This window comes from Pseudoalteromonas ostreae, from assembly GCF_018069805.1.
In the GTDB taxonomy this organism is placed as follows: domain Bacteria; phylum Pseudomonadota; class Gammaproteobacteria; order Enterobacterales; family Alteromonadaceae; genus Pseudoalteromonas; species Pseudoalteromonas ostreae.
Window position 1 is genome coordinate 115,344 of sequence record NZ_JAGPYN010000009.1, and the last position, 57,671, is coordinate 173,014.

General features: G+C 39.9%; 52 protein-coding genes, 5 tRNA genes and 1 pseudogene (2 of these 58 cut by a window edge). 21 read left to right on the plus strand and 37 right to left on the minus strand.

Annotated elements, in window-relative coordinates; translation table 11 throughout:
• The 6 genes from J7338_RS09140 to J7338_RS09165 form a co-directional block, all read right to left on the minus strand.
• A protein-coding gene (locus J7338_RS09140; protein ID WP_210796782.1) for a TolC family protein crosses the window boundary here: on the minus strand, positions 1-1,139 show its 5' portion. The gene continues 262 nt to the left of window position 1, outside the view; only the first 1,139 of its 1,401 coding nucleotides appear in the window; its start codon is at positions 1,137-1,139; its stop codon lies off the left edge, out of view.
• A gap of 437 nt (positions 1,140-1,576) precedes the next feature.
• Positions 1,577-1,652: transfer RNA gene (locus J7338_RS09145), tRNA-Phe, on the minus strand.
• A 219-nt stretch (positions 1,653-1,871) separates the two neighbouring features.
• A tRNA-Thr gene (locus tag J7338_RS09150) sits at positions 1,872-1,947 on the minus strand.
• Positions 1,948-2,142: 195 nt separating this feature from the next.
• A tRNA-Phe gene (locus tag J7338_RS09155) sits at positions 2,143-2,218 on the minus strand.
• A gap of 49 nt (positions 2,219-2,267) precedes the next feature.
• Positions 2,268-2,343: transfer RNA gene (locus J7338_RS09160), tRNA-Thr, on the minus strand.
• A 72-nt stretch (positions 2,344-2,415) separates the two neighbouring features.
• A tRNA-Phe gene (locus J7338_RS09165) sits at positions 2,416-2,491 on the minus strand.
• 513 nt (positions 2,492-3,004) lie between these two features.
• Between J7338_RS09165 and J7338_RS09170 the strand changes: the two genes are divergently transcribed.
• On the plus strand, positions 3,005-5,770 hold the full coding sequence (locus J7338_RS09170) for a hybrid sensor histidine kinase/response regulator (RefSeq protein ID WP_210796783.1): 2,766 nt from the start codon (positions 3,005-3,007) through the stop codon (positions 5,768-5,770).
• Between the two features lie 46 nt (positions 5,771-5,816).
• Here the strand turns inward: J7338_RS09170 and J7338_RS09175 are convergent, their stop codons facing one another.
• Positions 5,817-6,089, minus strand: a complete 273-nt coding sequence (locus J7338_RS09175; protein WP_145237543.1) for an oxidative damage protection protein — start codon at positions 6,087-6,089, stop codon at positions 5,817-5,819.
• Positions 6,090-6,119: 30 nt separating this feature from the next.
• Positions 6,120-7,187: an A/G-specific adenine glycosylase gene (mutY, locus tag J7338_RS09180; protein WP_215909045.1), complete on the minus strand. Its 1,068-nt coding sequence runs from the start codon at positions 7,185-7,187 to the stop codon at positions 6,120-6,122.
• 166 nt (positions 7,188-7,353) lie between these two features.
• On the opposite strand from mutY, the gene trmB reads away from it, so the two are divergent.
• Together trmB and rsmC are read left to right on the plus strand one after the other, a co-directional pair.
• On the plus strand, positions 7,354-8,079 hold the full coding sequence (trmB, locus tag J7338_RS09185; protein WP_210796784.1) for a tRNA (guanosine(46)-N7)-methyltransferase TrmB: 726 nt from the start codon (positions 7,354-7,356) through the stop codon (positions 8,077-8,079).
• Positions 8,080-8,112: 33 nt separating this feature from the next.
• The gene (gene rsmC / locus J7338_RS09190; RefSeq protein ID WP_210796785.1) at positions 8,113-9,138 is read left to right on the plus strand and encodes a 16S rRNA (guanine(1207)-N(2))-methyltransferase RsmC; all 1,026 of its coding nucleotides are present in this window, start codon (positions 8,113-8,115) and stop codon (positions 9,136-9,138) included.
• 71 nt (positions 9,139-9,209) lie between these two features.
• Here rsmC and J7338_RS20935 read toward each other — a convergent pair whose 3' ends face one another.
• Positions 9,210-9,341: a hypothetical protein gene (locus J7338_RS20935; RefSeq protein WP_267459584.1), complete on the minus strand. Its 132-nt coding sequence runs from the start codon at positions 9,339-9,341 to the stop codon at positions 9,210-9,212.
• Between J7338_RS20935 and J7338_RS09195 the strand changes: the two genes are divergently transcribed.
• The 3 genes from J7338_RS09195 to arcA all read left to right on the plus strand — a co-directional run bounded on the left by J7338_RS09195 (position 9,286) and on the right by arcA (position 12,257).
• Positions 9,286-10,911 carry a sensor histidine kinase gene (locus J7338_RS09195; RefSeq protein WP_210796786.1) on the plus strand — a complete coding sequence of 542 codons (1,626 nt, stop codon included), beginning with the start codon at positions 9,286-9,288 and terminating at the stop codon, positions 10,909-10,911. The genes J7338_RS20935 and J7338_RS09195 overlap by 56 nt on opposite strands.
• Positions 10,908-11,432, plus strand: coding sequence for a YfiR family protein (locus tag J7338_RS09200; protein WP_210796787.1), 525 nt, complete (start codon positions 10,908-10,910; stop codon positions 11,430-11,432). The genes J7338_RS09195 and J7338_RS09200 overlap by 4 nt, the downstream gene beginning before the upstream one ends.
• Positions 11,433-11,540: 108 nt before the next feature.
• A complete protein-coding gene (gene arcA, locus J7338_RS09205) occupies positions 11,541-12,257 on the plus strand; it encodes a two-component system response regulator ArcA (RefSeq protein WP_016709833.1) in 717 nt (238 codons plus the stop codon).
• 27 nt (positions 12,258-12,284) lie between these two features.
• On the opposite strand, the gene arcB is transcribed toward arcA, so the two are convergent.
• On the minus strand, positions 12,285-14,609 hold the full coding sequence (gene arcB, locus J7338_RS09210; RefSeq protein ID WP_210796788.1) for an aerobic respiration two-component sensor histidine kinase ArcB: 2,325 nt from the start codon (positions 14,607-14,609) through the stop codon (positions 12,285-12,287).
• Positions 14,610-14,823: 214 nt separating this feature from the next.
• Here arcB and folE2 point away from each other — a divergent pair, with 214 nt between their 5' ends.
• The 4 genes from folE2 (at position 14,824) to J7338_RS09230 (ending at position 18,189) form a co-directional block, all read left to right on the plus strand.
• A complete protein-coding gene (folE2, locus tag J7338_RS09215; protein WP_210796789.1) occupies positions 14,824-15,744 on the plus strand; it encodes a GTP cyclohydrolase FolE2 in 921 nt (306 codons plus the stop codon).
• A 91-nt stretch (positions 15,745-15,835) separates the two neighbouring features.
• Positions 15,836-16,429 (plus strand): DUF2726 domain-containing protein, encoded by a 594-nt coding sequence (locus J7338_RS09220; protein WP_210796790.1) that lies wholly within the window; start codon positions 15,836-15,838, stop codon positions 16,427-16,429.
• A 103-nt stretch (positions 16,430-16,532) separates the two neighbouring features.
• Positions 16,533-17,240: a 5'-methylthioadenosine/S-adenosylhomocysteine nucleosidase gene (mtnN, locus tag J7338_RS09225; protein WP_210796791.1), complete on the plus strand. Its 708-nt coding sequence runs from the start codon at positions 16,533-16,535 to the stop codon at positions 17,238-17,240.
• 1 nt (position 17,241) lies between these two features.
• The gene (locus tag J7338_RS09230) at positions 17,242-18,189 is read left to right on the plus strand and encodes a cobalamin biosynthesis protein CobD/CbiB (protein ID WP_210796792.1); all 948 of its coding nucleotides are present in this window, start codon (positions 17,242-17,244) and stop codon (positions 18,187-18,189) included.
• A gap of 62 nt (positions 18,190-18,251) precedes the next feature.
• Here the strand turns inward: J7338_RS09230 and tyrS are convergent, their stop codons facing one another.
• Positions 18,252-19,451 carry a tyrosine--tRNA ligase gene (tyrS, locus tag J7338_RS09235; RefSeq protein ID WP_210796793.1) on the minus strand — a complete coding sequence of 400 codons (1,200 nt, stop codon included), beginning with the start codon at positions 19,449-19,451 and terminating at the stop codon, positions 18,252-18,254.
• Positions 19,452-19,601: 150 nt separating this feature from the next.
• Here tyrS and J7338_RS09240 point away from each other — a divergent pair, with 150 nt between their 5' ends.
• The gene (locus J7338_RS09240; protein ID WP_210796794.1) at positions 19,602-20,915 is read left to right on the plus strand and encodes a peptidoglycan DD-metalloendopeptidase family protein; all 1,314 of its coding nucleotides are present in this window, start codon (positions 19,602-19,604) and stop codon (positions 20,913-20,915) included.
• 1,406 nt (positions 20,916-22,321) lie between these two features.
• Here the strand turns inward: J7338_RS09240 and J7338_RS09245 are convergent.
• From J7338_RS09245 to J7338_RS09280, 8 genes and pseudogenes are all read right to left on the minus strand, one after another.
• A complete protein-coding gene (locus J7338_RS09245) occupies positions 22,322-22,498 on the minus strand; it encodes a hypothetical protein (protein ID WP_179959149.1) in 177 nt (58 codons plus the stop codon).
• Positions 22,499-23,168: 670 nt separating this feature from the next.
• On the minus strand, positions 23,169-24,026 hold the full coding sequence (locus tag J7338_RS09250; protein WP_210796795.1) for an HvfC/BufC N-terminal domain-containing protein: 858 nt from the start codon (positions 24,024-24,026) through the stop codon (positions 23,169-23,171).
• A 19-nt stretch (positions 24,027-24,045) separates the two neighbouring features.
• Positions 24,046-24,951 carry an MNIO family bufferin maturase gene (bufB, locus tag J7338_RS09255; protein ID WP_275074488.1) on the minus strand — a complete coding sequence of 302 codons (906 nt, stop codon included), beginning with the start codon at positions 24,949-24,951 and terminating at the stop codon, positions 24,046-24,048.
• 72 nt (positions 24,952-25,023) lie between these two features.
• Entirely contained in the window at positions 25,024-27,138 is a 2,115-nt protein-coding gene (locus J7338_RS09260) for a ferritin-like domain-containing protein (RefSeq protein WP_210796796.1), read from the minus strand.
• Between the two features lie 359 nt (positions 27,139-27,497).
• Positions 27,498-27,709: pseudogene (locus J7338_RS09265) on the minus strand (transposase family protein); the annotation flags it as partial.
• A 550-nt stretch (positions 27,710-28,259) separates the two neighbouring features.
• A complete protein-coding gene (locus tag J7338_RS09270; protein ID WP_145237582.1) occupies positions 28,260-29,390 on the minus strand; it encodes a sodium ion-translocating decarboxylase subunit beta in 1,131 nt (376 codons plus the stop codon).
• An 11-nt stretch (positions 29,391-29,401) separates the two neighbouring features.
• Positions 29,402-31,186 (minus strand): sodium-extruding oxaloacetate decarboxylase subunit alpha, encoded by a 1,785-nt coding sequence (oadA, locus tag J7338_RS09275; RefSeq protein ID WP_210796798.1) that lies wholly within the window; start codon positions 31,184-31,186, stop codon positions 29,402-29,404.
• A 10-nt stretch (positions 31,187-31,196) separates the two neighbouring features.
• The gene (locus J7338_RS09280) at positions 31,197-31,442 is read right to left on the minus strand and encodes an OadG family protein (protein WP_210796799.1); all 246 of its coding nucleotides are present in this window, start codon (positions 31,440-31,442) and stop codon (positions 31,197-31,199) included.
• A gap of 517 nt (positions 31,443-31,959) precedes the next feature.
• Between J7338_RS09280 and J7338_RS09285 the strand changes: the two genes are divergently transcribed.
• Both J7338_RS09285 and J7338_RS09290 read left to right on the plus strand, forming a co-directional pair.
• Positions 31,960-32,133, plus strand: coding sequence for a DUF1328 family protein (locus J7338_RS09285; RefSeq protein ID WP_145237585.1), 174 nt, complete (start codon positions 31,960-31,962; stop codon positions 32,131-32,133).
• 54 nt (positions 32,134-32,187) lie between these two features.
• Positions 32,188-32,379: a hypothetical protein gene (locus J7338_RS09290; RefSeq protein ID WP_210796800.1), complete on the plus strand. Its 192-nt coding sequence runs from the start codon at positions 32,188-32,190 to the stop codon at positions 32,377-32,379.
• Between the two features lie 76 nt (positions 32,380-32,455).
• On the opposite strand, the gene tnpA is transcribed toward J7338_RS09290, so the two are convergent.
• Positions 32,456-32,890: an IS200/IS605 family transposase gene (gene tnpA, locus J7338_RS09295; protein WP_210796801.1), complete on the minus strand. Its 435-nt coding sequence runs from the start codon at positions 32,888-32,890 to the stop codon at positions 32,456-32,458.
• 344 nt (positions 32,891-33,234) lie between these two features.
• Between tnpA and J7338_RS09300 the strand changes: the two genes are divergently transcribed.
• The gene (locus tag J7338_RS09300; RefSeq protein WP_210796802.1) at positions 33,235-36,198 is read left to right on the plus strand and encodes a TonB-dependent receptor domain-containing protein; all 2,964 of its coding nucleotides are present in this window, start codon (positions 33,235-33,237) and stop codon (positions 36,196-36,198) included.
• A 64-nt stretch (positions 36,199-36,262) separates the two neighbouring features.
• Here the strand turns inward: J7338_RS09300 and pdxJ are convergent, their stop codons facing one another.
• The 10 genes from pdxJ to rpoE form a co-directional block, all read right to left on the minus strand.
• Positions 36,263-36,994, minus strand: a complete 732-nt coding sequence (gene pdxJ, locus J7338_RS09305) for a pyridoxine 5'-phosphate synthase (RefSeq protein WP_210796803.1) — start codon at positions 36,992-36,994, stop codon at positions 36,263-36,265.
• Positions 36,995-37,056: 62 nt separating this feature from the next.
• A complete protein-coding gene (gene recO, locus J7338_RS09310; RefSeq protein WP_145237591.1) occupies positions 37,057-37,746 on the minus strand; it encodes a DNA repair protein RecO in 690 nt (229 codons plus the stop codon).
• A 17-nt stretch (positions 37,747-37,763) separates the two neighbouring features.
• Positions 37,764-38,696, minus strand: a complete 933-nt coding sequence (gene era / locus J7338_RS09315) for a GTPase Era (RefSeq protein WP_210796804.1) — start codon at positions 38,694-38,696, stop codon at positions 37,764-37,766.
• On the minus strand, positions 38,686-39,363 hold the full coding sequence (gene rnc, locus J7338_RS09320; RefSeq protein WP_210796805.1) for a ribonuclease III: 678 nt from the start codon (positions 39,361-39,363) through the stop codon (positions 38,686-38,688). The genes era and rnc overlap by 11 nt, the downstream gene beginning before the upstream one ends.
• A gap of 2 nt (positions 39,364-39,365) precedes the next feature.
• Positions 39,366-40,301: a signal peptidase I gene (gene lepB, locus J7338_RS09325; protein WP_210796806.1), complete on the minus strand. Its 936-nt coding sequence runs from the start codon at positions 40,299-40,301 to the stop codon at positions 39,366-39,368.
• A 39-nt stretch (positions 40,302-40,340) separates the two neighbouring features.
• Positions 40,341-42,128, minus strand: a complete 1,788-nt coding sequence (gene lepA / locus J7338_RS09330; RefSeq protein ID WP_210796807.1) for a translation elongation factor 4 — start codon at positions 42,126-42,128, stop codon at positions 40,341-40,343.
• 69 nt (positions 42,129-42,197) lie between these two features.
• Positions 42,198-42,647, minus strand: a complete 450-nt coding sequence (locus J7338_RS09335; protein ID WP_210796808.1) for a SoxR reducing system RseC family protein — start codon at positions 42,645-42,647, stop codon at positions 42,198-42,200.
• 13 nt (positions 42,648-42,660) lie between these two features.
• Positions 42,661-43,617: a MucB/RseB C-terminal domain-containing protein gene (locus tag J7338_RS09340; RefSeq protein ID WP_210796809.1), complete on the minus strand. Its 957-nt coding sequence runs from the start codon at positions 43,615-43,617 to the stop codon at positions 42,661-42,663.
• Positions 43,618-43,621: 4 nt separating this feature from the next.
• Positions 43,622-44,233, minus strand: a complete 612-nt coding sequence (locus J7338_RS09345; RefSeq protein WP_210796810.1) for a sigma-E factor negative regulatory protein — start codon at positions 44,231-44,233, stop codon at positions 43,622-43,624.
• Between the two features lies 1 nt (position 44,234).
• A complete protein-coding gene (gene rpoE / locus J7338_RS09350) occupies positions 44,235-44,816 on the minus strand; it encodes an RNA polymerase sigma factor RpoE (protein WP_145237609.1) in 582 nt (193 codons plus the stop codon).
• A 263-nt stretch (positions 44,817-45,079) separates the two neighbouring features.
• Between rpoE and nadB the strand changes: the two genes are divergently transcribed.
• On the plus strand, positions 45,080-46,705 hold the full coding sequence (nadB, locus tag J7338_RS09355; protein WP_210796811.1) for an L-aspartate oxidase: 1,626 nt from the start codon (positions 45,080-45,082) through the stop codon (positions 46,703-46,705).
• Here nadB and J7338_RS09360 read toward each other — a convergent pair.
• Both J7338_RS09360 and J7338_RS09365 read right to left on the minus strand, forming a co-directional pair.
• Positions 46,665-47,084, minus strand: coding sequence for a hypothetical protein (locus J7338_RS09360; protein WP_338109322.1), 420 nt, complete (start codon positions 47,082-47,084; stop codon positions 46,665-46,667). The genes nadB and J7338_RS09360 overlap by 41 nt on opposite strands.
• On the minus strand, positions 47,077-47,328 hold the full coding sequence (locus J7338_RS09365) for an FAD assembly factor SdhE (RefSeq protein ID WP_210796812.1): 252 nt from the start codon (positions 47,326-47,328) through the stop codon (positions 47,077-47,079). The genes J7338_RS09360 and J7338_RS09365 overlap by 8 nt, the downstream gene beginning before the upstream one ends.
• A gap of 130 nt (positions 47,329-47,458) precedes the next feature.
• On the opposite strand from J7338_RS09365, the gene ygfZ reads away from it, so the two are divergent.
• Together ygfZ and J7338_RS09375 are read left to right on the plus strand one after the other, a co-directional pair.
• The gene (ygfZ, locus tag J7338_RS09370; RefSeq protein ID WP_210796813.1) at positions 47,459-48,370 is read left to right on the plus strand and encodes a tRNA-modifying protein YgfZ; all 912 of its coding nucleotides are present in this window, start codon (positions 47,459-47,461) and stop codon (positions 48,368-48,370) included.
• Positions 48,371-48,382: 12 nt separating this feature from the next.
• A complete protein-coding gene (locus tag J7338_RS09375) occupies positions 48,383-48,868 on the plus strand; it encodes an FKBP-type peptidyl-prolyl cis-trans isomerase (RefSeq protein WP_210796814.1) in 486 nt (161 codons plus the stop codon).
• Between the two features lie 63 nt (positions 48,869-48,931).
• On the opposite strand, the gene J7338_RS09380 is transcribed toward J7338_RS09375, so the two are convergent.
• The 5 genes from J7338_RS09380 to J7338_RS09400 form a co-directional block, all read right to left on the minus strand.
• Positions 48,932-49,384: a hypothetical protein gene (locus tag J7338_RS09380; protein WP_210796815.1), complete on the minus strand. Its 453-nt coding sequence runs from the start codon at positions 49,382-49,384 to the stop codon at positions 48,932-48,934.
• Between the two features lie 9 nt (positions 49,385-49,393).
• The gene (locus J7338_RS09385; protein WP_210796841.1) at positions 49,394-50,212 is read right to left on the minus strand and encodes a DUF481 domain-containing protein; all 819 of its coding nucleotides are present in this window, start codon (positions 50,210-50,212) and stop codon (positions 49,394-49,396) included.
• A gap of 67 nt (positions 50,213-50,279) precedes the next feature.
• Positions 50,280-50,600 (minus strand): HI1450 family dsDNA-mimic protein, encoded by a 321-nt coding sequence (locus tag J7338_RS09390; protein ID WP_145237630.1) that lies wholly within the window; start codon positions 50,598-50,600, stop codon positions 50,280-50,282.
• Positions 50,601-50,706: 106 nt separating this feature from the next.
• Complete coding sequence (locus tag J7338_RS09395) at positions 50,707-53,823, minus strand: efflux RND transporter permease subunit (protein ID WP_210796816.1); 3,117 nt, start codon at positions 53,821-53,823, stop codon at positions 50,707-50,709.
• An 11-nt stretch (positions 53,824-53,834) separates the two neighbouring features.
• The gene (locus tag J7338_RS09400; protein WP_210796817.1) at positions 53,835-55,001 is read right to left on the minus strand and encodes an efflux RND transporter periplasmic adaptor subunit; all 1,167 of its coding nucleotides are present in this window, start codon (positions 54,999-55,001) and stop codon (positions 53,835-53,837) included.
• Positions 55,002-55,304: 303 nt separating this feature from the next.
• On the opposite strand from J7338_RS09400, the gene J7338_RS09405 reads away from it, so the two are divergent.
• From J7338_RS09405 to J7338_RS09420, 4 genes are all read left to right on the plus strand, one after another.
• On the plus strand, positions 55,305-56,096 hold the full coding sequence (locus J7338_RS09405; RefSeq protein WP_210796818.1) for a crotonase/enoyl-CoA hydratase family protein: 792 nt from the start codon (positions 55,305-55,307) through the stop codon (positions 56,094-56,096).
• 115 nt (positions 56,097-56,211) lie between these two features.
• On the plus strand, positions 56,212-56,580 hold the full coding sequence (locus J7338_RS09410; protein ID WP_275074489.1) for a CidA/LrgA family protein: 369 nt from the start codon (positions 56,212-56,214) through the stop codon (positions 56,578-56,580).
• Positions 56,573-57,280: an LrgB family protein gene (locus J7338_RS09415; protein WP_210796820.1), complete on the plus strand. Its 708-nt coding sequence runs from the start codon at positions 56,573-56,575 to the stop codon at positions 57,278-57,280. The genes J7338_RS09410 and J7338_RS09415 overlap by 8 nt, the downstream gene beginning before the upstream one ends.
• A 35-nt stretch (positions 57,281-57,315) precedes the next feature.
• Positions 57,316-57,671: the 5' end (the start) of a mechanosensitive ion channel family protein gene (locus tag J7338_RS09420; protein WP_210796821.1), read on the plus strand. The gene runs 481 nt beyond the window's last position; only the first 356 of its 837 coding nucleotides appear in the window; it begins with the start codon at positions 57,316-57,318; its stop codon lies off the right edge, out of view.

Genomic DNA, 57,671 nt, shown 5'->3' on the forward strand with positions numbered 1-57,671 from the left:
GAAATAGCTTGTTCAACATCATTAAATGCATCATACAAACTCGCTAAATAATTTTGCTCCTGGCTTAGCACTGCTAACCGCGCAGCTTCCTCGTTTGCTTTTAGTCTACCTGCATCAAAAAGGGGCGAAGAAATACTGCCCACTAATGACCATGCTAAGCTTGATGGTGAAAACAAATCACTGACACGATCGGCGTTGTCACCTAACGTAGCGCTCAAATTTAAACTTGGAAAACGTTGTTTATGGGCATAGGCTAAATTAGCATCGCTACTTAATAGTTGATACCAACTGGCCATTAAACTTGGTTTACGGGTGATCAGTTCTGACGGTAAACCTAATGGAATAGGTTTATCTAATAATGGTAGGTCAGCCTCAACAGTTAAGGCTCCTTTTGGATAATCTCCAGTTAGCCGTTCAAGTGTTCGAATAGCTTGATTCGATGTCGCTTTTTGCCCGGCAATTCGCGAGCGTTCTGTATTTAGTTCATTACGCGTTAAATACACATCTAACGCATCATTTAAACCTTGGCGATAACCCGATTCAATAATTGCCAAATTTTGCTCTGCGTTTTTTTCTCGTTGCTGGTACAGCGCCAATAATTTTTGCGCCGTTATTACATTAAACCAGCCACTGACTACATCGCCTACTAAGCGCTGCTTATTTTGCTCAAAATTGGCTTGCTCTGCTAAAAATTCAAGATTAGCTTGACGCTCTGCATCAGATAACTTACCCCATAGATCAATTTCGTAGCTGAGGGTTAAATTTGCCGAACTGGCATTATTGTAGCTAACTGGGCGATTATCTTTGCTGCGATTAGTTCGCGCCGATAAATCTAAACTCGGCCAAAGAGCCGCCCCCGAGGCAATTAGCTGCTGCTGTTTAATAGCAACATCATAACCGGACTGCAAAATTTGCTGGTTATTTGCTAATGCCTGTTCAACAAGAAAAAAAACTTGTGGGTTTTCTAGCTGCTGCAGCCAATTATCTTCAACCTTTAATGCAGACGTAGTCGCTTGTTGCCAAAGCTCAGGGGTATTTGCGATATCTTGCGCACGTTCAGTAGGATTGAGCTGATTGCTGCATGCACTGAGCAGCAGCACACTCACCGCCACTAAACTCGGCTTAAGTTGCCAAATCATATAAAAACCTGAATTACTTATATTTATGAGTGTAATTCAAGCACCAGCGCAGCAATAGCTCAACTGACTTTACATAACATTACACATGCTTAAGGGAAGCAGCGATGAAGCGCAGGTTTTATGGGATTAAAGGTGCTAGCTGCTAGGTGCTAGGTGCTAGGTGCTAGGTGCTAGGTGCTAAAATTAAAAAGCACAGCCATGTATTTGGCAAACTTTTTTCAAAAACAAAAAAGCCCCCGCATTTTCATGCAGGGCTTTAATATAAATGGTGTACTGAGGCAGCAAAAAATTGTCTAGAACAATTTTTAACATCCGAAGGATGGCCCGTAGGGCAAAATACAGGGAAGTATTTTGTAATCGAACGCAGTTCGATGCCGCACAACTGACTAACTAGTTAAAAAAAAGCCCCGCATTTTCATGCAGGGCTTTAATATAAATGGTGCCTCGACGCGGAATCGAACCACGGACACGAGGATTTTCAATCCTCTGCTCTACCGACTGAGCTATCGAGGCACATTAACTGTGCTGTAAAACGTATTAAAAATACTACATTTCACTTTTATAAAAGGTGCCGACTAACCGAGTCGAACGGATAACCTGAATGAGTTGCTGATTACAGTCAGTTTTTCTCTCAAGTTATCTAAATAAATGGTGCCGACTAACCGAGTCGAACGGATAACCTGAATGAGTTGCTGATTACATTCAGTTTTTCTCTCAAGTTATCTAAATAAATGGTGCCGACTAACCGAGTCGAACGGTTGACCTACTGATTACAAGTCAGTTGCTCTACCAGCTGAGCTAAGTCGGCACACTAAACTGTGTGCTAAGGCACGTTTCAATTTTAAAGATTGATAACTTTTAATAAATGGTGCCTCGACGCGGTAAAAAATTGTCAGGAACAATTTTTAACATCCGAAAGATGGCCCGCAGGGCAAAATACATGGATGTATTTTGTAATCGAACGTAGTTCGATGACGCATACAACTTAGTATCAAACAATAAATGGTGCCTCGACGCGGAATCGAACCACGGACACGAGGATTTTCAATCCTCTGCTCTACCGACTGAGCTATCGAGGCACATTAACTGTGCTGATCCATTGTTAAACTAACAATAAATCTAAATAAATGGTGCCGACTAACCGAGTCGAACGGTTGACCTACTGATTACAAGTCAGTTGCTCTACCAGCTGAGCTAAGTCGGCACACTAAACTGTGTGCTAAGGCACGCATAATAATGTTTTAATTATTTGATTTAAACACTATTATTTAAATAATGGTGCCCAGACGCGGAATCGAACCACGGACACGAGGATTTTCAATCCTCTGCTCTACCGACTGAGCTATCTGGGCAATTTCAGTTTTAATAAAAATCACAAAGGATTTTCAATGCAATTCCCACTTAGCTCTACTGACTGAGCTATCTGGGCAATTTCAGTTTTAATAAAAAATCACAAAGGATTTTCAATGTAATTCCCACTTAGCTCTACTGACTGAGCTATCTGGGCAATTTCAGTTTTAATAAAAAATCACAAAGGATTTTCAATGCAATTCCCACTTAGCTCTACTGACTGAGCTATCTGGGTGTGCGGCGTATTAAACTGGTTTTGCCCTTTCAAGTCAACTTTTTTTTTATTCTTTATAACTGTTTGCATAGTTTTTCAACAAAGCGATTAATAAATGTAAAACCCACTGTTTTTTTTCAGCAATAACTCGTTAATTTATGTATCGAATAGATATTTTAACTGCTTTGCATACAACCGCACTAAAAACGTAGTGAATTATTTCTGGTAAATGGTAGGATTGATTTCCAGTACAAAAGCGATTGTTTAGATTGCGGTTGATAATAGATAAGTTGGATAATAAATGCAGAGTAAATTTTCTTCTCCTGTAAAAGGCCTATTGCCCCTTTTTATAATTATAAACCTAGCCATAACAGCACTCGCTGTAGTTGCATATTCTTTTTACCCTACCCAAGATGCTCAAGTAGAACAAAACTCACTAAGCTTAACGCAATTAGCTGAGCACTTAGATGCACCTTTAGTAAACGCATTAACCCACTCAGGGCAAGATAATGCAAACAAGCTACTCGATTTAACCGCCGCACTTAATACTCAGTTTGATTACTACTTATTTAGGTATACACCCACAGCACAAACACAATTAGTATTTGCTAGTAATGAGCCTGTAATTGAAGCAAATAAACTTGACCAATACTTAGCTGATCAAGGTATTGTTCGCCATCAGTTAAATTTAAATGATCAACCCGTTGGCGAATTGATAATTAAACAAAAAGACACTGCCCTCGCTCCACTACCAAATTATTCAATCGGGATCGCATTGGCTATTGCTGGGCTTGCTGGGGTAAGTTTATTTTTACTAGCGCTGTTTTTTAATGTTTATCTTAATACGCGGATCCGCAAAAGTAGCGACACTCTTGCACATGAATTAGAAAAAATTACCAAGTCAGGCAGTTACAATACTCACATAGATGAACAATTTGATATTGGTCTTGCCGTTGTAGCTAGAAATATCAATCAACTATTATTAAAAGTACAAAGTGCTATCAATAGTAACAATATAGCACAAAAAGATTTGCAAAAATTGCAAAGCAGCCTAGAAACTGAAGTGCAAAACCGCACTTTAGCGCTTGAAAAAGCGAGTCAAAGAGCTGAGCAAGCAAGCGATGCCAAAACCACATTTTTAGCAACCATGAGTCATGAAATACGCACACCAATGAATGGCGTTATTGGCACTATAGACTTATTAAGACAAACAGACCTTAATGGCGCTCAGCATCGTTTAAGTACTATTATTCGTGAATCAGCCTTCTCACTACTGGGTATTCTGGATGATATTTTAGATTTTTCGAAAATTGAAGCTGGTAAACTAAATATCGACCCGACTCCTTTTTCGGTCTCAGATACTATTGAAGAAGTTGCCAGGGTATTATCATCGGTTGCAAAAAAACGTCAGCTTAATTTAGAACTTGCTATAGCTCCCGACATACCAATTAATTTAATTGGTGATACCATTCGCGTTCGCCAAGTACTTTATAATTTATGTAGTAATGCGATTAAATTTACTTGCTCAGATGAAAATCGTTTAGGTCAGGTACGCATTGCCGTAGAGGTTGCACAAAATACTGCGGATCATTTTACCCTACGCTTTAGCGTAAGCGACAACGGTAAAGGTATGAACCAAACTCAGCTGCGCGAAATATTCAATCCATTTATTCAAGCTGAAGGCTCAATTACCCGTGAGTACGGTGGCACAGGACTAGGTTTGTCTATTTGCAAAAGTTTGACGGAGTTAATGTTAGGTTCAATTAGTGTGTCCAGCGATATTGGTATTGGTAGTGACTTTGTCGTGGAATTGCCATTTAGTACTGAAAATACTATAAAATATGCCCATAAAAACGCCTTAAAAGATCAGTCTGTAGTACTTGTTACTGAACATCAAAGCAGACAACAAACGCTTTCTCGTTATTTATCATTTATGGGGGCAAAAACAATTACAGTACAAACGGTGCAAGAAATTGAACAGTATCAAGATTACCCTAAAGTTATTTGGGTACTTGATGGCATTGATTCAATGGACAACATTAGTTACTTATTACGTCGCTTGCTATATACCCTTGAAGATAATAACCAACAGGCTATCGTGCTTAGTAAATTAGATGAAGCTGCAATAAATCACAAAAACATCTTTTACCTCAATGCGTCACCATTGTGTAAGTCAAACTTTATGATGTCGTTATTGGTTGCTGCGGGGCTACATACACCAAGACAAATAAAACCAGTTAAAACCCTTAATAATTATTTAAATATTGAACAAGCACGCGAAAAAAATAAACTTGTGCTACTTGTTGAAGACAATGTTTTAAATCAACAAGTGCTTACCGATCAACTTCATTTACTTGGGTTTGGCGTAGAGGTTGCTGAAAACGGCGAAGAAGGGTTAAAAATGTGGCAAAGCGGTCATTACCCATTAATTTTAACCGATTTACACATGCCAAAAATGTCTGGTTATGACATGGTCGAAAAAATCCGTGATGAAGCCGCTCAGCTTAAAGATATCAACGCTCAACCTTATATTATTGCAGTAACAGCAAATGCCTTAAAGGGTGAAAAAGAACGCTGTTTAAACGCTGGTATTAATGATTTTATTACCAAGCCGGTTGAATTAAATACGCTAGAGGCAACACTTAATAATTGGTCTGAGAGCAAACAAGGTGCTATTGCTGCTGCACCTACTAAACCATCAGCACCAATTAACTTTGAAATGCTAGCTAAATACATAAACAATGATGAAGCAAAACAGTTACGATTTTTTAAAATGTATTTAGAACAAAGCCATACGTTAACTAAAGACATTAACACAGGGGTAATGACCAGTGATAATGAAATAATAATTACAGCCTGCCACCAACTTAAATCCATATCAAAAACAATTGGCGCAGAAAAAATAGCCGAACTAGCAGCGGACTTTGAAGATAGCTGTAAAGAACAAACCTTAACCAGTGACCAACTAATTGGGCTGCGTGACAATTTAGAGGTTGAATACTCCCGTGTTGCTCAATTTTTAAAAGAGCAAGTACGTAATGCTCGCCAACAAGACGATCAGATTTAATTTAATTAAGCGAATAAAAAAGGGCTCTAAAAGCCCTTCTTTGCTATCACTTCTCTGGCGGGCGGTAGCCTTCGATTTCTACATCTTTATCTTCAAACAAAAAGCCAACCATTTGCTCTTCTAAAAAAGTACGATGCTCAGGATCCATCATATTTAAATGCTTTTCATTGATCAGCATTGTTTGCTTGTGCTGCCACTGTGCAAATGCTTCTTTAGAAATATTATTAAAAATCCTTTCACCCAACTCACCAGGGTAAAGTTGGAAACCAAGCCCTTCGGCTTCCTTTTGTAACTTTTGACAAAATACAGTGCGTGCCATGATTGCTCTCTTGTGCTTTTAGAAACGATATCAGTTAGTGTAAACTATTGTAGCAATTTGTTTAACTAGCTTTTTAGTTGGTGCGGCTAAACCAACCTCTATAGACTGGTCCAACGAATACCAAACGAGTTGTCGCTCATTCACGACATCTGGCACTTTATGCAAAGTCAGTACATGCGGATTAATTGTTAATTCAAAGTGCGAAAATATATGAGTAAATGGCTCAATAGCCACAGTTGTAACAGCAAGCCCTTGCTGCGCTAAAAAAGTATCTAGCTGAGATTTTTGCTCAAACTCAAAAAAACTAAATAACCCCCCCCAGATTCCTGAGTTAGGCCTTTTTTCCATTAATACTTGATCATTACATTGAATAATTAATTGATGGCATACTTTCTTTGGCACCGTTTTTTTAGGTTTTGAATGAGGAAACTGTTTTACCTGCTCAGTTTTATGCGCTGCACAACGCGAGCGCAACGGGCAAGGTTGGCAATCAAATTTGCTACGTGAGCAGAGGCTTGCTCCTAAGTCCATCATTGCTTGGTTAAACTCTGTCACTTGTGCTGCTGGAGTTAACTGCTCTGATAATTGCCATAATTGGTTTTCAACTTTCTTTACTCCGTACCAACCTTCAATCATAAAAAACCGAGCTAGCACACGTTTTACATTACCATCTAATATAGGATGATGTTGACCAAGAGAAAGTGATAAAACAGCTCCTGCAGTCGAGCGCCCAATTCCGGGCAAAGCAACAACCTCGTTTAACGTTATTGGAAACTCACCTTGGTATTGATCTCGGATTATCTTTGCGGTTTTATGCAGATTACGAGCTCGCGCGTAATAGCCCAATCCGGTCCAGTGATGCAGTACGTGATCTTCATCTGCATTCGCTAAAGCGATAATATCTGGAAAGCTTTTCATAAATTTTTCGAAGTATGGGATCACTGTCACTACTTGCGTTTGTTGCAACATCACTTCCGATACCCACACTTTATAAGGTGTTTTGTTTAGCTGCCAGGGCAAGGTTTTACGCCCATGTAGATGATACCAATCGACAACTTGTTGAGAAAACCAGTTTGCTTCACTGTTATTTAACTTCAAAATTACTACTTTTTAAACCCGCCCCTTAATGACGCTCAGTCTATTGTAGTGAATTAAAATATCAAGTTATAAACATACACAAAAGATAAGGTCTTGTGATCAACGCCATGGTCAGGGATAATACGCCACCATTTTAAGACATGTTGTTTTCATCAGGCCAAAATATATGAGTGATTCAAGTAACGATAACCTTGAGCAAGCAAAGCAAAAAGGTAAATATATTCGTACCATTCGCAGTTTTGTTAAACGCGAAGGTCGTTTAACCAAAGGACAAGCTGCGGCAATTGAAAAATGCTGGCCAACCATGGGCCTTGAGCACCCAAATGGTATGCTTGATCTAACCCAAATATTTGGCAATGATAACGACGTTGTTTTAGAAATTGGTTTTGGCATGGGTAAATCTTTGGTCGAAATGGCTAAGAGTGCACCACACCTTAATTTTATTGGTATTGAAGTACACCGCCCAGGTGTTGGCGCATGTTTAATGGATGCCGACGAAGCTGGCATTAGCAACTTACGTATTTTTGAACATGATGCTGTTGAAGTATTTGCTGATTGTATTGCTGAGGGAAGCCTAACAACAGTGCAATTATTCTTCCCTGATCCATGGCATAAAAAACGTCATCACAAACGTCGTATTGTGCAACCCGCATTTGTAGAAAGCTTGCGAAGCAAATTAAAAATTGGCGGTGTATTCCATATGGCAACTGATTGGGAAAACTACGCAGAACATATGCTTGAAGTAATGCAAGCAGCGGAGCATTTTAAAAACCAATCACAGACTAACGATTATGTGCCACGTCCAGATTTACGTCCCTTGACGAAATTTGAGCAACGCGGCCATCGTTTAGGTCATGGCGTTTGGGATTTAATGTTCGAGCGTATTAGCTAAATTAATCAAAACAACTTTAAGGCAAAGCCATTTATGAGCGCATTAACTAATCCAAGTTCACTTTTACTACGCAATAGTGCAAACCTAACGGCGGACTCTATTTTAGTAGTTAATTTTGTACAAGATGGCTTTTTGTCACAACTGCGCCAGTTAAATCCAAACAGCAAGATCAGCGCTTTTAGCTACAACCATGCTAATGGCGAATTTGCTAAAAACATCAGCAGTATTGATGTTTGTGTTAGTCATGAGATAGCTGGTCAACACTTTGATCTCGTTATCTATTACTACCCAAAAGCAAAACCTGAAGCATTGATGACGTTGGACAACATTCGTGCAGTTATCAACCCAGACGCTGAGTTATTGGTCGTTGGTGAAAATAAAAGTGGTGTGAAATCGATTGAAAAGCAATTTAGTAGCCACTGTGAATACAGCAATAAAATCGACAGTGCCCGCCATTGTGCTTTGTATTTATTCACCGAAATAAAAACCTTAGCTGAGTTTGTTATTACTCGTTACCACAAACAATTTAATGTTGATGTTGCTGGCGTTAGTTTTAATGCCATCAGCATTCCTGGCGTATTTAATCACGGTGAACTTGATGGCGGTACTAAAATACTGTTAGAGAATGCACCAAAGATAAAATCTGGCAATGTGCTCGATTTTGGCTGTGGTGCGGGCTTAATTGCCACCTTCTTAGGTTTAAAAAATCCAGCGTTGAATTTTACCTGTACAGATGTTAGTGCTCTTGCTGCTTATGCAACCACGCAAACATTGGCACTTAACGCTGTAAACGGTAGCGCTTTACTAAGTGATGGATTAGCAAATGTAACGGGTAAATTTGAGCTTATTATTTCAAATCCACCATTTCATACTGGTATTGCAACAGATTATACTGTTGCTGAACAGTTTTTAAATGCTGCTAAGCAACACTTAACTAAACAAGGTAAGTTAACTATTGTTGCAAACAGCTTCTTGAAATATCCGCCAATTTTAGAAACTCAGTTCGGTACTTATCAAGTAGTACATAAAACCAATAAGTTTTCAGTATATAGCAGTTAATTGCTGCTATAGCATCAAAAACGCTGTCAAATAATATAAATGGCAGCTTTTCAACAAAGTTATTATATTTTTTAGTCACTTTGATAGGTCTTTGCTAGACTTACTGCAACTAGATAAAACTTACATAACTCGGCCTTCATTACAATAATGCCTAAATCAACATCGCCAACAAGTATTCGCAAAGCACTGATAAGCGCAGTCATGCTTGTTACTGCCTTGTGTTTATCGTTATCTATTTCTATTTCAACCTATCTAGATGTCAAAGAGCAAAAGCAATTAATTGTCAACAAGCTTACTATTCTCGCTGAAATAATCGCCTTTAATGCACAAATAAGTGTATTATTTGATGATAGAAAAACCGAAGAACAGCGCCTTAAGTCTTTCGAAAAAATCCCACTGATTAAAAATATACATATTTACGCAATAGACGAAATATCAAATAAAGCGGTATTTTTTACCAGCTTCAATGCTCGAAAAACCCCACCTGTGCCACTTCGAGTTGATAATATTGAACAACTTCAGGAGCCTAGAGTCACTGAAGACTATATAGAGCTAATCAAACCAGTTAGCTACGAAGGTGATATTAAGGGTTATGTGTATATTCGTGGTGGCTTAGAGCGCCTTAATGCCTATATTAACAAAAAAATTCTTATTGATATCCTTTTAACGTTATTCGTTTTAATACTGGTTTATTTTGTAGCAAAGCGAATTCAAAAGCGTATTGCTGATCCCATCGACCAATTAAGTACCTTGCTGCAAGATGTTTCGAAAAATCATAATTATAGTGCTCGAGCCCCAAAAACTAATATTACTGAAGTCAATATGCTTTCGAATAGTTTAAACATCATGCTGACTCGCACGCAAAATCAAATAGAGCGGCATAAAAACGATAAGCAAGAAATTAAACAATTAAACCAAAGCCTAGAAGAAAAAGTAAATCAACGCACGATCGCGCTCAGAGAAGCAAACCAAGAGTTACTAACAACCCTTGAGCGAATGCATCAATACCAAAACCAAATTGTTGAAAGTGAAAAAATGGCCTCTTTAGGACAAATGGTTGCAGGCGTTGCACATGAAGTAAATACACCGATTGGTTTAGGGATCACCGGTTCAACTCTACTACGCGATAAACTGGCAGAAATAAGCTTAGGGTTTGAGCAAAAAACCTTAACCTCAAACCAATTGAAGCTTTTTATCGACAATGGCATTGAAAACTTAGACCTTATTTATCGGAATTTAAATCGCGCTGCAGAACTGGTATCCAGCTTTAAAAAAGTAGCGGTGAACCAAGATGGAGAGATTAATTCGCAGATCAATATGCATGACCTGATAACTAACGTGATGCTCTCAATGCGCACTGAATTAGAGATCAAAGCTCCTAAAATAGCTCTTCATTGTTCGGCACAATTGATGATCGAAAGCAAAGCGGGTCCTCTGCAACAGGTGTTGCAGCAATTATTAAGTAACTCGATAATCCACGGATTTAAAGATAATCAAAATAACGAAATCGAAATCTCTGTTGAACGCAACGAAAGTAGTCTGATCATTAACTATTACGATAATGGTATCGGGGTTGATAAAAGCGTTAAAAAACGCATTTTTGATCCCTTTGTTACTACTAAACGCGGTGAAGGCGGCAGTGGTTTAGGTATGCATTTAGTTTACAACTTAGTTACACAAGCTCTAGGAGGCAGTGTTCATTTTGATGATCAAAATATAGAAGGAACACGCTTTATAATTACTTTGCCACTAACAGAGGCAAGCAAAGCATGAGATTAACAGGTTTATTGCTGGCTCTGATGATGCTATTTCCTACGCTTTTACAGGCTAAATCCCCTGAACAAGTCAAATCAGCGTTCCTATTTCAGATTGCAAAGTTCGTCGAATTCCCCAAAGCTAATAATAAACAGGCTGTGACTTTTTGTTTTTATGATGTTGAACATGGTATTGGTGAGCTATTAAAAGATAATTCGAATCTTAAAATTAACGATATACCGATTGAAACAGTATTAATTAATAAAAAACAGCAAATTTCTGAACTTTCTCGCTTTTGTGATATCACATACATTGATGAAACAATGGAAGATGATATAATTCCACTTTGGATCGATACCATTTCATTAAGTACCTTAACAGTTGGTGAGAGTATCAGTTTTTTAGAAAAAGGAGGCATTGTCTCTTTGGTCCAAGAAGGGAATAAAATCCGACTGTATATCAATAAACAGCAGTTGTTACGCAGCAGTTTTAAAGTGCAATCTCGGTTATTAGCTGTTTCTAAATTTCATCCGAATTGATTTTACTTGTTAACAATTGGATATACTCCTATAATCACTAGTATTCGGTTTTATAATACAATACCGAATTAATTGTAAATAAAATATTCCGAAAAAGGTTAATTAATAATGCAAACGCCAGTCATTCTGATTGTAGAGGATGAAGACGTAACTCGACTAAACCTCGTTAGTTTATTTGAAGCTGAAGGTTACAAAGTTATTGAAGCCATTGATGGCGATGACATGCATGACAAGCTTACAAATAATGATGATGTGAACCTTGTAGTTATGGACATCAACCTGCCAGGCAAAAACGGGCTAATATTAGCACGTGAATTACGTCAAAAGCGTAACGTTGGACTTATCTTCCTAACCGGTCGTGATAATGATGTAGACCGTATTTTAGGCCTAGAAATTGGCGCGGACGACTATATTACTAAGCCGTTCAATCCTCGTGAATTAACTATTCGTGCTCGTAACTTGCTTTCTCGTACAGCCCTTGGCGGTGAAGAATCAAGCCTTGAAACAAATGGTGTGATCACTTTTAATGGCTGGGAACTTGACGAAAATAGCCGCTGTTTAACATCTCCAAATGGTGACGCCAAGCGTTTACCTAAAGGTGAATACAGAGCACTACGTTTAATGCTTGATTCTCCAGGCCGTATTTTTAGTCGTGAGCAACTAATCAAGCATATGACTGGTCGTGAGTTACGTGCAAATGACCGAACTGTTGATGTAACGATCCGTCGTATCAGAAAGCATTTTGAAAGTGATAACAGCACATCTGAGCTGATCAGCACCATCCATGGTGAAGGTTATCGTTTCATTGGTAAAATCGATAGTTAATATCCATTTCACCAAGTAATGACAGCATTAACGTTCTAATTGCTGTAAAAATAAATGAAGGGCATGTTGCCCTTCATTTATTTTATCTGCCAATATTGTTAGCCAAGTATTTAACACTTCATCACTTTCTTCAAGCGCACCATGTTCCATGGTCTTAGCGTGTAACTGTACATCATTTAAACCAACTGAACCTGCCGCACCTTTCAGCTTGTGCGCCACTGACTTATATTCTTCACGATCGTTATCCGCTAATGAGGTAGCCAATTCTTGTTGGTATTGCGGGTTAAGCTTTTCAAATAAGTTGCTACTGCGTTTAAATGTTACTATTCCCATCGAATTAACAAAGTCTTCTATGGTTTCAACATCAAGTAACTCAACATTGATATTTTCACAGGCTTCTTTACTGACCGTTAAACGTGTTTCATCTGACTGTTGTTGATGTTTAATATCAAATAGTTCTGCCAACATTTTATCAAGCTTAGTGGTATTGATGGGCTTGGCTAATGCGCCTTGAATTGAAATACCTTGCAGCTCTTCTTCGGCGCTACGCACATTAGCCGTAAGCGCTACAATAGGTAACTTGTCAAAATGGCTATCGGCACGGATCTGTCTTGCTACTTCATCGCCATTTATATCTGGAAGCTGCATATCTAGCAGTACTAAATCCAGATCATCCTCAGTGTCAACAAACGACAACGCATCTTCACCGGTTTCAGCCCAGATAACTTCATGGCCACGTTGCTCAAGTAAGTTAGTGGCGATTTCAGCATTAAGCGGCACATCTTCAACTAGCAAGATATTCAAACTACGGCCAACATAACTTTGTTCAGCCGGAGCAATGCAAAGTGCCAGCGGTATTTCAACCACAAAACAACTCCCCTCCCCTTCAGTACTACTCACATGTAAATGTCCGTTCATTGCAGTAACCAATGCCTTGGTGACCGCTAAACCGATACCTGATCCTATCGCATTAGTGCCATTTAAATCCGGTGCTTTATAATACATATCAAAAATACGATGTAATTGATCTTGTGGAATGCCCTGTCCAGTATCGGTGACTTTCATCACTAACCACGCGCCATCCACACGGTTTTCCCGAACACACGCTAATTGAACTTTACCTTGTTGAGTAAATTTAACTGCATTATTTATTAAATTCCACACCACTTGGCGTAATCGGGTCGGATCTAGTTGTGCATAAATATCCAACATACCTTTGCGCTTAATTTCAAACTCTAGGCCTTTTTGCTCAGCAATTAGTCCTGCAAAGTTAATCACATCATTAATAAAGTCAGAAACATTTATTGAATCGGTAACAATATCGAGTTGTTCGCGGTCTATTTTATCTAAATCTATAATATCATTGAAAATATTACCTAATGTTTCAGCACTAGAAAATACTGTATTACACCAACTACGTTGCTGCTTGTCCAAGTCGGTGTCTAGCAACATCCGAGTTAAACCCACAATCCCATTAAGCGGCGTGCGTAATTCATGACTTAAGGTGGCAATAAATTTCCCCTTGTCTTTATAAGCAGTTTCAAGTGCTTGGGCAGCTTCTTTACGGCTGGTGATGTCGCGGCCAAACGCTAATAAACCAATGTAATCACCGTCATCATTAATAAATGGGAGCTTACGCATTTCAAACCAACGGTTTTCATTGCCTACAAGGTATTCAACATCAAGCGTTAATGCGGCGTGAGTTTTTTCAACTTTATTATCAGTTAGCAATACTTCAGGTAAGAATTGTGTTGGGTAAATTTCCTCGGCTGTTTTACCTATTAACTCGTCGCTTGATTTACCCATTACCTCTTCAAACATTTTATTACAACCGGCAAACACACCATTATTATCACGGTAGTAAAATAAATCAGGTGATGAATCGACAATAGAGCGCAGCAACATACCTTGTTGAGCAAGCTCTTGCTGGGTTTTTTTACGTTCGACGATTTCTCGTCTGAGCTCCTCTATTGCACGGTGTTTGGCATGAAATGCCATTTTACGTTCGTCTATCTCTACATTTAAGCGATTGATATTGTCTTTTAAAGTTTGATTTAATAATTTTTCTTGTTTGGTGGCGCTGTCTAAATACGCATAGGAAGCATCTAACTGGCGAATTGAATTGATCAACACACTGATAATAATGGGCGATACTACTGCGGTAAAAAATATTACGGCAAGCACATCTACGAGCATCACCTCACCCACAGCAACATAATAAAACATACACGATAATATTAATGCCAAGACTAATAGTAATGCATAACAGATAGTTGCGGTTTTTAATTCACCGAATCGAGTAATTAAACTAGAAAGTGTTCGAGCCCATGGACTCAAAGAGGAATCGATCATATATAAATCTGTCTCTTAACTATACTACAAGTATATAAAAAATCAGCTGACTACACAGCTACAAAAAAACCACTAGTGCTAATATGTTAGCATTTTTGCATTAACTATTTTCATGTTCCGCGACGAAAACGGAAAATTTTCATCTAACACGTATTTTTTATTTATTTCGTGTAAAATATCGCGCAATTTACAATTGCCAATAACGAGATTTTTCATGCAAAGCAACATGCCCGATATAGCAGATACGGCTCCCGCCTTACAAATAGGTAAATTAGACTGGGTTGGTATGGCTGATATTGAACTGCCTTTTTTATTTGAATCTCGTGATCTTGCGCCTATTAATGTCAATGCTAAAGCTCGTGCTTTTGTTAACCTGCATAAAGAAGACGCCAAGGGCATTCATATGTCACGGTTATTTTTGGCGCTCGATACCTTATCAACTGAGCAGCAAGTAAACCCCACAACGATTGCCCAAGCACTAGATACTTTTATTTCCAGCCATGAAGGGTTATCGGATCAAGCTAAAATTGAATTTAAGTTTGAACTACCGCTGCGCAGAAAATCACTCCTTAGCGGCAAAGCGGGTTGGAAAAGCTACCCATTAACCATAGTGGCAAAAATTGACCGCGGTGTACTTAGTTTTGAGTTAAGCCTTAATGTAACTTACTCATCAACTTGCCCATGCTCAGCGGCATTAGCTCGGCAACTCATTCAACAAGCCTTTGTTGAAAAGTTTCAGCAGCATCCCCTTAGCCATGAAGAAGTGATCAACTGGCTTGGCAGTACTGATGGCATTGTTGCAACTCCTCACTCGCAACGCTCTATCGCCAATGTAAAAGTCAAACTAGATAGCAGCATCCGTGAGTTTGATATTTTAAGCTTGATCAATGCTCTTGAAGATGAGCTTAAAACCCCAGTACAAGCCGCAGTTAAGCGTGAAGATGAGCAAGAATTTGCCCGTTTGAATGGTCAGAATTTGATGTTTTGTGAAGATGCTGCGCGTAAAATCAAAGTCGTGTTAGAAGATGCACAATATGCCGATTACTGGTTACAAATAAACCATTATGAATCACTGCATGCCCATGATGCAGTGGCAATTGCAGTAAAAGGAATTGATGGCGGATACCTGCCATAACTTAGCTGCTATAAAGTGTAACTTCATTACAACTGGGCACGTTAATTGCTAACAATATAACAGTGTCAATTTGTTGTTGTGGAGTTACCGTATGGAATTCGCTTTATTATCAATTTTAGTATTAGTCGTAGGGGCATCTGTTGTTGCGTCAAAGTTTACCGATGATGGCGGAAACCCTTACCCATTCACGCGTAAAAGTAATATTTTTACGCAAGTTGAAAGTTCTTTTCTTAACCTTCTAGAACGTGCTGTAGGCGATCAATATAAAATTGTTAGCCGTGTAAAACTAATAGATGTCATTGATTGTAAAAAAGGTTTATCTGCTAAAGCTAAACGTGCTGCGATCGCTAAAGCAAAAAACAAACAACTTGATTATGTGCTGATTGATAAAGAAAAGATGACGATTGTCGCTGCAGTTGATTTAGTAAACAATGCCAATAAAGATGGTCATAAAGCACAGCGAGACTGGTTTGTTAATGGTGCACTTGAAGCTGCTGGCATTCCACATATCCGTATGAAAGTTAAATCTGGCTATCGCCCATCTGAAGTGCGCGAAGCAATTATGTTTAAACTTGGCAAACCAACGGCACAAAGTAGCCGCCCGACACGCAACCGTGTTACTAAACCGGCAGTACTATCTCCTTCGCAAGCTAAAGCCCATTCCACAGCCTTAGCTGAAATATAAGCGATGTTAAATTATAAAATGCGAGCTTTTTAAGCTCGCATTTTTGTTTTTTATCGCTAACTTCACGTATAATCTAAACATCTAATTCGAGGAATTTAAAATTATGAATGTCGGTATTATTGGCGCGATGGAGCCAGAAGTTAAAATTTTGCGTGAAGCAATGCAAAATCCACAAATTCTAACTAAAGCAGGTTTCACTTTTTATACGGGTGAATTAGCCGGTAACACTGTGACTTTAGTGCAATCAGGTATTGGTAAAGTTGCCTCTAGTATTGCAACAACGTTATTGATTGATAATTTTCAACCCGATTGCGTGATCAACACAGGTTCTGCAGGCGGTTTTGATCCATCCCTGAATGTTGGCGACGTGGTAATTTCATCTGAGGTACGTCATCATGATGTTGATGTAACCGCTTTTGGTTATGAAATTGGCCAAGTACCACAGATGCCTGCAGGTTTTGCCGCTCACCCTAAATTAATAGAGGCTGCACAACTAAGTGTTGAGAGCATCAGTGACGTGAAGACTTTGATCGGCTTAATCTGTACAGGCGATTCTTTTATGTGTGATCCGGTACGTATTGATAAAGCCCGCGCTGACTTTCCGACTATGTTAGCTGTAGAAATGGAAGGTGCAGCCATTGCACAAGTGTGCTTTTCACTAGCAACACCGTTTGTAGTGATCCGCTCAATGTCTGATATTGCAGGTAAAGAGTCACCACAGTCATTTGAAGAATACCTAGAAACCGCTTCAATAAACTCATCAAAAATGGTGGTCGCATTACTAGAAAAGTTGACTACGGTAACGCTATAAGGTGTTACTCAATTTAGTTCAGCAACATTTGGACTTTATTGTATTTATATTAGCGCTCCTTGCTGAGCGCTTTTTACCTTTGGTAAGCTGGTATCACCCAAATACATTTTTAATTGCGGTATTTAGAGCACTTGGAAAACGTGTTTTTCGAAAGAGTGAACCTGCAAGTTACCAATATTTGTCATCTTCGTTATGTTTCACCTTAGTCATTTTAGTGCTCATGACCTTGGTAGTCTTACTGCTTGAATTTGCCTATTACCCTGAACTATTAGCTGGGTTAATTTTATACCTCAGCCTAGAGTGGCGAAGTGTAGAAAGTAAAGCGCTGCGCATTGTACGACTCGTTAAACAAAATCAAAAGTCTACAGCCCGAGAGTTATTAAAACCACTACTTGCTCGCCAGGTTGATAAATTATCAGGCCCAGGTATTTGCAAAGCAATTATGGAAACCCTGATTTTAAGAGTGGCTCGTCATTACTTTAGCGTTATTTTCTTTTATCTACTATTTGGCCCTATGGCTGCACTGGCTTATCGCTTACTGACTTTGATCCACCAAGCTTGGCGCAAAGATATTTTGCCTAATAGCCCCTTTTTAAAATCACTCAGTTGGCTATTATATATTCTTGAATGGTTACCGACGCGGATATTGGCGCTGACTATTGCAGCAAGTAAAGCCAGTAAATTGAGCGTTCATTACATCAAGCATTATGGACGACATTTTTATCAGACAAATAGTGGCTGGTTATTAAGTTGTTGCTCGGCCTCTGTTGGTGCGCAACTCGGTGGCCCAGCTATATACCAAGATACTCGATTTGATAAAATGCGCATTGGTACTGAGCGTTTACCACAGGCTGATGATATTGCTGTATTGATCAATCGGCTAAATCAAGCACGTGGCTTTTGGTTACTAGTTATATTTGGCATCGAAATCATTAAAACAATGTTGTAGATCACCAAGAGTAAAAAACCAGCCGAAGCTGGTTTTAAAACTGAATTTTCATTCTTTACCTATTAAGCACAGGTAATATTTGCAAACTTACGTTTACCAACTTGATAAATAGCTGTGCTACCTTTTGCAATTTCAAGCTTAGTATCGGTGACCTTTTCTTCGCCATTGATTTTAACTGCGCCTTGTTTAATCATTCGCATAGCTTCTGACGTACTCGCAACTAAGCCTGCTTCTTTAAGGAAGTTAGTAATAAATACGGTATCTTCATCAATCGTTACTGTCATATCTGGGATATCATCCGGTAACGCATTTTTTTGAAAACGTTTAATAAAATCTTCATGCGCACCAACAGCTGCCGCATCGCTGTGAAAACGAGCAATCATTTCTTTTGCTAAATCGATTTTAATATCACGCGGGTTAGTACCTTGTGCAACCTTTTCTTTGAGCGCAGCAATTTCGTCAATTGATAAGCTACTTAGCAAATCATAATAACGCCACATCAGCTCATCACTAATAGACATGATTTTACCAAACATATCGTTAGGGGCATCAGTAATACCAATGTAGTTACCTAATGACTTAGACATTTTTTGCACACCGTCGGTGCCCTCAAGTAAAGGCATCATTAATACGGTTTGTGGTTTTTGGCCTTCGTCTTTTTGTAGCTCACGGCCCATTAATAGATTAAAGCGTTGATCAGTACCACCAAGTTCAACATCAGCCTCAAGTGCCACTGAATCCCAACCTTGCACTAATGGATACAAAAACTCATGAATCGCAATTGATTGTCCGCCAGCATAACGCTTTTTAAAATCATCACGTTCTAGCATACGAGCAACAGTTTGACGTGCTGCTAGCTTGATCATCCCTGCAGCGCCTAAATTCTCCATCCACGCGGAATTAAAAGCAACCGTGGTTTTAGCCGGATCTAGAATTTTAAATACTTGTTCTTTATATGTTTCAGCATTTGCTAATACATCTTCACGGGTTAGTGGCTTACGAGTTACATTTTTACCCGTTGGGTCACCAATCATACCGGTGAAATCACCAATTAAGAAAATCACTTCATGACCTAAGTCTTGGAAGGTTTTCATTTTATTAATTAGCACAGTGTGACCTAAGTGTAAGTCAGGTGCAGTTGGATCAAAACCAGCTTTGATCTTTAGCTTTTTACCAGACTTTAGCTTTTCGACTAACTCGTCTTCAATTAATATTTCTTCAGCACCGCGTTTTATCTCTGCTAGAGCGGTTTGTAAGTCCACTATGTATTACTCCAAAAAATTCAGTCAATCTGGTGATTCTAGCGTAAATCCGCGCCAGTTTAAATCTACAAAACACTGGTATTAACGCTTTATTAAGTATATCCTGTAATATTAGTGATTAATTATCTTGACAGCAGGAAAAGGCACGTTATGGTTCGCGTTGTGCACACTCTCCCAAAAAAACACAAATTGCTTATTCTAGGCTTGGTTTCTGCTATTGCTGCTTTAACACTCATTCCTTCAGAAAAAGCCACCGCCTCTAAAGACAATAGCGCTGATGCGCTAGAAATTGGCAAGCGCTACGAATTACAAATTAAAGTTGATGATAACGAAAAATTAACTGAATTAAATTCGCAAGAAGATGCAGCAAAATTCCCAGAATACAGTCTAGTCGATTTTGAAGTAAAGAACGGTGACAATTTAGCACTTATTTTCAAACGCGCCGGCTTTTCGGCGCAAACCGTTCATAAACTGCTTAATACCAATGCAGAAACACGTAAACTTAGTAAAATTCACCCTGGTGAAACATTAAGCTTTGCTACCGCCGAAGATGGTTCTTTGGCACAGTTACGTTATGTGATTTCAAAAACAGATACCCTATTCGTTACATTAAATGAAGAAGGTAACTACGATACGTCTATTGATAGTAAAGAAATTGAAACATTAACTAAATCAACAGGCGGAGAAATTACCAACAGCTTTTGGACCTCAGGTATTGCTGCTGGTTTAAGTGAACGGCAAATAATGAACTTTGCTGACATATTCGGTTGGGATGTGGATTTTGCCAATGATATCCGTAAGGGCGATCAATTTGGTTTAATCTATGAATCGCATTATGTTGATGGCGAGTTTATTGGCACAGGTAAAATTATTGCCGCTGAGTTTATTAACCAAGGTCAACGTTACGCGGCTATTCGTCACAGCGATGGTACTTTTTACACGCCTGAAGGGCGTAGTATGAAAAAAGCATTTTTACGTGCACCGGTTAACTTTAAATATATAAGCTCAAGCTTTAATCCGCGTCGCTTACACCCTGTAACAGGACAAGTAAGAGCGCACCGTGGCATTGACTACGCAGCTCGTACTGGAACGCCAGTAGTTGCGTCGGGTAATGGTAAAGTAATTAAAGCTGGTTACAGTAAGTATAATGGTAACTATATATTTATTAGTCACGGCACACAGTACGTCACTAAATACCTGCACCTTAACAAGAAACTAGTTAAAACTGGTCAAAAAGTTAAGCAAGGTCAAAAAATTGGTACTGTCGGCTCCACCGGTCGTGTAACAGGCGCACACTTACACTACGAGTTTTTAGTTAATGGCGTTCACCGTAATCCTAAAACGGTTAAGTTACCGAAGTCAGAGCCACTGCCTCGCGACGAGCTTGCTAAGTTTAAACCAATCGCAGATAACTTCTTAGCGCAGCTAGAGCGCAACCGAGAGCTACAGTTAGCGCTTAAGTAAAGTGTGAGCGGTCAGCGGTCAGCGGTCAGCGGTCAGCGGTCAGCGGTCAGCGGTCAGCGGTCAGCGGTCAGCGGTCAGCGGTCAGCGGTCAGAAAATATAAAACCGTTGCTATGCCAATAGCAACGGTTTTTTTGTGGAGCTGTAGCCATAAGATTGTGTGTTCTGACCCCGATAAAATAGTCACGCGTTAATTTACAATAAAACAAAACTAATCAGCAACTAACTGTATTCAATAGCAGCTTGAATTTTGTCCAATGTTACTGCTCTCTACCATTTGGGTGTATTGCTGCATTTAGAAAAGTGAAACGAAGTTAACTAATTATATACAGCTGTTTATTTGATGACTAAGATAAATACATCGTAATATGGAGATTTGTCGGTTTATAAAACGACAAATGTCGTAGATAAAATTATTAGGCAACCCTATGTTTAACATCTTCAAAAAGGTAAAGTTTGAGCCCGAATTCCCAATCATAGAGTTGGATTAAACTCCTGATAAAGTATTCAGAAAGCTATCGACTTTCTCATCAGTAGAAAGGATTGAAGATTCAAGTAAAAAAGACATAGATTTTGAATTTGTTGTTGGAAATGACGTAACTCGTATTCACGTAGGCTTTGCGAATAATAGGGTTTCATACATAAACTATCTCACAGATCAGTTTAATAGCAGTGAGAATGAAAAGGCGGAGAAGCTTAATTGGTTTTTGGAATATTACGGCAGCAAGGAAGAGTATGGTGAGCCAAATAACACTGCCTATATAATAGATATTTTTTCATAACACCAAAAGTAAACTCTCAATTGTATACGGACTTCACATGGGAGCTATTCGTGTCAATAACCTTGCAGATGCCTAACAAGTTTGTCATACGGAACTCTTTTGCTACGTTTAGTTTTGACTGGCTTTGTCATTGTGCCCCACATCAATGATTCTGTATGAAACTAGACAACCAAGAATTACATGACTTATTAGTCAAAAAACATGTTAAGTACTTCATCTGCAAACTTACTTGCAACAGCAATGAAATTTATTGAATAAGTAGGACAACAAGGACGGAGAAGCGATTTATTTCTCATGCTGAATATGTATCCAAATATCTATCGATGATTTTAAACCTGTTGAGGCTAAATAGTACAAGCTAAAAGTTTGACTTCACACAGAATGGTTTATGAATGGCCAGTTATCGCTTTTAAGACATCCGATAATACAGTGCATTGATGCAGACTAAAGGGTATTTTTTCGTTGGGTTTCGCGGTGTTCAACCACAACCTACGCAGGCAATTTTAACGCTGGGCAGCTTAAAACTTACAGCTTACCGCTTCTAGCTGCCCTGAACCTTAAAACTGACGGCTGACGGCTGACGGCTGACGGCTGACGGCTGACGGCTGACGGCTGACGGCTACGCTCTACTTCACCAACACATAAATCAATTGCACAACCAATGAAATCATCACTAATGGCCAGATGTATTTGGCGTATTTAGTCGCACCATCTAGGCCCATTTTAGACTGATACTTTTCAAGTAGTGGCACAAGAATGATTAATGCAACAAACAGTGAAATTAAAATCACGAAGATATTCATACCATTCCTATTTAATAAAAATATCTATCGAGTATACCTAGGGTCTGTTTATCTATCGAGGTTAAATTTGCAGGTTTTTAGGCAAGGCAGAGCCTATGTAGTGTGGTTATTCCCCATAAATAGGCATTAAGCTAAAGAATCGTCAAAAACAATCAACGTAAGTGCCGCTATCTTGGCGCGACTGAGCTGACCAAAAGTGCTCAAGCTATATGGTATGAGAATGCAGATAAAGGCAGGGTTTCGAGACCAAAAAAGTGTTAGATTCGGCTTAGGCTCAGATCTGCACAGCACGAACAAACTCAATTGATTAGACGTACTTTTATTGCTTGCCACACTAGCCTTGGTTCTCAATGATGCTTGATGCAGTGATAGGCTAAACAGAAAAGACAGGGGCTTGTTCATTATCACCATGTGGTGGAAGTAATAATCATAATATTGATATTACAAACAGCTGCGACAGCGGGGGTCTAAAATGTCACGATTACAATTACCGTCGTATTCATCATAATTATTTTTACTTTATTAGGAGCTGTGCTTTTTTTGGTTCTTTTTAACAAACTAAAATAGCTATAACATCGCACCAAACAACATAAAGTAACGGCTAGCTGTAGATAAACGTAGCATATTTTTCATTCGCCTTAATGCGTATAAAAAATTGGTCATGCGCTTATTAATTAGTTACTTTCAATAAACCATGCGTCGTCGCACTAGGGAGCCAAAACATTAATCGAGCCAATAGATCTCCTTTTTCTAAACCACTTGATACTGAGGTAATATCAATACAACGTCCTAAATGGCTTTCTTGTTGGCATATAGTTAAAAACTCAAATTGCCAAAACTCCAGTGTTAATATACTCAATTGATAATTAACACGCGAAAAAGCCAAAAAATTTAACTCAACTTCCGGCATGTTATATTCTTTATTTAACGCCACTTGTTCCATTAAATATAAAAGCGGGTAATTGAGTTTTACTAAACGCAAACATGCAGGTGTTTCGACATTAAGACTATGTTGAAATAATGACAAATGTTCCAAAATAAGTGGATCTTCATCTATTTCACCTTCAAACCCTTTCGCTAACGACACTTCTGCTTTAGCCCTCTCTATACGTGCAATCTCAGCAGGTAAGTTAAAAAATACTTCTTCAGCTGAACTGTACTGCCCCCCCGCAGGCCGAGTTTGCTCTAAAAATAAAGAGAAGCCTTTTCCTAAATCATATAAACTGGGATTGGTAGATGGCAACGTAATAATGTACGCTTTTGCAAAATTAACAAACACAGCTTCCCCCATATAACGCTCAAGGGTTTGATATTCAGATTTAAGACACTCAACTAAGCGTATTACATAACCCGCTGCATAAATATTTAACCGTCGATAAAAAGTTGATTCCAGACTGTCCTTAGCTAATACCGCTAAAGGTAAATTAGCCTGTCTCGCTGCATATATTACCTTTTGCTCTAAACTTCCTTGGCTCCCTAGTAAAGCCATCATCCATTCTTGAGTTTGTTTTAATGTTATTTCATTCATGCTGTAGGCCTAACTTTTTCTAACGGGTGATCGGTGTAGAAAGTACCATGGCATCTTCTGCGGCTGTAAAGATGCTTTCCGCACTTGGGATAGCGCCAGCTAATACCGCAGACGCTTTATTTAATTCAATGACTAATTCAGGGAAATCAGGGATATTGGCATCCCATTCAAGTAAAGTCGATACATTCCCCCCAGACAATGACTGAGCCAACCGATATAAATGCCACACTTTTTCAGGCACAGGCTGATCATGTGTATCAATTAAACAGTCCCCCATCAATGTGGGTCCCGCCAAATGCATTTGTACAATATGATCATGAGGTAAATTTTTAATAAACGTTTCAGGGGCGTACCCATGATTAAAAGATGAAACATAAACATTATTCACATCTAACAGTAAACCACAGTCAGTTTGTTTGACTAATTCAGATAAAAAACCCCATTCGGAGAAAGTGTTTTGCTGAAATTCTAAATAAGTAGATGGATTTTCAAGTATCAGCGGACGTTGTAAAAAATCCTGCACATAGTGCACTCTAGATACCACATGCTGCAAACTTTCCTCGGTTAATGGCATCGGCAGAAGGTCATGACTATTAACGCCCATTACACCGGTCCAGCAAAGGTGGTCCGAAATCCATTCTGGTTCGATTTCATGAGCAAGTGCTTTTAACTTATCAAGATACACATGGTTTAATGGATCACTACTACCAATGTTCATAGATACACCGTGCATAACAATCGGTTTTTTTGCACGTATTTTATTCAGTACATGACGGGCAAAACCATGATTATCGATAAAATTTTCGCTAATAACCTCAAACCAATCAAGTTCCCAATCATTTTGGCTCATTAGATATGGAAAATGCTCTGTTCTTAGCCCAACACCGAACCCTAACGATTTAAAACCAAAAGTATTTTTTGACACAATAACACTCCTTGTTGCGTGTAAAAGACTCCATTAATAGGAGCCTTTGATACACCTTTCACTATTAGATGATTAAGTGGAGGGTGGTAATACTAAGCGAATATCATTTGGCGCGGGCGATGCTGGGATTTCAATCTTTTTATGATGCCGATCACCTGCCACTTTCACCAACCCTTTAGCCGCACAATAAGAACGCCATGCGACATCGTATACTGCTTCACCTGGTCGATAAGGCATTGAATCCTTTTCAACTACAGTAGGCGGCAACATATCCCGTGCAACCAACTCTGGCCACGGTATTTTACCAGCATGAAAATCAGGCGCAGGGCCGAATTTATAAAGTTGCATGCTATATTCATGATCGCTTTGTGCAGGATAAAGCTGTGATGCTGAAATTGGTACTGCACAACCACCAAACCCACCACATAAATTATCCGCAGGGGCGCTTTTCAGTCCTGCCGCCGCAGAACTGCTACAGTTCCCTCCTCCACTTGCACTTTGTACAAATCCACAGCCTCCTTGGGTTTTACACTCATTTGACCCTTTACAACTGTGATACGTAACGACTGCCGCACAATCATGACCCTCATCACCGTAAATCGCCATTCCTTGGCATGCATGATACAACTGATCCTTTTGCTGCTTATCAATTCCAGTTACAAGATCAGGACAGCGCCCTGTAACCGACCAACATATAGAAATACGATCCCCTGATCCTCCCATCGCTGGGGATGGAAACTGTGACTGTGGATTTTGCCAATATTGATCAAGTGATGTTGTAATACCCTTAATAGTTCCTACAGCTGATAAACTGAAGGTTTCAAATGTTTGCTCTATTTTTGACTCAGACCCTAGCCTATTCAATGCTGCAGCAATATCAGCTGTTGCTGGTAAATTAGGCGCACCATCTTTACCTAACATTGACGACTCCCAAGGAGCTGTAGGGTTATTTTTATGCCAAACATCCCACGTCATGTAATCTTTTTTAGTGATTAACTCTTTTACCTCAGCAAACAGTTCAAAATGATCTTTACCACCATTTTCAAATCGGGCTTGAGCCGAGCCAGATGCAGCTAGCGTAGGATTCCCTTGATCATCATAACCAGGATAATCTTTAATCAACCCCTCTTCACTAGGCTGAAATTTGGATTGCACGCTACCAAGCCCAGAAGATAACGTCGCGTTTTGTCCTTTAAATGATGCCACCCATGGTTCGGCTTGCCAACGCTCGGTAATCGCCTTCACTACATCGGCCCCCTCTCCTTGATCGGTAATAGCATTAATATTGTTTATTAATTGAAGCTTCACTTTGACTAAGTCAGTGATCTTTGCATCAACTTTTGCTTCTATACCTGGATACTGCTCTGCTGCACGTGGTGGAACGTTATTAAATTGATCTCTTTGACAAGATTCAGCAGAAGTCATCAAATGTGACAGCAAATGGCTACCATCATTATACTCAATCTCTAAATAATCCCAGTAGCATAAGTACATATGCCCAATAGAGCCGAATAATGGTAAGTCCATTTCTCCCATACCTGCAGTAAACCAATTAAACGGTGCGGCTTCAAAATATTTCGTACCCACTTGACCATCACCCCGCTCAACTGCTGGGTTGGTTAGCATTTTAGTGCCACGCTCTGCAGTTTCCTCAATAGCCAAAAACAGTTCAAGCTGCTCCTGATCCATTGCCCTCAATTCAACTGTTAATTTACTGAGATCTGGATCGCCGCCTTTCCAATCAGTAAAATCAAGGATGTGAGGAATTTGTGTAGACCCTTGTTTATAACAATGCCAGCCAAAATTATCACTTTGTAATGCGCGACTAGTAAAACGAGGTGTAACGCCAATAGTACTAGCCATATTGGAAGCTAACTGCAGATGCAACATTTCTCCAATAAAAATACTGTATACTTTATTAAACACATTTTCATTGGTCGTCAACGAATAGCCTGAGGGCTTCGCCACAGGCCCCGCTCCCGGCCACCAACGTCCCGCATAAAGTGTGCTGTCTTTGCTATTAATTTGGTGCATCCCTTTAATGGAATAAAGTGATGTCATATAAAGAGGAATAGTAAACAATTCTACATTTATCGCAGCCTGAGCAATTGCTTTTGCACACGCTAAATCGGATTTAAGATATTTAATGTCACGTTTTTTAAGTTTAGGTACGTATTCTTGCTGCATTGTTCTGCTCTCCTGATCGGCTAAAATCCCTACTACTTTCCTAAAATAAAATCATAATGATTCTAGAATATGACCCTAAGGCCCATTATTCATTGCCCCTGATTACTTTGACGCCACTACGATAGAAATACATCAAAACTCAATAAACATAGTCTATTTCAATAAAAAACTCGCATTCCCGAACGAATTAAATATAAATAGTCACGTGAAGCCTAACTAACAGCAGGGCGGGGAGCATACTTTGATTAATTTATAATCCAAAGAATATTAGTGTCCAATAATCATCATTCCGGCTTGCCTTTTTGATTTTACTACCTTGACTTGGGACCCTGCATTCGCATTGCCTAAAATGTTCATTACAAAGCGTCTAATAAAAACTCAGCAACAACACTGCGTAGTATACGTGCTATCGTATGCCGACGAGGGATACCATGTTTGAAAGATCGGTATTGTCTGAGCCATGAGAGTTTTTCATCGCCATAAATTTCAATATCTTGCCATCCCTCACGCTCTGAGGATATAGCTGTAATTATCAAAGCATAACGTCAATTAAATTGTGTTTTTGGTTGATATCAGAATGCGTTTATTCGATAACGGTAAGATGCTCAAAATAGAACGCTATAAGTAAATTATCCCTATTAGATCATATTGTTATTTAAAGTGCGATCCCGTCCTACCCCCTAACTCAATTCATAAAGCCAGATTTAATATTTAGTTGCTGCCGTTAAATCCCTTTTGCACTGTCAGCAATGCACCTTGACATCTATCGGCCGAAATTTAGATTCAAAACAATCAACGTAAGAGCCGCTATCTTGGCGCAACTGAAAAGTGCACAATATCAAACTCATGCAGTGTTGGTTGGGCTGCGATACCTCCTAGAGCGATTAACTCTTTGTTACCTGCATAGCTTTAGGTAAGGGGCGTGAGCAGGACGCGGAAGCTTTACTCAATTTTTAAATCTCGCGCCGCGATTAAATCGCCCCTAGTTTGAACATATTTTAATCCTGAAAGGTCCACAGACCCTAAGGGAAAAAAAAGCGCAGTAAATACTGCGCCAGTCGGTTGGAAGTAAAAGTTACCTCACCATACTCAGCTCGCTGGGGTATGCTTTAATGATTTGTTTAACCTACCAGAGCTAATAAGATACCTGCAGCCACAGCACTACCCAGTACTCCCGCAACATTTGGTCCCATTGCATGCATTAATAAGAAATTATGCGGATTATTCTCCAGACCCACTTTATTAACTACGCGTGCAGCCATTGGTACAGCTGATACACCAGCAGCGCCGATGAGTGGATTGATTGGTGATTTAGAGAACTTGTTCATACCTTTTGCCATAAATACACCTGAAGCTGTACCAATTGCAAAAGCCAAGGCGCCGAGTACCAAAATACCAATTGTTTCTACGGTTAAAAACTTATCTGCAGCAAGCTTAGAGCCTACAGCTAAACCAAGGAAAATAGTGGTGATATTTATGATCTCGTTTTGTGCACTATTACTTAAACGGTCAACCACACCAGACTCTCGCATCAAGTTTCCTAAACAGAACATGCCTACCAGTGGCGTTGCTGCCGGTAAAAACAAAATCGTTAAACTCAATACCATTAACGGGAAAATAATTTTTTCCTTTTTGGATACGGTACGTAACTGTGGCATTTGAATTTTACGTTCTTCTGGTGTGGTTAAAGCCCGCATAATTGGTGGCTGAATAATTGGCACCAACGCCATATATGAATATGCAGCTACAGCGATAGCACCCAATAAATCAGGAGCAAGTTTTGAGGCTAAGAAGATTGCCGTCGGGCCATCTGCCCCACCTATAATCGCAATTGCTGACGCATCTTGTAAGGAAAACTCAAAACCTGGTACATAGTTTAGTAAAATTGCGCCAAATAAGGTTGCAAAAATACCAAACTGAGCTGCAGCACCTAGCAATAGCATACGAGGATTAGCTATCAAGGCACTAAAATCAGTAAGTGCACCAACCCCCATAAATATTAATAATGGGAATACACCGGTATCAATCCCAATATGATAAACGTAATACAGCAAACCACCGGGATCTGATAAGCCCGCTACAGGGATATTTGTTAATATTGCCCCAAAGCCAATTGGTAATAATAATAACGGCTCAAAGTTACGCGCAATTGCCAGATACAACAATAAGCACCCTACTGCGATCATAATAAGCGCAGGAAATGTAAAATTAGCAATACCTGTTGCTTGCCAGAGGTTTAATAATGCTTCCATCCTCTGCGCTCCTAAGCTAGTGCAATCATAGCATCACCCGTTGCCACTGAATCTCCTTCAGCAACAAGAATTTCAGCAATAGTACCGGTGTGAGTTGCACGAATTTCAGTTTCCATTTTCATCGCTTCCATGATGATCACTACATCGCCTTCATTTACCGTTTGACCCGCTTTTACCTTGACTTTAAAGATGTTACCAGCAAGTGGAGCGTTAAGTGTTTCGCCGGAAGCAACTGACGCTGATTGTGGAATATGCTCACTATCTTTAACTGTTACTTCTTTAAGCTCACCGCCTTGTGCAACCACTACATCATAAACTTTACCATCTACTTTTACGCTGTACTGCTCTGCTTTTACTGTGTTGCTGTTACTTTTTTTATTGCTAACTGGTTGTTCTTTATTAGCAGATTCAGCACTTGGCACAGCTTCGAAAGCATCTGGATTATTACGATTTTTAATGAATTTCAACCCAATTTGTGGGAATAATGCATACGTTAACACGTCATCAACCTGCTCATCCGCTAAGCTTAAGCCTTGCTCTTGTGCTTCTTTTAATAACTCAGCTTGGAGTATTTCTAGTTCTGGTTGCAATAAATCAGCTGGGCGGCAAGTAATGACTTCTGCGCCATTAAGTACGCGCTCTTGTAATTCTTTATTCATCGGCGCAGGAGTTACGCCATACTCACCTTTTAGCACTCCGGCAGTTTCTTTGGTGATAGTTTTATAACGCTCGCCCGTCAATACATTTAATACTGCTTGTGTACCCACAATTTGTGATGTTGGTGTAACTAACGGTAAATAACCTAAGTCTTCACGTACACGTGGGATCTCAAGTAATACTTCATTCAATTTATCCGCAGCACCTTGCTCTTTAAGCTGGTTTTCCATATTAGTTAACATGCCACCAGGCACTTGCGCTAATAAAATACGGCCATCAACACCTTTTAAGCTGCCTTCAAACGCGGCATATTTTTTACGAACATCACGGAAATAAGCAGCAATCTCTTCGAGTTGATTTAAATCCAGCTCAGTATCACGTTCAGTACCTTCAACAATCGATACAATCGTTTCAGTTGCGCTGTGTCCGTAAGTCATACTCATTGATGAAATTGCGGTATCAAGCATATCAATACCAGCATCAATCGCTTTTTGGTAAGTAGCAGTACTTAAACCTGTTGTGGCATGACACTGCATTGCAATTGGGATAGAGACTGTTTCTTTTAACGCTTTGATTAACTCTTCTGCATCGTATGGTTTAAGCAAACCGGCCATATCTTTAATACAAATTGAATGACAGCCTAACTCTTCAAGCTGCTTGGCAAGCGTTAACCACATATCAAGTGTATGAACTGGGCTTACTGTGTACGAAATTGTACCTTGTGCATGTGCGCCAACTTTAATCGCAGCTTTAATAGCCGTTTCAAGATTACGAACATCGTTCATCGCATCAAAAATACGAAACACATCAACACCATTGTTGTGCGCTCGCTCTACAAATTTTTCAACAACATCATCGGCATAATGACGATAGCCTAAAAGGTTTTGACCACGTAATAACATTTGCTGTTTAGTATTTGGCATAGCTTTTTTAAGAGCACGAATACGCTCCCAAGGATCTTCACCCAAATAACGAATGCATGAATCAAAAGTAGCCCCACCCCATGATTCGATCGACCAGTAACCTGCATCATCTAATTTTTGTGCAATTGGTAGCATGTCATCCAAACGCATACGCGTTGCTAATAATGATTGATGCGCGTCTCTAAGTACTAATTCTGTTAATTTTAATTTAGCCACAAGTCACCCCTTATAGTTTTTGTTTATTTTTGTATTGAGCTATGGCTGCACTTATCGCAGCGATGTGTTCACTTGGTACACCTGATGCTTTGATTGACGGTGTGCGCGTTGGCGTTGCAACTGGCTGTTCAAAACGACTCGCTAATTTAGACATAATGGTAATTGCTGAAATCAACAACGAAAGAAAAACGAAAACACCCACCATCCCGGTGATCATTAAGTTTGCTGCTGTAGCAAGTAACTGACCTATATCCATGCTGCTCCCCCTAATTATTTCCACCTAACCCCGCCAGGTAAAAAATCACTTTATTTAAATAATTATGCAACAATCATAACAAAGAAAAAGACCAAGTCCAACACTTTGTAAATTGGTAAAACCAATTAATGTAAAGCTAACATATGCTCAGCAAAGCTAACACTCTACATTTTGCTATAATTTCATAGGATATAGATGATAAAAATACTGAATATAGCTATAGCTTATATGTAAAGCTTACCCGCAGCTAGAAAACCTACCGACTGAACGACTGAACAACCGCTTCATTAAATACAAAATGGCTCAAAAATGAAATTGGTCTTACCAAAAAAAACAACTAAAATATTGATTTTTAGAGCGTCGAGTATAAGTTACAGATAAAGCTGTAAATAATTCCCACCTAATTCATGAAGAAAATAAAATAAACTCATATAGCATTGATAATAAAGGATTTAAATACATGGCATGTAACTGGCATTATTTACTCTGAACAGATTAACAAACCAAGGAGACGACAATGTTACGCTGGACAATTACATTTTTAGTTATTGCACTTATTGCTGCAGTGTTAGGTTTTGGTGGTATCGCAGGTGCCGCAGCAGGAATTGCTAAGATTATCTTTTTTATCTTTATTGTATTGTTAGTTATTTCACTCGTTTCAGGTGCATTGCGTGGCAATGTCCCTAAGTGATAACAATTTATTTTAAATAACAACACATTTATTATTTTTACAAGGAATTACATTATGAAATCGACAACTGTTAAAACCGCTGTGATCGCTTTATTTGCTAGTTTTTTTATCATGGGTTGTGAAGACAATCATGCAGAAGAGGCCGGTGAGCGCATCGATGAAGCTGTGACCGACGTACAAAACAAAGTAGAAGACGCCTGTGAAGAAGTAAAAGAAGGCGTTAACGCTAAAGAAACTAACTGTTAATCCAGTTAGATATAAGTAAAAGATCCACCTTCTAAAGAAGGTGGCTTTGAATTAGCCCCCTAAAAGGGGTCGTTGTTTACTCCAGAGTTAACTGAGCTTGCTCTTGTCTCTCCTCCTTCTGCTGATACCTGGCATATCTTCGTATTATTTCTTCGTTTATGCCTACCGTATCAACAAAGTATCCTCGCTGCCAAAAATGATTACCCCATAGCTTGTTCTTTCTTAAGTACGGATATTTACTAAACATTTTTAACGCTATTTTACCTTTCAATACGCCCATTAACTTTGAAATTGACAGCTTTGGCGGCACTTTTACTACTAAGTGTACGTGATCTATTTGTACATTCAGCTCAACAACTTTGCACCCAAGCTGTTCGCAATAAACCTGAATGCACCTGTAGACATCCCTACCTATTTTATTTTTAAGGATCCTAAATCTATATTTAGGTGTCCAAACTATATGATATTGACATCGCCAATACACATGCGATGCTTGCTCGTATCTACTCATGTTTTTTCCTTTTGTGACTTCGCTAAAAATCAACTAAGGAATTAACATGAGTACTTTTTACAGGCAAAGCCTATTTGATGATAACCACCTACTGAAGTAGGTGGTTTAGGGGCTGAAAAAAAAACGACTCTTTGAGTCGTTTTTATTTAACCCCATGTTAAATAAAGAATTACATTAAAACCACCAGAAAAAACAAGCAAACAAAAAAGACACACACATTAAAATTAAGTAAAAAGTTTGTAATAATCAATTTGATTGCTATATATTGTAGTGGCTAAATTAATGTCCCCTAAAAGGAACGTTGCAGTATTAGTATAATCATTATAAATACTTGGGAGATTACAATGTTAAAGAATAAAATATCACTTGCCGTAAAACACGCGTTTAGCGCAGGTGTTGTTTCAACTGCACTTATTTATGCGCCGATTTCAGTGGCGGAAGAAACCAAAGTAGACAAAGACGTAGAAGTCATTTCAATTACAGGTAGTCGCATCAGGCAGCCTGGTGCAATGTCAGCCAGCCCTATTATTTCAATTGGTGAAAAAGAACTTGGTTTCCAACAAGAGCCTGAAGTTGAACAAATCTTAAGAAGCTTACCCGCAACTGTACCTGGAGATGGCAGTAACGCGAATAATGGCTCTGCGGGCGCTTCAACCATCAATTTAAGAGGCTTAGGGGCCGAACGTTCACTAGTCTTAATGAATGGTCGTCGTATGATTCCGTTCAATTACAATGGCGAAGTTGACACCTCAACAATTCCAAGTGCACTCATTGAGCGAATAGATATTGTTACAGGTGGCGCATCAGCCGTATATGGCTCTGATGCAATAGCAGGCGCTGTCAACATTGTACTTAAAGATGATTTTCAAGGGGTAGTTTTTGATGCCAAACATTCAGAAACCGGCGATGGCGATGGTGATAAAGACAGTTTCAGCCTAACCCTTGGTTCTAACCTTGAAGATGACAAAGGTAATGTCGTGCTATCTCTTGGTTGGATGAAACGTGATCAAATTCTTTTGGGGGATAGACCATTAGGTCTACTTGGCATTGAAACTAAAAGTGGTGCTAACTATGAAGAGTTTTTAAATGGGAAACCACCAGTTCCAGCACCTGATGCTTGTAGTGGTCCAAACTCAGTTGAAAGTGGTGGTTCGAGTACCGCATTCCCAACTCGGTTTGCAATTGTTGGTGCTGGTGATACTGGAAGAGGTCAGTTTAGAAACGATGGCACCTTGGCAGCTACAGACTGTAGTGTGTTCAATTTCAACCCATATAATTTCTACCAAACACCGTCAGAAAAATATTCAGCTACAGCTCTTGGTAGCTACAACATAACCGATGACCATCAAGTTTATTCATCAGTCAACTTTACGAGTACCAGCGTTGATGCTCAGGTAGCCCCTTCAGGCACTTTTGGTACGGTATTTAATTTACCATTAGCAAACCCGCTCATCGGTGATCAAGCACGTCAATTTATGCTAGACGGTGCTGCACAAGCATTAACTGCAGGCGCATTAGATAATACTAATTGGCAAGATGTTAATGGTAATGGTGTTGTTGATGAAGCCGATTACCTATCAGTACAATTAAGAAGACGTACTCTAGAGCTCGGTGCACGAACAGAACGTTTTGACAGTACCCAATTTCAGCTAGTTACTGGCATGACTGGCTACTTTTTAGATGATTGGCAATATGATGTAAGTTACCAATATGGTGAATCAAACCGTACAACAGTTCGTGGCGGTTATACAAATGTAGCGAATATTCAAAATGCTCTCGATACGACAGATGGTGTGACCTGTAAAAATGGAGACTCAACTTGTGTGCCTATCAATTTATTTGGTGGTTTGGGTTCAATCACCGAAGAAATGGCAGGTTATGCACAAGCTATTGCTCTGCAACAACAAAAATACAGTCAAGAGATTTTCACAGCAACAGTCAATGGTTCGCTTGATTTTATTGAAATACCAGGCGCTGGCGCACCACTGGCAATGAGTTTTGGTTATGAAAAACGCAAAGAAAAAGGTTTATTTGAACCTGATGAATGCTTAAAACTAGCCCCAGCTAGTTGTCAAGGTGGTGCAGGAGGTAATCTGCAACCTATATCTGGCGGCTTCTCTGTTGATGAACTATTTATGGAAGGTTACTTACCTGTATTAGATGGTCTACCTGGTGCTGAAACGCTTGATGTAGAGTTTGGTTTCCGTTGGGCTGATTATGACAGCGTAGGTAACAATGAAACCTGGAAGTTAGGCTTCAACTGGCGTCCAGTCAGCGATATTTTAGTTCGCGTCATGCAACAACAAGCAACTAGAGCCCCGAATGTCGGTGAAATCGCATCTCCAGTAGTCACAGGGTTAGATAACGCCCAAAGCGATCCATGCTCTACCGCTAATGCAGATAATATTGATGAAGCATTAAAGCAACTTTGTATTTCTACAGGTATGACTGAAGCGCAAGTTGGTAATGTTCAGAATGTGATCTCTGGCCAAGCCCAAGTAATTAGTGGTACAGATCCCCTCAATACACCGGGTGCAGAAGAAGCAACTACATTTACTGCAGGCATTGTATGGACTCCTGAGTTTGATGTGCTTGAAAACTTTACTATCACACTAGATTATTATGACATTAGTATTGATGACGTAATTGGTGAGTATTCTGCTCAAGAAATTCTCGATTCATGCTATGAAAAGGCTGATAGTGTTGCCTGCAACAAGATTAATCGCATAGGTGGTGACTTGACGATAGCTGGAGCAGGAATTGAGCAATTAACGACTAACTTAAAAAACCAACGCGCAGAGGGTATCGAGCTTGGCTTTAATTTCGCTGTAATGATGGATGAAATGGGAGAGCTGCAATTTTCAGGTAACGTAAACAAATACCTAACCCAAGAGTCTCAAAGTGATGGTTTAACACCAGTGATTGATTGTAAAGGCAAATTCAGTACTAGTTGTGACCCTGTTTCAGAGCTACGTTGGGTGCAACGTACCAGTTGGGTATGGGAAGATTTAACAATGTCATTACAATGGCGTCATATAGATGGCGTTGATATGGAACTTTCACAAGCTGCCAATTCCTTCGAGAAATTTAGAAGTATTGAAAGCTATGATTACTTCGATTTATTTGCTAGCTATCACGCAACTGAAAATATTGTAGTAAATTTTGGTATTGATAACATTCTTGAAAAAGAGCCACCTGTAGTTGGTGGGGAAGCTGGTAGCACTCGAGCTAACTCGGGAAATACTTTCCCTAGTAATTATGATGTACTTGGTCGCAAATTTAAAATGGGAATCAAAGTTCAGTTCTAATTACTTATTGTTATAGAAGCAAAAGCACCACATTTCGCGGTGCTTTTTACGTTATATTTAAATTTTAAGCTCTCGCTTCTAGCATTAATCGCTTCATATCACGTACTGCTTTATCCAAGCCGTCAATGGCTGCACGCGCTATAATTGCATGACCAATGTTTAGTTCGTAAATTTCTTCCATAGCAGCAATCGGTTTAACATTATGATAATGAAGACCGTGGCCGGCGTTTACAGTTAAACCCAAACTTGCTGCATACTTTACGCCTTGATGAATATGCTCAAGTTGTTTTTGTATCTCAGCATCTGTTTGCGCATCTGCATAAGCGCCAGTATGAATTTCAACATATGGGGCATTACAAGCTTTTGCTGCATCTAGCTGCGCTTTATCTGCATCAATAAATAACGATACCTTAATACCGGCGTCAGTTAATTTTGTTGTAGCAGCTTTGATCTTATCTAGATTACCAACAACATCTAAACCGCCTTCGGTAGTTAACTCTTCGCGTTTTTCTGGTACTAAGCAAACGTAAGCTGGCTTTACATCTAAGGCTATATCAATCATTTCATCTGTAACCGCTATTTCAAGGTTCATTCGTGTTTGGATTGTTTTAGCCATCACATACACGTCACGATCTTGAATGTGACGGCGGTCTTCACGTAAATGAATAGTGATCCCATCAGCGCCAGCATGCTCAGCAACACTCGCAGCATGTGCTGGATCTGGGTAACTTGTACCCCGAGCTTGGCGTAAGGTAGCAATATGATCAACGTTTATACCCAAAAGAATATCTTTCATTTTTTTACCTGTAAAAATAACGGTTAAAAATACCGTACTAAGATTGTTGGTGAATACCCAAACTATTTGGATATAAACAGCTCGCGACTTTTTAATGGTTTTTTGCCTAATAAAGGCTTCATTAAATGACGACTTAATTGTTTTGCCATATATAACACATCCGGTGCACTAAAGTCATGAGCTGCAATTGCATTTAACTGCGCGCCAGAAAAGCCACTGCCTTGATTTTCTTGGGCAACAAAGCCGTATTCAGCAAAGTAACTATACGTTTGCTCTGCCGAAATTGGATCGCCTGCGGCATCAAAACTAAAGTCAACGCCATAACCTAATAACTCTAATAATTGAAATTCATAAGAACGTAATACAGCTTGTAAGTTAGGGTGCTGGTTAAGCTGTTGTAGGTGAGTTTTATACAATTGATAAGCATGATCAATTGGTTCATTAATGGGTACAATGCGGTTAGTTAGTTCATTAAGATAAAACCCACAATAAAGCTGATCCCCAACTAGCGTGGATTGCGTGCCATGTAGTTCAAAACGTTGGATATATTTCAGGTCATGTTTACCGGTATAATTTACCAGTAAGGCTTGAAAGGGTTGTAACTGAGCTTTGTATTTTGTTGCTTGGCGACCGCTAATTCGCGCCAGCATGCGCAACTGGCCAACGCCTTCTACTAACATATCAAGCATTACTTGTGAGTCACTAAAAGGACGTCGGTGTAATAAATATGCCGTGTAGAAGTCGCTATCCATACATATCGCTTAGGCTATTAATCTTCACCATAGCCTAAACTGCGAAGTGCTCTCTCGTCGTCAGCCCAACCTGATTTAACCTTCACCCAAAGTTCTAAAAACACTTTATTATCAAGCATTTCTTCGAGATCTTTACGGGCTTCGCGGCCAATCACTTTAAGCTTTTCGCCTTTATTACCAATAACCATACGTTTTTGTGTTTCACGCTCAACTAAAATCAAACCATTGATATGCCAAATGCCATTTTCTTGCCATTTAAACTGCTCAATTTCAACGGTAACTGAGTAAGGAAGCTCCTCCCCCATAAAGCGCATCAACTTTTCACGGATCACTTCGGCTGCCATAAAGCGCATAGAACGATCTGTTACGTAATCTTCAGGGAAGTAAAACTCACACGGTGGTAAACGCTTAGTTACTTCATCTTTGATCAGGTTGATATTTTTACCTTGAGTCGCAGATACTGGCATAATGCCAACAAAATCAAACTTTTCACCTAACCACTTCATATGCGGTAGTACAAGGTCACGGTCTTTTACTTGATCTATTTTATTTATCACAAGTAATACCGGCTTGCCATTTTGCTTTACTTTGTTAAGCACCATTTCATCGTCAGCATTCCAGTGAGTGCCTTCAACAACAAAAATAACCAGCTCAACATCACCTAATGAACTTGAAGCAGCACGGTTCATTAAACGGTTAATGGCACGCTTTTCTTCAACATGCAGGCCTGGTGTATCAACATACACTGCTTGGTGCTTACCTACGGTATGAATACCCATAATACGGTGGCGTGTGGTTTGCGGTTTACGCGAGGTAATACTTACTTTTTGCTCAATAATTTCATTAAGTAAGGTAGATTTACCAACGTTTGGGCGGCCAACAATAGCGACCATGCCACAAAAAGTATCTAAATCACGTGTGTGCGGTTGGATCAATGTATCAAGATTCATTTTTAAGTATCTTCAACGCTTTTTCAGCGGCTTTTTGTTCCGCTTTACGACGAGAACTGCCAACTGAGATGATGCTATCCATACCTTCAACAATACATTCAACCGTGAACGTTTGATTGTGTGCCTGACCTTTGGTATCTACTACAGTATAGCCTGGCAAAGGTAATTTGCGGGCTTGTAAGTATTCTTGTAGCAATGTTTTAGGATCTTTTTGGTTTAAACCAGGTGAAATGGCATCAAGGCGAGATTCATACCACGTCAAAATCAAGTCACCACAAACATCAATGCCAGCATCTAAAAATACCGCACCAATAATTGCTTCAACCGCATCAGCTAAGGTTGACTCACGTCTAAAACCACCACTTTTAAGTTCGCCCGGCCCTAAGCGTAAGTAATCACCTAGGCCAAACTCTAAACCAAATTCAGCTAAGGTTTGTCCTCGCACAAGTGTAGAGCGCATGCGGCTCAAATCACCCTCGCGTGCTTTAGGGAACTTACTGTATAAAGCATTGGCAATAACGAAACTTAAAATTGAATCGCCCAAAAACTCTAAGCGTTCATTGTGTTGACCTTTATGGCTGCGATGGGTCATCGCCTGCTCAAGCAATACTTGATCAATAAAGGTATACCCTATTTTGCTATATAACTCTGTTACATTTTTTTTCATTGTTACTGAATATTACCTAGGCGTTCAAAACGAACACCAGTTGGAACCCAGCCTGGTAAAATGTCATCTGGGCCATTCTCAAATTCAAAACTCATCCATATAAAGACAGCTTTACCCACCAAGTTTTCTTTTGGCACAAAGCCCCATACGCGACTATCTTGGCTGTTATCGCGGTTATCACCCATCATAAAGTAATGATCAGCCGGCACTACCCATTCATCAGAACGCGTCCCCGGTTGTTGATAGTAACGCCCTTTCATTTCCAGCGCTTCAGGGTTAATTAAAATATTATGTTTTAGTGTAGTCAAATTTTCATCTAGCCGAACTAAATCCATAGAGCCTTGCTTAAATTCATCGCGATTAATGATCTCCATATCAATTTTATTAAATTCATTACACAACAAGTCACCTTGTTGTGTTTGTCCTTGCTCGCAATTTGGCTGAATGTATAAACGCTTATCACGGTAAACGATTTTATCACCCGGTAAACCAATCGCACGTTTAATATAATCGACACTTTCATCTAATGGGTATTTAAATACCACAATATCACCACGTTCTGGTTCTGCTACATCAACTAATTGAGTACGCCAAACAGGGTCTTTCACGCCATACGAATATTTCTGTACTAAGATAAAATCGCCAACTAATAGTGTCGGCATCATTGAACCTGATGGAATTTGAAACGGCTCGAATATAAACGATCTAAAAATCGTAATAGCCGCAATCATCGGAAAAATTGATTTTGCCGTTTCAGTAATCGTCGGTTCTGGCGCAATTAGTGCTGCAGTTTCTTCATCGAGCTCGCCACCAGCAGAACTTTGCGCAAGAGCTAAGCGTTGCTGCCTTTTTGGCGCAAACATAAAATGGTCAATTAACCAAATTAAGCCAGAGCCCAGAGTTAACAACACTAAAAATATTGAAAAATAACCTGCCATGCATTAAATCCTTTATCTTACGTAATTTGGTTAAAAAACTTACTTACCAACTTTAAGAATCGCTAAAAATGCCTCTTGAGGCACTTCTACATTACCTAGTTGCTTCATACGTTTTTTACCATCTTTTTGCTTTTGAAGAAGCTTTTTCTTACGACTTACGTCGCCACCATAACACTTCGCAATTACGTTTTTACGTAATTGTTTAACAGTGGTACGGGCAATAACGTGTGCACCAATTGCCGCTTGAATTGCTATATCAAACATTTGACGAGGAATAAGCTCTTTCAATGCATCAGCTAATTGACGACCACGCGATTGTGCGCTTTCTCTGTGCACAATAATCGCAAGTGCATCAACACGCTCACCATTGATTAATATATCAACGCGCACCATGTCTGATGTTTGAAAGTGCTTAAAGTTATAATCAAGCGAGGCGAAACCACGACTGGTTGACTTTAATTTATCAAAAAAGTCCATTACCACCTCTGCCATTGGCAGTTCATAGGTTACGGCTACTTGTTTACCGTGATAATTCATCTTTGTTTGCATACCACGCTTTTCAATACAAAGCGTAATAACACTACCTAAATACTCTTGTGGAACAAGAATATTAGCTTCAACAACTGGCTCACGAATCTCTAAGATATCGTTCACAGCAGGTAAATCAGATGGGTTATCAATCTGAATCGTACCTTCCTTAGTTACAACCTCGTAAATTACAGTTGGCGCAGTGGTAATTAAGTCAATATCGTATTCACGTTCTAAACGCTCTTGAATGATTTCCATATGCAACATGCCCAAGAAGCCACAACGAAAGCCAAAGCCAAGTGCTGTTGAATTCTCCGGTTCAAAGAATAGCGACGCATCATTTAAGCTAAGTTTATTAAGCGCATCACGGAATGATTCATACTCATCCGAGGCAATTGGAAACATACCTGCATAAACTTGTGGTTTAATTTTTTGAAAGCCCGGTAAGCGCTCAGGTGCTGCATTTTTTTGATGGGTAATGGTATCACCTACCGGCGCACCATGAATTTCTTTAATGCCCGCAATAACAAAACCAACTTCACCAGTTCTTAAAATACCAGTATTGGTTTGTTTCGGAGTAAAAATACCGACCTGATCTGCGGTATGTATATGCTCGTTCGACATAATTTTTATTTTGTCGCCCGTTCTTAATTCACCGTGCTTAATACGTACTAGTGATACAACACCTTGATACGGGTCAAACCATGAGTCGATAATAAGCGCCTGAAGCGGTTGGTCTTTATCGCCCACAGGTGGTGGTACATCCTTAACTATCATTTCAAGAACTTCGGCAATACCCACACCTGTTTTCGCGCTACATTGCACTGCATCAAGAGCGTCAATACCAATGATATCTTCAATTTCTTCAGCTACGCGTAGTGGATCAGCTTGCGGTAAATCAATTTTATTTAATACCGGAATTACTTCTAAATTCATTTCTATGGCAGTGTAGCAGTTTGCCAGTGTTTGCGCTTCAACACCTTGGCCTGCATCAACAACTAATAATGCGCCTTCACAAGCAGCCAGTGAACGTGATACTTCATAGGTAAAGTCAACATGTCCAGGGGTGTCGATAAAGTTAAGTTGGTAAGTCTCTCCATCGTTAGCTTTATAATTTAGCGTTACACTTTGCGCTTTAATGGTGATACCACGCTCGCGCTCAATATCCATTGAATCCAATACTTGCTTTTGCATTTCGCGGTCTGTTAAACCACCACAAACTTGGATCAAACGATCTGAAAGGGTCGATTTACCATGGTCAATATGGGCGATGATCGAAAAATTACGGATATGCTTCATAAACTGGATTCTAAACTTCTATTTTAATGGACTGAGTGTATAAAGCCGCAATTTTACATTTAATTGGCTTCAATCACCATCTATTTGAGTTAAAGGAAGGCTAATAGGGTGAATTTTTATTACTTTAACATCATGCTTTAGGCTTTTCACTCGGCTTTTAGCGATACCAAAGCCAGTAAAACCACCACCTATAGCGGCAATGATTTGCAACCATTCAGGCACAGAAAAAACCTCAGCAGCCACTAACGCAAATACCAGACTTAATACCAAAGGTAACATATACACAGCAAAAGCATGCTTTACCATGTGGCTATCATCCAGCGCTAGGGTTACTTTTTGCCCAACCACAACAGGAACTTCAAATCGATAGGGGAAGTTTTTTTTAGCCGTGCCAAATAGCTTACTAAAAACTTGTGAACCACAACGGCCATTACACCCTTCACAGGCTTGCTTTTGTTGGGCTTCTAAATGCGCAGTTGCACCTTCTATAGACACCACTGTAAGAGTTTGCTCTATCATTATCAGCTTAATATTACAAAGGTCTTGCAACCGATTCAGCAATTGCTTTTGCAGTCATTGCTGGAATATTCCCCACCACTGACACATCAAAACTACCGCTATTATGCACATAGACTGTCGTGGCGCCAGATGACAATGCACCGCTTGGCCTGCGACCTGGTAATGGTCTTTGTACAAATACTGAGATTTCGACAAAACCATCTGAGTATAAATAATAATCCGTCAGTTCATTGTTCAAATCAAGTTTATGGCGGTCTGATTTTAATAAACTAAACCCCTTCGGCAACCAACCTATTTGCCAATTACTGCTTCTGATATTTGCTTCATTTTTGGTAGTTGCCGCAGCCGGTAATGGCGTTGGAAATTTACGATTAAGCATTTCAAGTAATAACGCAGCGGGCTCTTCGGTTACACTAATATGGGTTAACTGTAGTTGCTCTAACATCTCACCAGCATGATTAACATAAGCAGACTTTAGTAATAATGATGACTCTGCATCAAGCCACAGCCAATAATTAAACTTATACTCGTCTTTTGATTCGATGCGCACAAGCTGTGCAGCTCGCCCTGCAATACGGCCTTTACCACCGAGTACAAAATCGTAATGCTGACTTAAGCGCTCAACATCTTTAAACAACACTTCCGGGATTGGGCCTGCTATAGAATCAGTATCGATTGAATAAGGCTCAGACTGTGGCTCAAAATAAGTAACTTGGTCATCGATACGAACCATCTCAAGGCCTGCGCCATTGAGTAAGCTCAAATGCTCGAGTTCTGTGTTACCTTGTTTTGCATGCAACCAACGATATGGTTCCATAGACTTTCCTTTAACGACCACAAATGATGCGTCAAAGTTACGATTATGAACGGCGTCAGCCATTTTGAGCAGTAGCTCTTTTGCGGGGTTTTCGTCGTCAGCAAAAGCTGGAGCCATTAATACCAACGACAACATAAAAGTAATTACTTTCATTTAATTAGTTTTTTTCCTCTTCGGCTTGCGCCTCAGTGTGAGCTTTTTCTAATGAATATGCAACTCGTGCTTGGCGTTGATGTTCCAAGACTAACGCGCCAATACGCTGTTGCTGTAACTCACGCAAGCCTTGCTCTGCATTTTGTAAAGCAGGTTCTGACGAATAGCTAACTGGTGATGCCATTCCTGTTACAGGTGTTGTTTGTAACATCGGAATTTCATTGTTGGGTGAGTTTTCACCTTGTGGCAATGTTTGCACACCAACAATTGCAAACATAGCAACACTTGCTGCAATTGCAAGTTGTGCTACTGGTTTTCGCCAGTTAAACGCCACTACATTATCGGTGCCCGTGGCAGCCAATGGTGCTGGTTGTGACGCTGATTGTGTGAAATCAGCATAAACTGGTTCACTTTCCAGCGCTTGCGCAACACTATCGCTTATATCAAAGACGAAAGCATCTTCTGACTCAGCACGCATTACGTCACCTATTAGCGCATAACGTCCTAAGGTTGCCGCATCTTGCTGGGCAATAACCTCATCAGTTAAGGATTGTTCGCCGTCAAGTAATGCGGATAGATGCTGATTATCCAACTTGTTAACGTGTGCTTTTGTCATATTAAGACTCGCCTATTAATGGGTTTAATTTGTTATCTATTGCTTCACGGGCACGGAAAATACGCGAACGCACCGTCCCGACTGGGCAATCCATCACCACGGCTATTTCTTCATAGCTCATCCCTTCGATTTCTCGTAGAGTGATCGCGGTTTTAAGATCTTCAGGCAAACTATCAATGGTGTTAAAAATCACTGCGCGAACTTCTTCGCTTAATAACAAGTTTTCAGGGGATGCATTTGAACGCATTGCATCAGAACCTTCATAAAACTCTGCATCGTCAGCATCTATATCATTTGCTGGCGGTTTGCGGCCCTGAGCCACTAAGTAATTTTTAGCACAATTAACGGCGATACGGTATAACCAAGTATAAAAGGCACTGTCCCCTCTAAAGTTTGGAAGTGCGCGGTATGCTTTAATAAAAGCTTCTTGAGCAACATCAGCAATATCGCCTTGATTTGATACATAACGTGAAATCAAACCAGCTATTTTATTCTGATACTTCTTTACTAAAAGATTGAAGGCATTTTTATCGCCTTGCTGGACCCTTTTTACTAGCGCTAAATCCAAATCCTGCTCGCTCATTCGAGCCGGTACTCCTCTGTCTGATTATTGCTTGTCATTCATATCCTGCCATTGTTTACACATACTCTGACTGCTGCATGAATGAAAAGTTCTGTTTAATATTATTTTTTTATAAAATAGCATATAAATATGTTGGCGAAAGTTGAAAATCACTAATAGTGTCGCGCCAAATATGGTACATATACGCCTATCATAATATTATTATTTGCTCATTACTGTTTATACATTAGTATCTGGGCATTGTAACCGCAAAGACCACGGACATGAACCAAAATAAACACCATATCACGGATGTCGCTATTATTGGCAGCGGCGCAGCTGGCCTCTCATTAGCATTATCTTTAGCTAATCACTGTAAAGTTACCGTGATCAGCAAAGGTGAATTGACGGAAGGTTCCACACTTTATGCACAAGGCGGCATTGCTGCCGTGTTTGATAAAAAGAATGACAGCATTGAATCTCACGTACAAGACACCTTAGATGCCGGTGGTGGTTTATGTGACAAAACCGCCGTGCAATACACCGCAAGTAATGCCCATGACTGCTTGCAATGGCTAATCGAGCAAGGCGTGCCTTTTGATATGGAGTTTGATAGCAAAGGCAAAGAGCGCTTTCATTTAACCCGTGAAGGCGGCCATAGCCATCGCCGAATTTTACACGCTGCAGATGCCACTGGCCGAGCAGTGCAAACAACGCTAATAAGCCAAGTACAAGCGCACCCAGAAATTACCTTATTAGAACAATACAACGCGATAGATTTAATTGGTGATAAAAAATTAGGCCAAAACGGTAAACATATTCATGGCGTATATATGTGGAACCGAGCGGCGAAGAAAGTTGAAACAATTTCAGCTAAGTTTGTAGCCTTAGCAACCGGTGGTGCCAGTAAAGTATACCTTTACACATCCAACCCTGATGTATCCAGTGGTGATGGTATCGCCATGGCTTGGCGGGCAGGTTGTAGAGTAGCTAATATGGAATTTAATCAATTCCACCCAACCAGTTTATATCACCCAGAACTACAAAACTTTCTGATCACTGAAGCAATGCGCGGTGAAGGTGCTTATTTAAAGCGCCCTGACGGTACACGATTCATGAAAGACTTTGATGAGCGTGAAGAGCTTGCACCACGCGATATTGTGGCCCGAGCTATCGATTTTGAAATGAAACGCTTGGGCGCTAACTGTGTGTATTTAGATATCAGTCATAAAGATAAAGACTTTATTATTGAGCATTTCCCGACCATTTATGCAAAATGTTTAAGTGTCGGGCTCGATATCACTAAAGATCCAATTCCAGTGGTTCCTGCGGCACATTATACCTGTGGTGGAGTAATGACTGACTTTAATGGCAAGACCGATCTAGATAACTTATACGCGGTAGGTGAAGTCGCTTATACAGGGCTACATGGCGCTAATCGTATGGCCAGTAATTCATTACTAGAGTGTATTGTGTTTGCTCACGCAGCAGCAAAAGATATTTTAGCAAAAATACAGCATAGTCCAGCATTAAAAATGCTGCCGATGTGGGATGAAAGCCGCGTAACTAACTCAGATGAAGAAGTGGTGATCACCCATAATTGGCATGAACTACGGCTATTTATGTGGGACTATGTTGGCATTGTGCGTTCAACTAAACGCCTAGAACGAGCGTTACACCGAGTTGAATTACTACAACAAGAAATTCGTGATTATTATGCACACTTCCGCGTTTCGAATAACTTGCTTGAGCTGCGTAATTTAGTGCAAGTAGCAGAGCTGATAATTCGCAGTGCAATGGAACGAAAAGAAAGCAGAGGCTTGCATTATACCATTGACTACCCGCAGTTAACCGATAATCCAACGCCCACTATTTTGACTCCTCATGCTCACGACGAGCAACCAAAGTAATACGTTTCAAGCGCACAAAACTCAGTTCATCAACCCCGCTGGCATTAATAATAAGCCAGTGGGAGCTTGCAAAGCCATTAATATATAACCAAACACTGTCTTGATAAACGCGGCTTTTGTTACTGATATGGCCATTTATTTTTAGCGTATTATTTTCAAAACGACATTGCGTAGAATCTAATATAAAAACGCCTTGCTGAGGATGGGATTTTTTATACCAGCGCCAACTTACATAACCACAAATAGCACTACAGACAACACAAATAAATTGCGTTAATATACTAGTTAAAAATAGGCTATAACACACTGCAAACAAGCTAAAGTAGACCACAAAAGGTTTGTGGTCTGGAAGATTATTAGTAACCCTAAACCTATACACGAACTCGATCTAAAATCAGCTGTACCATCCGTTTAAGCTCAGGATCTTTACATTCTTGATGGCCCATAAACCACGCAAACAGATCGGGGTCATCCGCTTCAAGCAAACGTTGGAGAACAGCTTGCTGCTGCATTGATAACGAATCAAATGCCTCATCTACAAATGGCATAAATAACACATCTAGTTCTAACATGCCGCGACGACAAGCCCAGCGAATACGCGCTTTATTGTGAATTTCAGTCATTTTTTACCTCGTACTAAGTTGCTTAGCAGTTTAACAAATTGCACCTGAATAAACAGCTATTTATGCATCTATACCAGCAGCGCTAACTACGGTATTATACACGCCTACATTTATTGTAACGCAGGTTTTTATGTCAACAGTACACGCATGCCCTTTATCACATCAGCTGATCCGCATTAGCGGTGTTGATAAACTCGCCTACCTTCATGGCCAAATTACCCAAGATATTAATAAGCTCAACCAAACCAACTTCTTATGGGCTGGGCACTGTAATGCCAAAGGTAAATTATGGAGTGTAGCAAAGTTATTTGCTTATCAAGATAGTTACTATTTAGCAGCATCAACGGTTGAAACCGCTCAATCTTTAACTGAATTAAAAAAGTATGCGGTGTTTTCAAAAGTTGAAATACAAGCAGCTACCAGCAAGTTAATTGGTTTAATCGGTGATGATCTAGCTGCGGCCTTAAATGCATTGAACATTCATTTTGATGAACAAGATAGCGCTTGCGATTTTAGTCATGGTAAAGCACTAAAATTAGCAAAAAACCGCATTTTACTGATGGTTAATGATGAATTTTCGCTGCCTGATGAGGTTATTGCCCTTGAAAATGATGCGCTGTGGCACCAACATAGTATTTTAGCGGGTGAGCCGGAGCTCAATGAAGCAGCACTTGGTGAATACGTACCACAGATGGTCAATCTGCAAGCAATCGGCGGCATAAGCTTTCGTAAAGGCTGCTACACAGGCCAAGAAACGGTGGCCCGCATGAAATACCTTGGTAAAAATAAACGCGCTATGTATATCGTATCAGGGCACAGCGATGGAGAATTAGCTGAACCAGAGCTTGAAACCCACATGGGTGAAAATTGGCGTCGTGCTGGCAAATTAATAAGCCAAGCCTACAATCAACAAAGTAAAACCTTATTTGGCCTTGTTGTGTTGCCAAACGACAGTGAAACTAGTCAGTTACTGCGTGCAAAACATACCCCAACGGTAGAGCTAACAATCCTTCCTCTACCCTACTCTCTCGAAGACGAATAAATAGGAGTGACTATGATCGTTGCAACAAATAAAGTGGTAAAAATGCATTATTCAGTCATGGATAATGACAAAAACTCTATCGATAACTCATTTGATGGTGAGCCACTGATTTTTATCGTTGGTACCGGTTACTTAATTCAAGGCCTAGAAGATGCCCTGCAAGGTAAAAAAGCGGGCGACACACTCAGTGTAACTGTGCCACCAGAGCAAGGTTATGGCGAACGCCATGATGATCTGATGCAAGCAGTGCCAAAGTCGATGTTTGAAGGAATGGAAATTGAAGTTGGTATGCAATTTCGTGCCTCAACAGATGATGGCGACCAATCTGTAATGATCATTGATATTCAAGAAGATGAAGTAATTGTAGATGGGAATAATCCACTTGCAGGCATTACCTTAAACTTTGATGTAGAAATACTTGAAGTGCGTGATGCAACAGCTGACGAGTTAGCGCATGGCCACGTCCATGGTGATGGCGGCTGTGGTCACGACCACTAATATCAACTTAAATCGACAATAAAAAAGCGCTACTGCGCTTTTTTATATCTATAATTTAATTAATCAAACGGTTGTAGGCTCTGCTACTGGCTCGCTTATCTTACCCGCCAACGCTGCTAGTAAACCATCTTGGTCGTTAGTTCCTAAACGATATTGGCTACCATCTTTTAAAGTTAGCTGTACCGCGCTAAATCCTGACACTGTGTATACCCAGCCATCGTGAGTAATGCGCAGGCCAATCCCATGACGAAAAGAATTCTCTACGGCTTTAGCTTCAATAATATCCACTAACGGTAACTTATCACCAAACACGCCAGGACCAAACCCCCAGCTAATTTGGCTGTCATCAACTTTAATGGTTAAACCATGGAACAAAAAACCCACCAGCACTAAAATCGCTGCAAATACCATTAACGGCATATCTGCACCAATTAAATACCAAGCTAAACCGACAAAGCTGGCAATCCAACTTAGAATAACAAAAATGAACAATGCAAATTGCTTATGTTGATACATAATACTCTCTTAAAAACTATAAACTAATGTCGCACTTAGTTCTGAATCAAACTTTAACTTGTCGTCTTCCGGCTTAGAATTATAACGATATAAATAAGTAAACTTTAATGATACAGCGCCCATTACTTGGCTTATCAATGATGTTTCTGACTTTAATCGTGAGTTCAATCCTGACAATGATTGTTCAATACTTAAATCTTGATTGAAGCGTGTTCGAGTCGAGACCGTACGCTCCCACTGCAGTGCTAAACGTAATAAATAACCGGTTTTTGTTTTGTCTTCTTGCTCATCTTCAAGCTCAGGATCATCTTGTGCCACCGAGCGGTATAAACCAGGTCCTATATCAAAATCAACTTGGTTTTTTACCCCTTGATATAAACGATTACCGTAACCTGCCGCAAGCGTGCTTTTAAACTCAAGGCCACTGAACTCATCTTCTTCATAATCGCCATACATAAAGAACGAGGCATTTTTTATTCCAACTTTATAGTTGCCCTGCGCAGAGAAAAATATACGGTTTGCCGATACTTCATCATTGCCTGTAGTGTCGTTACGATCACGTTTATATAAACTATCTATTTTGAACTGATTACGCCATTTCTCAAGATCTTGGTATAAATTACCTTTGAACTTAAAACTAGTCGAATTAGTATTACCACGACTAACAATAAGTCCAAATTCAGTATCGCCGTATAATAGTTCGCCTTGATGGATTTTATGGATCTCTTCATCTGAGAGTTGACCATACTTATGAAAGTCTTCAAAAGGATCAACCGCCCAAACTTTAAAGCTAAACAGACAGCCCAACAACAGCAGTAACCTAATCACTATCACTGTTCACTCACTGTGTTGATATATAAAACAAGGCTGTTTTCACTAAGATACTGCATCGAGTTTATTCGCTATCTTTCCATAATATATGACAAAACGGCGCGTCTTTATCACGGCTAATCAAAATTTTAGCAAATAAAATATCTTGATTATCGAATTCAAGTCCCACTAACACCTGAATAAATAATTCTGGCTCTATTTCTAATGCGACAAAATCTTGCCATTGATCATCAGGCTCACCTTCTTCAATAAAGCCAAGCTCTTCACGATGCTGGTTAAAATCATCAACATCTTGCTCACTCAGGTTATCTGGGGCTAACTCTAAAAAGATATCGTAAGCTTGATGCGTTACTTCTTCTTCACTGTATAAACGGGGTCCTGTCATTGCCGAAAACCTTTCATGATGCTAATGCGAGATATAGTATCAAACCTCAGCAAATTATTGACAAAAAAAAGCCAAGTTCCCTGACTTTTTTTATACAATGCTTTTTTTATACTTGTGAAGTCACTATGCCCTTTACTTTTTCACGCATTGATTGCAGCAAACTATAAAATAATGGCACCAGCAAAGTACCCAATATAGTCGCTGCTAACATGCCTGCTAGCACAGTAACACCCAGAGATACACGGCTTCCAGCCCCAGCGCCAGTTGCAAATACTAACGGTAGTACACCTAATACAAATGAAAGAGCAGTCATTAATACCGCACGAAACCTCATTTTGGCTGCACTAAGAGCCGCATCAAAAATACTCTTGCCGGCAAGCCGCTCTTCCATCGCAAACTCTACAATCAAAATTGCGGTTTTGGTCGACATACCGATAAGCAATACTAACCCCACTTGTGCATAAATATTGTTTTCCATACCCAGTACGTATAACGCTAACATTGCGCCAAATATCGCCAGTGGAATTGCTGCTATAACTGAAAAAGGGATCGTCCAACTTTCATATTGTGCAACCAAAAATAAGTAAACAAAAATAACGGCCAAGGCAAATAGCAACGGTGCCATATTACCGGCTTCAATTTCTTGTTTAGATTGACCTGCCCATTCAAATACATAGCCATTAGGTAACTGCTTAGCTAGCTCTTCCATAGCAGAGATTGCATCACCACTTGAGAACCCCGTTGCGGCTTGGCCACTGATGCTCGCACTACGATATAAATTAAAGTGCTTGAGGGTCGTTGGCCCAAGAATTGGTTCAAGTTTAGCAAGTGTCGTTAATGGCACCATGTCGCCTTCATTATTGCGTACAAAATAATGCTGTAAGTCTGAAGGGTTTTTACGAAACTCACTCTCAGCTTGCATGATTACTTTATAAGTACGGCTGAACTGATTGAAATCGTTAATATATAATGAGCCGAGCTGGGCTTGCAGCGTTAAGAATATGTCACTTAATGCAACCCCTTGAGCTTTTGCTTTATTGCGATCTATCTCTAAAAAGTACTGCGGTACATTTGCTCTAAAAGTACTGTACACGTTACTCAAGCTTGGATGTTGGTTCGCTTCATATACCAGACCATTAAGCACTTGCGCCAACTCAACCGGATCCCGGCCTTCACTGTCTTGTAGGCGAAATTCAAAACCAGCACTATTGCCTAAACCAGGAATTGGCGGCGGGTTAAATACCATTATCTGCGCATCAGGCATGGCCCACATTTTCCCCATCAAACGACCAATCACTGACTTTAAGCCTAGCTCAGCACTGGTGCGTTCTTCCCAGTCTTTTAAAATAACAATACCTAAAGCATTATTTGAGCCCGCCCCGCCAATCAAAGAAAAACCGGATACCGCAATAAAATCAGTTGCTGCAGGTTCTTGTTTAATAATGTCACCTATTTTATGCATCACATCAGCAGTGCGACCAGAAGCCGCCGCATCTGGTAATTGCACATCTACAAACACAAAACCTTGATCTTCGGCTGGCACAAATCCTGTTGGAACGCTTTTAGCCAGCCAGCCTGCCACCACAAAAATAACTAAGGCAAAAATACCCACGCGTGCCGAGCGTTTTAAAACAAAGTGGATGATTTTAGAATAGATGGAAGTTGATTTAACAATGCCTTGCTCGACTGGCGCCAGCCATTTTATCGGTTTCATTGACTTTTCTGTTAACAATAGCGCACATAAAGCTGGACTTAGGGTTAATGCGTTAACCGATGAAATTAATACCGCAAACGAAATCGTTACAGAAAACTGCTTATAAAGCTCCCCAGTAATACCTGGCATGAAGCCTACTGGCACAAATACAGCTAATAACACCAAAGTGGTCGCAATAATAGGCCCGGTTACTTGCTCCATCGCTTTAGTGACCGCCTCTTTAATCGGCAGCTTTTCTTCTTTGAGGATCCGCTCAACATTCTCAATTACAATAATTGCATCATCTACCACAATACCGATCGCTAGCACTAAACCAAATAAGGTGATTAAGTTAATTGAGTAACCCATAGCCATCATAAAAGCAAACGTCCCCACCAACGATACTGGAATGGCAATAGTTGGAATAAGTGTCGCGCGCCAATTTTGTAAAAACAAAAACACCACTAAAACAACCAGGCCAACAGCTTGAAATAATGTAACAATCACTTCTTCGATTGAGCGATTGATAAACTCTGTCGTATCGTATGGTATTGAGTATTCAACACCATCTGGTAATTGCTTAGCAAGCTCTGCCATGGTGGCTTTAACATCACTTGCCACTTGCGTTGCATTGGCATCGGTTAATTGGTAAATAACTATAAAAGCGGTATCTTGCTGATTTAACTTAGCGTTAATACTGTAATCAGCTGAGCCAAGTTCAATGCGGGCAATATCAGTTAAACGTACAAAGTTACCATCTTGATTAGCACGAATAATTGTTTGGCCAAACTCTTCTGGAGTTTTTAAACGCCCTTTAGCTTGAATTGAATATTCAAACTGCTGACTTGGTAAACTCGGTGCAGCACCTAATTTACCAGCTGCCACTATGGTATTCTGCTCTTGTAATGCCGCTCTAACTTCGCCTACTGTCAGCCCTAACGCCGCCATTTTATCTGGACGTAACCACAATCGCATTGAATAGGTTTTCTCACCCATAACCTCAGCCGATGCCACGCCTTTAATTCGTCCCAGCGGTTCCGTTAAGTAATTTGTTGCATAGTTACTTAAAAAAATAGCATCAATGTTTGCTTGGCTAGAATACAAGTTAATACCCAATAACATTGAACTGGATTTTTTCTTAACCGATACACCTTGGCGTGTTACTTCGCTGGGTAATCCTGGTTCAGCTAAGGCGACACGGTTTTGTACATTGACTTGAGCAATATCAGTATCCGTGCCCACCTTAAAGTATGCAGTTATCGTAGCAGTGCCGTTATTGCTGGAGCTGGACTCGATATACATCATATCTTTGACACCATTAACTTGCTCTTCAATGGGTCTGACCACTGACTCTTCCACTATTTGCGCACTGGCACCTGGGTAAACTGCGGTGATCTGTATTTGCGGTGGAGTAATCTCGGGATACATATTAACTGGCAGCAAACCCATGGAAATCAAACCCGCTAGCGTAATCACTATCGAAATAACGAGGGCAAATTTAGGCCGCGCGATAAACGTTTTACTTATCATGTGCGTTTCCTTTAGTTTGCAGCGTCTGGTTGGCTAGAAATTGTACCGATGGTGTGATCGACCTTTTTTTCAACTGGTTTAACTTCGACCCCTTGACGTACTTTTTGTAAACCTTCAACAATTACTTGCTCACCTTCTTGTAAGCCCGATTGAACGACCCACATCGCATTAATGCGCCGTCCTAGTTGCACAATGCGCGTTGCAACTTTGTTATCTTCACCCACCACGAGTACAAATTTACCTTGTTGATTTTCTTGTACAGCAGCTTGAGGAATAAGTGCTTGTAATTGCTTATCTTTACTTTCAACAATTAAGGTGACAAACAAGCCTGGCATTATAATGTTTTGTGGATTGGCAAATGTCGCTCTTAGCCCGACAGTGCCAGTGCTACGATCAATTTTCGTATCGGCAAAATCTAACTGCCCTTTTACCCCCAAGTCCGAGTTATTTGGCAAACGTAGGGATAAATCGATTGGTACATTTTGAGGGTTATTCGCACTGTCTTGATGTTTTTGACGATAACTAATGTAATCGCCTTCTTCTACTTGGAAATTGACATAAATTGGATCCACATCGGTCAATTCCGCTAATTCATTTGAGGAAGGGCTAACAATATTGCCTACATCGTAATTAACCTTACCAATACGCCCTGCAAACGGCGCTTTAATTTCGGTGTAACTTAAATTTAATTTTGCTTTTTCAAGGCTTGCCCTTGCTGAGATAACAGCCGCAGCAGCTTGCTCATACTTAGTGGTTAATTTATCTAAATCAGATTGTGAGATAAACCCTTGTGCAGCAACTTCTTTACCGCGTTTTAAATCGCGAGATGCGCCATCTTCGCCAGCAAGCTTACTTTTTAGATCTGCTTCAATTTCAGCAACAGAAGATTGATATTCACTTGGATCGATTCTTAGTAGTAGCTGTCCTTTTTCAACAAATGAGCCTTCATCAAAATGACGCTCTATTAATTCACCCTCAACACGAGCGCGAATTTTCACTTCCTGATGAGCTTCTGTGCGAGCAACAAACTCTCGATAATTCCCCACCTCTTGGGTAACAACATTAAATACTGAAACCGCAGGAGGCGGAGCGACTTGTTTGGTAGCATTATCATCTGAGCAACCAGCTAAAAAAGCGATTAATGTTGTACCAACAACCCCTTTGATCGCTAATGACATGTAAGTTCCTAAAATGCTAGGCGTGAACCTTTTTAGCATGGTTTATCTCCTTAGTAGCTGCGCGCACTACCTTTATATGTTTATTTTAAATTGTGTTTAAACGCCAAGTTACGTTCGGAGGCTATTATGGGTCGATCATATAACAAGCCACCCGATTAAAAATATAGACCACTTTGTAATCATTTGTATCTGAGGTTCACAATAACAGCCTATAAAATAGCTTGTTTTTCAAACACGAAAGCCACGCTTTACATCAATTCAATTAGCTCGTAAGCTAAGCTGAAACAGGTCAGAGGAGTTGACATGATTAATTTTGAAACACAGCAGGCTATCGCCTTCGTTACATTATCCCGAAAAGATAAACAAAATGCGTTGAATTTTGTCATGTTCAAACAGCTGACAAGTATCATTAAAAAAATTAAAAAAGACCCGACTATCCGCGCTGTCGTTATTCAAGGGGATGGTGAGCATTTTTGTGCTGGACTGGATGTTGCTGCCGTTATGAAAAGTCCCATAAATATTGCCAAGTTGCTATTTAAATGGTTACCGGGTAACTGTAATTTAGCGCAGCAAGTTGTGCTGGGTTGGCAATCACTAAGTGTGCCGGTATTCGCAGTCGTCCAAGGTAATTGCTTTGGTGGTGGCCTGCAAATAGCTCTTGGCGCTGATTATCGGATTGTGCACCCAGATGCTAAATTAGCCATTATGGAAGCGCGCTGGGGACTATGCCCTGATATGGGTGCAAATGTTGTACTACCTAGCTTACTAAAACGTGACGATGCCATGTGGCTTGCCAGTCATGCAGATCCTATTAGTGCTGATAAAGCGCTGCAATTAGGGTTAATAACCGAAGTAAATGCGGATCCAAAACAACGCTGTTTAGCAATGATCAATACCTTATTAGCTCGCTCACCTGATACTTTAGCGGCAATCAAACGCGTTACCCAACAAAGTTTTAACGCTCCAAGAAGACAAATTTTAGCAAAAGAAACCATTAGCCAAATTCGTCTGCTTATTAACAGCAATACAAAAAAGGCCATTGCAAAAGCCAAAGGTGCCGACAACATTGAGTATCAAAATAGTAAACGTTGGTAACAAATTCACTTAATATCAACGCTAAGCAATAAGTCACATAGTTTTCAACAAGCAAATATGCTGAAGTATAATACGACCTGTAGTGAGTAAATAATCAATGGATCCCCGACCCCCTGTGCTAAAAAAAATCTTCCCTTATTTACTCAGCAGCTGTTTGATTTTGAGTTGCTTGGCGATAGCAAAAATAATCATGCACTGGCTGCAAGGCAGCTTTCCAGCCCCCCTATTAGCGATGCTAATACTACTTACGTTACTTTTAACAAACGTAGTTAAAGAGCATCACTTAGCTCCCTGTGCAAAGCCGTTATTAAATGTCATGCCGCTTTTTTTCATCCCTGCTGGAGTTGGTTTTATCGAACACCTTGAGATCATCGCCCTGCAATGGCAGTTTCTCAGTGCAGTTTTCATTTTGGTGCCATTGACCAGCTTACTGCTTATCGCAGCGGTGATCAGTGTATTTAAAGGCAGGATTGAACATGATTGATCTATGGTGGTTAAGTATTCCTGTAATTATCACGCTGTTTTTAGGGTTAAGGAAGCTCAATACAACCATTAACAATCCTTTATTAAAAGCGCTAACTAATCCCGTTTTTATCACTATTACACTTATAGCCATATTACTAGTGAGTTTTTCACTGCCTTACTCACAATTTGCCAGCCATAGCCAGCTATTAAGCTATTTACTGGAGCCTGCCATTGTTGCGCTTGCATTACCGCTATATCAACAATTTGTGCATATACGAAGAAATCTCCTGCTGATTGTTGGCTGCTGTAGTTTGGGCATAATCAATGCCACTGTGGTTGCAACCGTACTCAGTGCCGCATTTAATGTGCCTGCACAATTAGCAGCATCTGTTGCCGCTTTATCGGTTACTACTCCCATTACTCTATTAGTCACAGATTCACTCGGAGGCATTGCTTCGCTGGCCGCTGCGATGGTGATTTTTATCGGCTTATTAGGTGCTTTGTTCGCACTACTTATTCTTCGTCAGGTGGGCATTTATAACCATCAGGCACAAGGCGTTGCGATTGGTACTGCATTTCATGCAATAGGCACCGCCGCCGCACTTGTTGAGCATCCGCGTATTGGTGCATTTGCTTCAGTGGCAATGGCATTGAGCGCATTACTTACCGCTTTAATCGTACCATTACTTTATCCTTTTTTGAGTCAAGCTCTGCTATGATGAAATAGTTTAACCACTTTATTTATGGATAATAGATGATCAGTACAGAAATCCAACAAGTTGAAAAATACTACACCATGATCAGTGAGTACCTCGTTAAGTACAGCATGCAATTAGTTGGCGCATTGTTGATCTTGATTTTTGGTTTGTGGGTGGCACAAAAAATATCTAAAATGATTGCCGCTTTAATGGCGCGTAATAATATTGATATTACTCTCACTAATTTTGTCAGTAATGTAGTGAAAGTATTGTTTATCATTATGTTCATTATTATTGCGCTGGGTAAAATTGGCATAAGTGTTACACCTTTTGTTGCTGCAATTGGTGCCGCTTCTCTTGGTGCAGGTTTAGCATTGCAAGGGATGTTATCAAATTATGGCGCAGGCTTGGC

Coding starts and splice junctions, on each gene's coding strand:
- J7338_RS09170 (WP_210796783.1), top strand. CDS start 3,005: ATGCAGAGTAAATTTTCTTCTCCTGTAAAAGGCCTATTGCCCCTTTTT.
- J7338_RS09175 (WP_145237543.1), bottom strand. CDS start 6,089: ATGGCACGCACTGTATTTTGTCAAAAGTTACAAAAGGAAGCCGAAGGG.
- trmB (WP_210796784.1), top strand. CDS start 7,354: ATGAGTGATTCAAGTAACGATAACCTTGAGCAAGCAAAGCAAAAAGGT.
- rsmC (WP_210796785.1), top strand. CDS start 8,113: ATGAGCGCATTAACTAATCCAAGTTCACTTTTACTACGCAATAGTGCA.
- J7338_RS09195 (WP_210796786.1), top strand. CDS start 9,286: ATGCCTAAATCAACATCGCCAACAAGTATTCGCAAAGCACTGATAAGC.
- J7338_RS20935 (WP_267459584.1), bottom strand. CDS start 9,341: ATGACTGCGCTTATCAGTGCTTTGCGAATACTTGTTGGCGATGTTGAT.
- J7338_RS09200 (WP_210796787.1), top strand. CDS start 10,908: ATGAGATTAACAGGTTTATTGCTGGCTCTGATGATGCTATTTCCTACG.
- arcA (WP_016709833.1), top strand. CDS start 11,541: ATGCAAACGCCAGTCATTCTGATTGTAGAGGATGAAGACGTAACTCGA.
- arcB (WP_210796788.1), bottom strand. CDS start 14,609: ATGATCGATTCCTCTTTGAGTCCATGGGCTCGAACACTTTCTAGTTTA.
- folE2 (WP_210796789.1), top strand. CDS start 14,824: ATGCAAAGCAACATGCCCGATATAGCAGATACGGCTCCCGCCTTACAA.
- J7338_RS09220 (WP_210796790.1), top strand. CDS start 15,836: ATGGAATTCGCTTTATTATCAATTTTAGTATTAGTCGTAGGGGCATCT.
- mtnN (WP_210796791.1), top strand. CDS start 16,533: ATGAATGTCGGTATTATTGGCGCGATGGAGCCAGAAGTTAAAATTTTG.
- J7338_RS09240 (WP_210796794.1), top strand. CDS start 19,602: ATGGTTCGCGTTGTGCACACTCTCCCAAAAAAACACAAATTGCTTATT.
- J7338_RS09245 (WP_179959149.1), bottom strand. CDS start 22,498: ATGAATATCTTCGTGATTTTAATTTCACTGTTTGTTGCATTAATCATT.
- J7338_RS09250 (WP_210796795.1), bottom strand. CDS start 24,026: ATGAATGAAATAACATTAAAACAAACTCAAGAATGGATGATGGCTTTA.
- J7338_RS09260 (WP_210796796.1), bottom strand. CDS start 27,138: ATGCAGCAAGAATACGTACCTAAACTTAAAAAACGTGACATTAAATAT.
- J7338_RS09270 (WP_145237582.1), bottom strand. CDS start 29,390: ATGGAAGCATTATTAAACCTCTGGCAAGCAACAGGTATTGCTAATTTT.
- J7338_RS09280 (WP_210796799.1), bottom strand. CDS start 31,442: ATGGATATAGGTCAGTTACTTGCTACAGCAGCAAACTTAATGATCACC.
- J7338_RS09285 (WP_145237585.1), top strand. CDS start 31,960: ATGTTACGCTGGACAATTACATTTTTAGTTATTGCACTTATTGCTGCA.
- J7338_RS09290 (WP_210796800.1), top strand. CDS start 32,188: ATGAAATCGACAACTGTTAAAACCGCTGTGATCGCTTTATTTGCTAGT.
- tnpA (WP_210796801.1), bottom strand. CDS start 32,890: ATGAGTAGATACGAGCAAGCATCGCATGTGTATTGGCGATGTCAATAT.
- J7338_RS09300 (WP_210796802.1), top strand. CDS start 33,235: ATGTTAAAGAATAAAATATCACTTGCCGTAAAACACGCGTTTAGCGCA.
- pdxJ (WP_210796803.1), bottom strand. CDS start 36,994: ATGAAAGATATTCTTTTGGGTATAAACGTTGATCATATTGCTACCTTA.
- recO (WP_145237591.1), bottom strand. CDS start 37,746: ATGGATAGCGACTTCTACACGGCATATTTATTACACCGACGTCCTTTT.
- era (WP_210796804.1), bottom strand. CDS start 38,696: ATGAATCTTGATACATTGATCCAACCGCACACACGTGATTTAGATACT.
- rnc (WP_210796805.1), bottom strand. CDS start 39,363: ATGAAAAAAAATGTAACAGAGTTATATAGCAAAATAGGGTATACCTTT.
- lepB (WP_210796806.1), bottom strand. CDS start 40,301: ATGGCAGGTTATTTTTCAATATTTTTAGTGTTGTTAACTCTGGGCTCT.
- lepA (WP_210796807.1), bottom strand. CDS start 42,128: ATGAAGCATATCCGTAATTTTTCGATCATCGCCCATATTGACCATGGT.
- J7338_RS09335 (WP_210796808.1), bottom strand. CDS start 42,647: ATGATAGAGCAAACTCTTACAGTGGTGTCTATAGAAGGTGCAACTGCG.
- J7338_RS09340 (WP_210796809.1), bottom strand. CDS start 43,617: ATGAAAGTAATTACTTTTATGTTGTCGTTGGTATTAATGGCTCCAGCT.
- J7338_RS09345 (WP_210796810.1), bottom strand. CDS start 44,233: ATGACAAAAGCACACGTTAACAAGTTGGATAATCAGCATCTATCCGCA.
- rpoE (WP_145237609.1), bottom strand. CDS start 44,816: ATGAGCGAGCAGGATTTGGATTTAGCGCTAGTAAAAAGGGTCCAGCAA.
- nadB (WP_210796811.1), top strand. CDS start 45,080: ATGAACCAAAATAAACACCATATCACGGATGTCGCTATTATTGGCAGC.
- J7338_RS09365 (WP_210796812.1), bottom strand. CDS start 47,328: ATGACTGAAATTCACAATAAAGCGCGTATTCGCTGGGCTTGTCGTCGC.
- ygfZ (WP_210796813.1), top strand. CDS start 47,459: ATGTCAACAGTACACGCATGCCCTTTATCACATCAGCTGATCCGCATT.
- J7338_RS09375 (WP_210796814.1), top strand. CDS start 48,383: ATGATCGTTGCAACAAATAAAGTGGTAAAAATGCATTATTCAGTCATG.
- J7338_RS09380 (WP_210796815.1), bottom strand. CDS start 49,384: ATGTATCAACATAAGCAATTTGCATTGTTCATTTTTGTTATTCTAAGT.
- J7338_RS09390 (WP_145237630.1), bottom strand. CDS start 50,600: ATGACAGGACCCCGTTTATACAGTGAAGAAGAAGTAACGCATCAAGCT.
- J7338_RS09395 (WP_210796816.1), bottom strand. CDS start 53,823: ATGATAAGTAAAACGTTTATCGCGCGGCCTAAATTTGCCCTCGTTATT.
- J7338_RS09400 (WP_210796817.1), bottom strand. CDS start 55,001: ATGTCATTAGCGATCAAAGGGGTTGTTGGTACAACATTAATCGCTTTT.
- J7338_RS09405 (WP_210796818.1), top strand. CDS start 55,305: ATGATTAATTTTGAAACACAGCAGGCTATCGCCTTCGTTACATTATCC.
- J7338_RS09415 (WP_210796820.1), top strand. CDS start 56,573: ATGATTGATCTATGGTGGTTAAGTATTCCTGTAATTATCACGCTGTTT.